General features: G+C 71.8%; 50 protein-coding genes and 1 pseudogene (2 of these 51 cut by a window edge). 24 read left to right on the top strand and 27 right to left on the bottom strand.

Features of this window, described 5'->3' with window-relative positions:
* Positions 1–656, top strand: the 3' portion of a protein-coding gene (locus tag KM842_RS11310; RefSeq protein WP_216258437.1) for a hypothetical protein. Its footprint begins 163 nt before the window's first position; the window shows 656 of its 819 coding nt (coding positions 164–819); its start codon lies off the left edge, out of view; it ends in the stop codon at positions 654–656.
* A 48-nt stretch (positions 657–704) separates the two neighbouring features.
* On the opposite strand, the gene KM842_RS11305 is transcribed toward KM842_RS11310, so the two are convergent.
* The 8 genes from KM842_RS11305 to idi form a co-directional block, all read right to left on the bottom strand.
* Complete coding sequence (locus tag KM842_RS11305) at positions 705–1,043, bottom strand: hypothetical protein (RefSeq protein WP_216258435.1); 339 nt, start codon at positions 1,041–1,043, stop codon at positions 705–707.
* A gap of 189 nt (positions 1,044–1,232) precedes the next feature.
* Complete coding sequence (locus KM842_RS11300; protein ID WP_216258433.1) at positions 1,233–2,351, bottom strand: substrate-binding domain-containing protein; 1,119 nt, start codon at positions 2,349–2,351, stop codon at positions 1,233–1,235.
* A gap of 107 nt (positions 2,352–2,458) precedes the next feature.
* A complete protein-coding gene (mmsB, locus tag KM842_RS11295; RefSeq protein ID WP_216258431.1) occupies positions 2,459–3,751 on the bottom strand; it encodes a multiple monosaccharide ABC transporter permease in 1,293 nt (430 codons plus the stop codon).
* The gene (mmsA, locus tag KM842_RS11290; protein WP_216262370.1) at positions 3,748–5,271 is read right to left on the bottom strand and encodes a multiple monosaccharide ABC transporter ATP-binding protein; all 1,524 of its coding nucleotides are present in this window, start codon (positions 5,269–5,271) and stop codon (positions 3,748–3,750) included. Before mmsA ends, mmsB begins: the two co-directional genes overlap by 4 nt.
* 402 nt (positions 5,272–5,673) lie before the next feature.
* On the bottom strand, positions 5,674–6,693 hold the full coding sequence (locus KM842_RS11285; RefSeq protein WP_216258429.1) for a LacI family DNA-binding transcriptional regulator: 1,020 nt from the start codon (positions 6,691–6,693) through the stop codon (positions 5,674–5,676).
* A gap of 856 nt (positions 6,694–7,549) precedes the next feature.
* Positions 7,550–9,607 carry a CLIPPER-2 domain-containing protein gene (locus KM842_RS11280; protein WP_216258427.1) on the bottom strand — a complete coding sequence of 686 codons (2,058 nt, stop codon included), beginning with the start codon at positions 9,605–9,607 and terminating at the stop codon, positions 7,550–7,552.
* Between the two features lie 82 nt (positions 9,608–9,689).
* Positions 9,690–10,739, bottom strand: coding sequence for a magnesium and cobalt transport protein CorA (locus KM842_RS11275; RefSeq protein ID WP_216258425.1), 1,050 nt, complete (start codon positions 10,737–10,739; stop codon positions 9,690–9,692).
* A gap of 336 nt (positions 10,740–11,075) precedes the next feature.
* Positions 11,076–11,618 (bottom strand): isopentenyl-diphosphate Delta-isomerase, encoded by a 543-nt coding sequence (gene idi / locus KM842_RS11270; RefSeq protein ID WP_216258423.1) that lies wholly within the window; start codon positions 11,616–11,618, stop codon positions 11,076–11,078.
* A gap of 21 nt (positions 11,619–11,639) precedes the next feature.
* Here idi and KM842_RS11265 point away from each other — a divergent pair, with 21 nt between their 5' ends.
* From KM842_RS11265 to KM842_RS11240, 6 genes are read left to right on the top strand one after another with little or no spacing between them, the layout of a single operon-like run.
* Complete coding sequence (locus tag KM842_RS11265) at positions 11,640–12,698, top strand: polyprenyl synthetase family protein (protein ID WP_216258421.1); 1,059 nt, start codon at positions 11,640–11,642, stop codon at positions 12,696–12,698.
* A complete protein-coding gene (locus KM842_RS11260) occupies positions 12,695–13,648 on the top strand; it encodes a phytoene/squalene synthase family protein (protein WP_216258420.1) in 954 nt (317 codons plus the stop codon). Before KM842_RS11265 ends, KM842_RS11260 begins: the two co-directional genes overlap by 4 nt.
* The gene (gene crtI / locus KM842_RS11255; RefSeq protein WP_216258418.1) at positions 13,645–15,297 is read left to right on the top strand and encodes a phytoene desaturase family protein; all 1,653 of its coding nucleotides are present in this window, start codon (positions 13,645–13,647) and stop codon (positions 15,295–15,297) included. The genes KM842_RS11260 and crtI overlap by 4 nt, the downstream gene beginning before the upstream one ends.
* The gene (locus KM842_RS11250) at positions 15,297–15,656 is read left to right on the top strand and encodes a lycopene cyclase domain-containing protein (protein WP_216258416.1); all 360 of its coding nucleotides are present in this window, start codon (positions 15,297–15,299) and stop codon (positions 15,654–15,656) included. Before crtI ends, KM842_RS11250 begins: the two co-directional genes overlap by 1 nt.
* On the top strand, positions 15,653–16,114 hold the full coding sequence (locus tag KM842_RS11245) for a lycopene cyclase domain-containing protein (protein WP_216258414.1): 462 nt from the start codon (positions 15,653–15,655) through the stop codon (positions 16,112–16,114). The genes KM842_RS11250 and KM842_RS11245 overlap by 4 nt, the downstream gene beginning before the upstream one ends.
* A complete protein-coding gene (locus KM842_RS11240; protein ID WP_216258411.1) occupies positions 16,111–17,022 on the top strand; it encodes a prenyltransferase in 912 nt (303 codons plus the stop codon). Before KM842_RS11245 ends, KM842_RS11240 begins: the two co-directional genes overlap by 4 nt.
* An 803-nt stretch (positions 17,023–17,825) precedes the next feature.
* Here the strand turns inward: KM842_RS11240 and KM842_RS11235 are convergent.
* A complete protein-coding gene (locus KM842_RS11235) occupies positions 17,826–18,566 on the bottom strand; it encodes an MBL fold metallo-hydrolase (RefSeq protein WP_216258409.1) in 741 nt (246 codons plus the stop codon).
* A 190-nt stretch (positions 18,567–18,756) separates the two neighbouring features.
* A complete protein-coding gene (locus tag KM842_RS11230; protein ID WP_253206107.1) occupies positions 18,757–19,260 on the bottom strand; it encodes a MarR family winged helix-turn-helix transcriptional regulator in 504 nt (167 codons plus the stop codon).
* Between the two features lie 63 nt (positions 19,261–19,323).
* Here KM842_RS11230 and KM842_RS11225 point away from each other — a divergent pair, with 63 nt between their 5' ends.
* The 5 genes from KM842_RS11225 (at position 19,324) to KM842_RS11205 (ending at position 23,037) form a co-directional block, all read left to right on the top strand.
* Positions 19,324–19,851, top strand: coding sequence for a phenolic acid decarboxylase (locus KM842_RS11225; RefSeq protein ID WP_301183791.1), 528 nt, complete (start codon positions 19,324–19,326; stop codon positions 19,849–19,851).
* 1 nt (position 19,852) lies between these two features.
* The gene (locus KM842_RS11220; protein WP_216258407.1) at positions 19,853–20,680 is read left to right on the top strand and encodes an alpha/beta fold hydrolase; all 828 of its coding nucleotides are present in this window, start codon (positions 19,853–19,855) and stop codon (positions 20,678–20,680) included.
* A gap of 58 nt (positions 20,681–20,738) precedes the next feature.
* Positions 20,739–21,200: a hypothetical protein gene (locus KM842_RS11215; RefSeq protein WP_216258405.1), complete on the top strand. Its 462-nt coding sequence runs from the start codon at positions 20,739–20,741 to the stop codon at positions 21,198–21,200.
* A 2-nt stretch (positions 21,201–21,202) separates the two neighbouring features.
* Positions 21,203–22,243, top strand: coding sequence for a YihY/virulence factor BrkB family protein (locus KM842_RS11210; protein WP_216258404.1), 1,041 nt, complete (start codon positions 21,203–21,205; stop codon positions 22,241–22,243).
* Positions 22,244–22,317: 74 nt separating this feature from the next.
* Positions 22,318–23,037 (top strand): SDR family oxidoreductase, encoded by a 720-nt coding sequence (locus tag KM842_RS11205; RefSeq protein WP_216258402.1) that lies wholly within the window; start codon positions 22,318–22,320, stop codon positions 23,035–23,037.
* 2 nt (positions 23,038–23,039) lie between these two features.
* Here the strand turns inward: KM842_RS11205 and KM842_RS11200 are convergent, their stop codons facing one another.
* Positions 23,040–24,725, bottom strand: coding sequence for an ATP-binding cassette domain-containing protein (locus tag KM842_RS11200; RefSeq protein WP_216258400.1), 1,686 nt, complete (start codon positions 24,723–24,725; stop codon positions 23,040–23,042).
* Positions 24,726–25,003: 278 nt separating this feature from the next.
* On the opposite strand from KM842_RS11200, the gene KM842_RS11195 reads away from it, so the two are divergent.
* Together KM842_RS11195 and KM842_RS11190 are read left to right on the top strand one after the other, a co-directional pair.
* Positions 25,004–25,336 carry a DUF3140 domain-containing protein gene (locus tag KM842_RS11195; RefSeq protein WP_216258398.1) on the top strand — a complete coding sequence of 111 codons (333 nt, stop codon included), beginning with the start codon at positions 25,004–25,006 and terminating at the stop codon, positions 25,334–25,336.
* Positions 25,337–25,361: 25 nt separating this feature from the next.
* The gene (locus KM842_RS11190) at positions 25,362–25,784 is read left to right on the top strand and encodes a DUF3151 domain-containing protein (protein WP_216258396.1); all 423 of its coding nucleotides are present in this window, start codon (positions 25,362–25,364) and stop codon (positions 25,782–25,784) included.
* 218 nt (positions 25,785–26,002) lie between these two features.
* On the opposite strand, the gene KM842_RS11185 is transcribed toward KM842_RS11190, so the two are convergent.
* From KM842_RS11185 to KM842_RS11165, 5 genes and pseudogenes are all read right to left on the bottom strand, one after another.
* Positions 26,003–29,059, bottom strand: coding sequence for a glycoside hydrolase family 2 TIM barrel-domain containing protein (locus KM842_RS11185; RefSeq protein ID WP_216262364.1), 3,057 nt, complete (start codon positions 29,057–29,059; stop codon positions 26,003–26,005).
* A 2-nt stretch (positions 29,060–29,061) separates the two neighbouring features.
* Positions 29,062–29,997: a carbohydrate ABC transporter permease gene (locus KM842_RS11180; RefSeq protein WP_253206106.1), complete on the bottom strand. Its 936-nt coding sequence runs from the start codon at positions 29,995–29,997 to the stop codon at positions 29,062–29,064.
* A gap of 194 nt (positions 29,998–30,191) precedes the next feature.
* Positions 30,192–31,031, bottom strand: a pseudogene (locus tag KM842_RS11175) (carbohydrate ABC transporter permease); the annotation flags it as partial.
* A 116-nt stretch (positions 31,032–31,147) separates the two neighbouring features.
* Entirely contained in the window at positions 31,148–32,503 is a 1,356-nt protein-coding gene (locus KM842_RS11170; protein ID WP_216258395.1) for an extracellular solute-binding protein, read from the bottom strand.
* Between the two features lie 286 nt (positions 32,504–32,789).
* Positions 32,790–33,953, bottom strand: coding sequence for an MFS transporter (locus KM842_RS11165; protein ID WP_216262360.1), 1,164 nt, complete (start codon positions 33,951–33,953; stop codon positions 32,790–32,792).
* A gap of 107 nt (positions 33,954–34,060) precedes the next feature.
* Here KM842_RS11165 and KM842_RS11160 point away from each other — a divergent pair, with 107 nt between their 5' ends.
* Positions 34,061–34,786 (top strand): GntR family transcriptional regulator, encoded by a 726-nt coding sequence (locus KM842_RS11160; protein WP_253206105.1) that lies wholly within the window; start codon positions 34,061–34,063, stop codon positions 34,784–34,786.
* 85 nt (positions 34,787–34,871) lie between these two features.
* On the opposite strand, the gene KM842_RS11155 is transcribed toward KM842_RS11160, so the two are convergent.
* Complete coding sequence (locus KM842_RS11155; protein ID WP_216258394.1) at positions 34,872–35,030, bottom strand: hypothetical protein; 159 nt, start codon at positions 35,028–35,030, stop codon at positions 34,872–34,874.
* A gap of 175 nt (positions 35,031–35,205) precedes the next feature.
* Between KM842_RS11155 and KM842_RS11150 the strand changes: the two genes are divergently transcribed.
* The 7 genes from KM842_RS11150 (at position 35,206) to KM842_RS11120 (ending at position 43,997) form a co-directional block, all read left to right on the top strand.
* Entirely contained in the window at positions 35,206–36,306 is a 1,101-nt protein-coding gene (locus tag KM842_RS11150) for a LacI family DNA-binding transcriptional regulator (RefSeq protein WP_216258393.1), read from the top strand.
* A 125-nt stretch (positions 36,307–36,431) separates the two neighbouring features.
* Positions 36,432–38,213 (top strand): ABC transporter substrate-binding protein, encoded by a 1,782-nt coding sequence (locus KM842_RS11145; RefSeq protein ID WP_253206104.1) that lies wholly within the window; start codon positions 36,432–36,434, stop codon positions 38,211–38,213.
* Positions 38,210–39,190 carry an ABC transporter permease gene (locus tag KM842_RS11140; RefSeq protein WP_216258392.1) on the top strand — a complete coding sequence of 327 codons (981 nt, stop codon included), beginning with the start codon at positions 38,210–38,212 and terminating at the stop codon, positions 39,188–39,190. The genes KM842_RS11145 and KM842_RS11140 overlap by 4 nt, the downstream gene beginning before the upstream one ends.
* Entirely contained in the window at positions 39,187–40,140 is a 954-nt protein-coding gene (locus KM842_RS11135; protein ID WP_216258391.1) for an ABC transporter permease, read from the top strand. The genes KM842_RS11140 and KM842_RS11135 overlap by 4 nt, the downstream gene beginning before the upstream one ends.
* Entirely contained in the window at positions 40,137–41,903 is a 1,767-nt protein-coding gene (locus KM842_RS11130; RefSeq protein ID WP_216258390.1) for an ABC transporter ATP-binding protein, read from the top strand. The genes KM842_RS11135 and KM842_RS11130 overlap by 4 nt, the downstream gene beginning before the upstream one ends.
* Before the next feature lie 16 nt (positions 41,904–41,919).
* On the top strand, positions 41,920–42,807 hold the full coding sequence (locus tag KM842_RS11125; RefSeq protein ID WP_216258387.1) for an alpha/beta fold hydrolase: 888 nt from the start codon (positions 41,920–41,922) through the stop codon (positions 42,805–42,807).
* A 20-nt stretch (positions 42,808–42,827) separates the two neighbouring features.
* Positions 42,828–43,997, top strand: coding sequence for a glycoside hydrolase family 1 protein (locus KM842_RS11120; RefSeq protein WP_216262354.1), 1,170 nt, complete (start codon positions 42,828–42,830; stop codon positions 43,995–43,997).
* A gap of 239 nt (positions 43,998–44,236) precedes the next feature.
* On the opposite strand, the gene KM842_RS11115 is transcribed toward KM842_RS11120, so the two are convergent.
* Entirely contained in the window at positions 44,237–45,385 is a 1,149-nt protein-coding gene (locus KM842_RS11115) for an acyltransferase family protein (RefSeq protein WP_216258385.1), read from the bottom strand.
* A 164-nt stretch (positions 45,386–45,549) separates the two neighbouring features.
* Between KM842_RS11115 and KM842_RS11110 the strand changes: the two genes are divergently transcribed.
* Together KM842_RS11110 and KM842_RS11105 are read left to right on the top strand one after the other, a co-directional pair.
* Positions 45,550–46,779 carry a glycosyltransferase family 4 protein gene (locus tag KM842_RS11110; protein ID WP_216258384.1) on the top strand — a complete coding sequence of 410 codons (1,230 nt, stop codon included), beginning with the start codon at positions 45,550–45,552 and terminating at the stop codon, positions 46,777–46,779.
* The gene (locus KM842_RS11105) at positions 46,776–47,477 is read left to right on the top strand and encodes a sugar transferase (protein ID WP_216258382.1); all 702 of its coding nucleotides are present in this window, start codon (positions 46,776–46,778) and stop codon (positions 47,475–47,477) included. The genes KM842_RS11110 and KM842_RS11105 overlap by 4 nt, the downstream gene beginning before the upstream one ends.
* Before the next feature lie 23 nt (positions 47,478–47,500).
* On the opposite strand, the gene KM842_RS11100 is transcribed toward KM842_RS11105, so the two are convergent.
* From KM842_RS11100 to KM842_RS11060, 9 genes are all read right to left on the bottom strand, one after another.
* Positions 47,501–48,637: a glycosyltransferase gene (locus KM842_RS11100; RefSeq protein WP_216258380.1), complete on the bottom strand. Its 1,137-nt coding sequence runs from the start codon at positions 48,635–48,637 to the stop codon at positions 47,501–47,503.
* Positions 48,634–49,860 carry a glycosyltransferase family 4 protein gene (locus tag KM842_RS11095; RefSeq protein WP_216258378.1) on the bottom strand — a complete coding sequence of 409 codons (1,227 nt, stop codon included), beginning with the start codon at positions 49,858–49,860 and terminating at the stop codon, positions 48,634–48,636. The genes KM842_RS11100 and KM842_RS11095 overlap by 4 nt, the downstream gene beginning before the upstream one ends.
* Before the next feature lie 11 nt (positions 49,861–49,871).
* Positions 49,872–51,065 (bottom strand): MATE family efflux transporter, encoded by a 1,194-nt coding sequence (locus tag KM842_RS11090; protein ID WP_216258376.1) that lies wholly within the window; start codon positions 51,063–51,065, stop codon positions 49,872–49,874.
* A gap of 14 nt (positions 51,066–51,079) precedes the next feature.
* On the bottom strand, positions 51,080–52,366 hold the full coding sequence (locus tag KM842_RS11085) for a hypothetical protein (protein WP_216258374.1): 1,287 nt from the start codon (positions 52,364–52,366) through the stop codon (positions 51,080–51,082).
* Positions 52,357–53,517, bottom strand: a complete 1,161-nt coding sequence (wecB, locus tag KM842_RS11080; protein WP_437124529.1) for a non-hydrolyzing UDP-N-acetylglucosamine 2-epimerase — start codon at positions 53,515–53,517, stop codon at positions 52,357–52,359. Before wecB ends, KM842_RS11085 begins: the two co-directional genes overlap by 10 nt.
* Positions 53,514–54,593, bottom strand: a complete 1,080-nt coding sequence (locus tag KM842_RS11075; protein WP_216258372.1) for a polysaccharide biosynthesis C-terminal domain-containing protein — start codon at positions 54,591–54,593, stop codon at positions 53,514–53,516. The genes wecB and KM842_RS11075 overlap by 4 nt, the downstream gene beginning before the upstream one ends.
* On the bottom strand, positions 54,590–55,651 hold the full coding sequence (locus KM842_RS11070; protein WP_216258370.1) for a polysaccharide biosynthesis protein: 1,062 nt from the start codon (positions 55,649–55,651) through the stop codon (positions 54,590–54,592). Before KM842_RS11070 ends, KM842_RS11075 begins: the two co-directional genes overlap by 4 nt.
* 86 nt (positions 55,652–55,737) lie before the next feature.
* Positions 55,738–57,156 (bottom strand): tyrosine-protein kinase domain-containing protein, encoded by a 1,419-nt coding sequence (locus KM842_RS11065; RefSeq protein WP_216258368.1) that lies wholly within the window; start codon positions 57,154–57,156, stop codon positions 55,738–55,740.
* A 110-nt stretch (positions 57,157–57,266) separates the two neighbouring features.
* Positions 57,267–57,289, bottom strand: the 3' end of a protein-coding gene (locus tag KM842_RS11060) for a DUF3060 domain-containing protein (protein WP_216258366.1). It continues 394 nt past the right edge of the window; 23 of the gene's 417 nt are visible here — the last part of the coding sequence; its start codon lies off the right edge, out of view; its stop codon occupies positions 57,267–57,269.

The following is a 57,289-nucleotide window of genomic DNA, read 5'->3' as shown; positions in this document are numbered from 1 at the left end:
AGCAGTCACTCGCACCGGAGGACGCGGCCGCCCTCGTCGGCACGGGCGCGGCCGGTGACGTGACCCTGCTCGGGACCCCGGTCGCCCGGGTGTCGGACGGTCCGACGAGCCTCACGCTGCCCGGGCGGCCGTCCGGTGCGCAGCACGTGGCCGTCGGCCTGCAGTGCGCGCCGACCGGCACCGCGTCCGTCACGGTCGCCGACGGAGCACCGACGACCGCGGACTGCGGCACCTCGGTCATGCTGCCGGTCCGCGCGGACGCAGCAGGCCGGCCGACCGTGCGGGTCGAGCACGAGGGGCCGATGACCGTCTGGGCGTCGTGGGCGCGCCCCGACCCGGTCCCGGGGCCGTCGCCCCAGCAGCAGGCCGCCCTCGAGGACGGTGTCGTCACCCGCTCCGAGTACGTCGCGGCCTGGGACCGGTACGTCGGGTGCATGCGGGCATCCGGGCACCCCATCGACCTGGGTCCCGAGCAGCCCGTCGTCTTCGCGATCGGGATCCCGGTCGAGGCCGTCCAGGCCGACGGTCGGTGCGGGGCGTCCGAGCTCAGCGACGTCGACTCGATGTGGCAGAACGAGCACCCGGACGCGCAGCAGTACACACCCGCGGCGGGAGCGCGGTACGACCCGGCGACCGACCCCGAGTACGCGGGATAGGCGCCGGCCGCGGTGTGGACGACTCGCCGGTCGGGAGGCGGGCGATGGTCAGGGCAGGTCGTGCGGCCCCCGCCACTCGCCCCAGCCGAAGCGGCTCTCGGCGATGAAGTCCTGCAGTGCGCCCTGCACGTGTCGACACATCTCCTCGGGACCGTCGTCGAGCCAGATCCCGCCGGACGCGCCGCGTTCGCCGCAGATCCGCCACCACACGACCGCGCTGTTCGTCTCGACCAGGTCGTCCGGCTGGAGCTCGTGCCCCCACGGGTCGTCCGCGGAGGTGAGGTTGTACCGGGTCGCACGGAGCTCGTCCGGGCGGAGCATCTCGCGGAACACCGGTTCGAGGAGCGCCACGACGGCACGGACCTCCATCACCTCGTCTGCGGACACGGGGGAAGGGTACCCGTCTCGTGGCGGAGCGGGACGGGGCGGGGTCGGTCGCGGGGCGGGGCGGGCCGGACCGGCCTGGAGGCGCGGGGCGGGCCTCCAGGCCGGGACCGGCGGGCGAGGGGCGCGGCCGGGAACGAGGGAGGGCCCCGTCGCTGACGCGACGGGGCCCTCCTGCTGTGCCGGGGTGGCTCAGCCCTTCTTGGCGAGCGCCTCGAGCGTCTCGTCGTTCTTGTACGCCTCGACGGCGTTGTCCTTGGTGACGAGGACCGGGGTCAGCTCGACGGTGGGGACGACCTTCTTGCCGTTGTCGTTGTTCTTGTCGTTCACGGTCTCCGGCTTCTTGCCGTCGGCCAGGTCGGACACCAGGTCGATCGCGGCCTGGGCCTCGTCGGTGGTGTTCTTGTAGATCGTCGAGTACTGCGTGCCCTTCATGATGAGGGGGATCGACGCGGTCTCGGAGTCCTGACCGGTGACGACGGGGGTGTCCTTGCCGGCGGCCTTGGTCGCGGTGAGGATGGCGCGGGCCAGGGTGTCGTTCGGGGAGAGGACGCCGTCGAGCTCGGTGTCACCCGTGTAGTACTGAGCCAGGAGGTCCGTCATGCGCGACTGGGCCTTCTGGGCGAGCCAGCCCTGCGTGGCGACCTTCTGGAACGTGGTCTGACCCGAGGTGACCTTGAGCGTGCCGTCGTCGATCTTCGGCTGCAGGACGTCCATCGCACCGTTGAAGAACACGGTGGCGTTGGCGTCGTCCGGCGAACCGGCGAAGATCTCGACGTTGTACGGCTTGTCGCCCTTCTTCTCCTCGAGGCCCTTGAGGAGCGCCTGCGCCTGGAGCTGGCCGACCTTGAAGTTGTTGAACGCGACGTAGTAGTCGACGTTCTCGGTGTTCAGGATGTTGCGGTCCCAGGCGATGACGGTCGCGCCGGCGGCCTTGGCGGCCTTCACCTGCGAGCCGAGCTGCGAACCGTCCGCGGCACCGATGATGACGGCCTTGGCACCCTTGGTGACCATGCCCGAGATCTGCGACTGCTGGTCCGGGACCGGGCTGCCGGCGTTGGCGTACTGGATGTCGGCCTTGAAGCCGGCGTCCTCGATCGACTTCTTGAACGCGGCGCCCGCGAGGACCCAGTTCTGCGAGGTCTTGGCGGGGAGGGCGACGCCGATGAGGTCGCCCTTCTTGATGGTCGAGCTGGAGCCGGAGCCCGAACCCGAGCCGGAGCCCTCGGAGTTGCCACGGGCCGAGCAGCCGCTGAGGGCGAGGCCCGCGATGAGCGCCAGGCTGACGCCGGCGACGATCTTCTTGCGCATGTGATTGCTTTCTCTTCGTTGAGGAGGTGGGGCCGGGGCCCCGCTGTGGTGGATGGGCCGTACCGGGTGTCCCGGCGGTCGGTCACCCGACCGCCGGGAGGCCCGAGCTAGGGGAGGGTGACCTTGTCGGGCTGGTCCTCGATCGAGCGCGGCTGCTGCGCGGACACCGTGTTCTGCTCGGTGTCCTTCCGCTGGAACTGCCGCATCATGCCGCCGATGAGGGACGGACGGCCCTGCGACTTCGAGTAGACGTCGAAGGCGACGGCGACGAGCAGGACCAGACCACGGATGATCTGCACGCGGTTCGACTCGAGGCCCATGAGCTGCAGACCGTTGGACAGCAGCGCCATCACGAGGCCACCGATGATCGAGCCGGAGATCGTGCCGACACCACCGGCGACGGCGGCACCACCGACGAACACGGCGGCGATCGCGTCGAGCTCCCAGCCGGTGCCGTCCGCGGGGCCCGAGGCACCGGAGTAGGCGACGAACACCATGCCGGCGATCGCGGCGAGGACCGACATGTTCATCATGACGAAGAAGTTGACCTTCTTCGCGGAGACACCGGACAGGACCGCGGCGTTGGCGTTGCCACCGACGGCGTAGACCTGGCGACCGAAGATCGTGTTCTTCGTGACGAAGCCGTAGATGATCGTGAGGACACCGAGGATGATCGCGACGATCGGGACCGAGGTGCCGACCGGACCGGCGGCGAACAGGTAGGTCGCGAACAGCGTGACGGCGACGAGGATGCCCGTGCGGACGATCGAGACCCACAGCGGCGGGACCTCGGCCTGCATCTTCTTGCGGCGGGCACGGCCACGCGCCTCGATGATGATCAGCGCGGCGATGGTGGCCAGACCGATGATGAGCGTGCCGTTGCTGAAGCCGAAGTCGGGGCCGAAGTCACCGAGGAAGCCGGCGCCGATCGGGGTGTACTCGTCCGGGACGGGGACCGAGGTGGACGAACCGATGATCTGGTTCGCACCACGGAAGATGAGCTGGCCGGCGAGGGTCACGATGAAGGCCGGGACCTTCACGAAGGCGACCCAGAAGCCCTGCCACGCTCCGATGAGTGCACCGATGGCGAGACCGAGGATGATCGCGGCCCACACCGGGAAGTGCCAGACCGCCATGGACTGCGCCACGACGATGCCGACGACCGCCGCGACCGAACCGACCGACAGGTCGATGTGACCGGCGATGATCACCATGACCATCCCCAGGGCGAGGATGAGGATGTAGGAGTACTGCAGGAACAGGTTGATCACGTTCGTGGGCTCGAGGATGAGCCCGTTCGTGGTGAACGAGAACAGGGCCAACAGCACGACGAGCGCGATGATCATGCCGTACTGGCCGATGCTGTTGCCCTTGCCGAAGAGCAGTTTCAGGTTGTTCATGAGACGGTGGCGCCCTTCCGCGCGGAGGTCATGCTGCGCATGAGGGATTCGGGGTCGGCCTGGTCGGCCGGGAGGTCAGCGGTGATCTGGCCCTCGAAGATGGTGTAGATCCGGTCGGAGAGACCGAGGAGTTCGGGGAGCTCGGACGAGATGAGGATGATGCCCTTCCCCTCCGCCGCGAGCTGCTGGATGATCCCGTAGATCTCGAACTTCGCACCCACGTCGATGCCGCGGGTGGGCTCGTCGAGGATGAGGATGTCCGGGTCGGTGAACATCCACTTCGACAGGACGACCTTCTGCTGGTTGCCGCCGGAGAGCTTGCCGACGTTGTCCTCGACCGAGGGCACCTTCGTGCGGAGCATCTTCCGGTACTTCTCGGCGACCGAGTACTCCTCGAGGGAGTCGACGACCCCGCCCTTGGAGATCTTCCGCAGGTCGGCGGCCACCGTCGAGCGCTTCACGGTGTCGAGCAGGTTGAGGCCGAGGGCCTTGCGGTCCTCCGACACGTAGCCGAGGCCGTTGTCGATCGCCTGCTGGACGTTCGTGACCTTGATCTCGCGGCCGTCCTTGATGATCTGCCCGTCGAGCCAGGTGCCGTACGAGCGACCGAACAGGCTCATCGCCAGCTCGGTGCGGCCGGCGCCCATGAGGCCCGCGAAGCCGACGATCTCGCCCCGGCGGACGTGGAAGTTCGAGCCCTTGCAGACCAGACGCGAGGAGTCGAGCGGGTGCTGCACGGTCCAGTTGCGGACCTCGAAGAAGGTCTCGCCGATCTTCGGGGTGCGGTCCGGGAAGCGCGACTCGAGCGAGCGGCCGACCATGCCGCGGATGATCCGGTCCTCGTTGACGCCGTCCGCCTTGACGTTGAGCGTCTCGATGGTCTTGCCGTCGCGGATGATCGTGATCTCGTCGGCGATCTGCTCGATCTCGTTCAGCTTGTGGCTGATGATGATGCTCGAGATGCCCTTGGCCTTCAACCCGACGATGAGGTCGAGGAGGTGCTGGGAGTCGTTCTCGTTCAGGGCGGCGGTCGGCTCGTCGAGGATGAGGAGCTTGACGTCCTTGTGCAGGGCCTTGGCGATCTCGACGAGCTGCTGCTTGCCGACACCGATGTTCTTGATCTGCGTGTCCGGGTCGTCGGCCAGGCCGACGCGGGCGAGCAGGTCCTGGGCGCGCAGCTGGGCGGCGGTCCAGTCGATGCGACCGAAGCGGCCGGGCTCGTTGCCGAGGAAGAGGTTCTCCGTGATGGAGAGCTCCGGGATCAGCGCCAGCTCCTGGTGGATGATGACGATGCCGGCCTGCTCGGACTGCTTGATGTTCGAGAAGCGGACTTCCTCGCCCTCGTAGACGATCTGGCCCTCGTAGGTGCCGTAGGGGTAGACACCCGACAGCACCTTCATCAGCGTGGACTTGCCAGCGCCGTTCTCGCCGCAGATCGCGTGGATCTCGCCGGCTCGGACGCTCAGCGAGACGTCGGAGAGCGCCTTCACACCAGGGAACTCCTTGGTGATGGAACGCATCTCGAGGATCGTCTCGGGAGCGGTGATCGAACGGGTCTCGAGCCCGCTTGCGATCGGGTCGTGACCCTGTGGGGTTGACGCCACGGTGCATCTCCTTCTGCCGCTGCGATGCGGCAGTCCTTCGGTGGTTCAGCTGCGGCATCCGAAGGGCACGAGGGTGCGTGCGGACTTCGTTGTCGCGTCCGGTGTCCCCCGTGTGACGGTCCATGTGAACGGTCACATCGCGGAACGGAGGTAATCCTACGCACACGCTCGGGAGGACTGTCAATTCGGTTCGGTCGCGTTTCGGTAACGCCCTGCGCACCATCCGCGCGTCGTGGCCCCGGTGGCCCCCGGGTTGGGGACACGCGCGGGCTCCGCGACCGGCTCGGACCCCACCGAGGGCGGCCCGATCCGCGGCGGTCAGCGCTTCCGCGGGGCTCCCGTCGAGCCGCGGACGACGAGCTGCGGCACGATGTCGATCGGTCGGAGCAGGTCGTCGCCGCTGGGCAGCAGGATGTCCACACTGCGCCGACCGAGCTCCGCGAAGTCGACCTGCACGGTGGTCAGCGGCGGCCAGAAGTGCTTCGCCTCGGGGATGTCGTCGTACCCGACCACCGACAGGTCGCCCGGGACGTCGAGCCCGTACGAGCGCGCGGCGTGCATGACCCCGAGCGCCATCGCGTCGTTCGAGCAGAACACCGCGGTGCAGTCCCGGTACCGCAGGAGCTCCCGGCCCGCGTGGTAGCCGAAGTCGGCCGTCCAGTCGCCGAGGACCGGGGGCTGCACGGGCTTGTCGCGGTCGGACATCTCGCGCAGGAAGCCCTGCATGCGTGCGTCCGCCTCGATCCAGTCCTGCGGCCCCGCGATGTGCCGGACGTACTCGTGGCCGAGGTCGAGCAGGTGCGCCGTCGCCAGACGTGCGCCCTCCATCTGGTCGACCCAGAGGGCGGTCGGGTCCTCGCCCACGCTCGAGCGCATCGTCACGTACGGCGTGCGGACCCCGAGCTCCTCGAAGAGGTCGAACACGCGCTGCTGCGGTGCGATGACGACGATGCCCTCGACGTCCTGGTCGAGCAGGTGCCCGAGCCCGTCGCGCACCGCGGCATCGGTCGGTTCCGCGATGTTCGCCGTCGTCACCGAGTACCCGCGCAGGACCGCCGCGTCCTCGATCGCCTGCAGCGTCACGGTCGGCCCGTAGTGCGACCGCTGCGCCGTGAGGACCCCGATCGTGCGGGTCTTGCTCGTCACCAGGGCGCGGGCGGCACGGTTCGGTCGATACTGCAGTTCCTCCATGGCCGCGAGGACACGGTCACGCGTCTCGGCCCGGATCGCGTCCGAGTTGTTGAGGACCCGGGAGACGGTCTGGTGCGAGACACCCGCGACCCGCGCGACGTCGCGGATGCTGGGGGACCGCGGCTGCTGTGCCCGCGTGGTCGCCATTGCTGCTCTCTCCCGCTCGGGTCCGCGGCACGCCCATGTGCACGTTCACATCCCGAGCCAGATCATTATGCACGGCTCGCGGGTCGGCGCCACCTGAGGGAACGGCGAGGACCGCCGGACGGGAGGCGCGCAGCGGGCCCGGCGTGCGCCTCCCGTCCGGTGGGTGGGCGCGTCGTCGAACGCGCGCCTCGGCGCGGGTCGGGCGCGTCGGCGGCCCGGGCTCCGGGTCGCGCGGTGGTCGGGGCGGGACGCCGTCGCGCCGCCCCGTGCGCGGGACGCAGCTCCGGCGCCGAGACGCCGCCTCGGCGCCGAGACGCCGCTGGATGCGGCGGCGTCCTGCGAGGGTCACGGCGTCTCACGACGGTGGCGGTGCCGGGCGGGAGGGTCGTGGCGGCTGCAGCCAGGACCTCCGGTCTGTGACGCACCAGTCCCTGTCCGGCGCCCAGGCGCCGCCTAGGCGCCGGGACGCCGCCTGGGTGCCGGGACGCCGCTGGATGTGGCGGCGTCCTGGGAGGGTGGCGGCGTCTCACGACGCTGGTGGTGCCGGGCGGGAGGGTCGTGTGGCGGCCGCAGCCCGGACCTCCGGTCCGTGACGCACCGGTCCCTGTTCGGTGCCGAGGCGCCGCCTCGGCGCCGAGACGCCGCTGGATGTGGCGGCGTCCCGCGAGGGTCGCGGCGTCTCACGACGGTGGTGGTGTCGGACGGGAGGGGCGTGGCGGCTGAGGCCAGGACCTCCGGTCCGTGGCGCACCAGTCCCTGTGCGGCGCCGGGACGCCGCCTGGGCGCCGGGACGCCGCTGGATGTGGCGGCGTCCCGGGTCGGCGGCGGCGTCTCGCGACGCCGAGGCGTCGGTGCGTCAGCGCCCGGTGCTGCTCCGGCGGCGTCGGAGCAGGACCAGACCGGCGGCGAGGGCCACCAGGGCGGCGGCCCCCAGACCGGCGAGCCCGACCGCGGGGCCGGTGAAGGCGAGCGACCCGTCAGGGCCCCGGACGTCCGGGCGGGAGCCGGTGCCGCCCGTGCCGGACCCGACCGCGGGGGCCGGGACGACGGACGGGTCGCCGGTCGGCACCGGCGTGGGGCCCGGGGTCGGCTGGTCGGTCGGCTCCGGTGCCGGGGTGGGGGTCGGCGTCGGCGTCGGCGTCGGGTCCGGGGTGCCCGGCGCGGCGGCGGGGACGGTGACGTCGACGCTGTCGGTGACGGGGTCGGCGTCCCCGAGGAGCCCGGTGGGGGTGGCCTCGACCGTGACCGGGACCGTCGTCGGCTCCTCGGCGAGCGGGACCACGACGGTGATCCCCGCGGTGTCGCCCGGCGGGACGTCCGGCACCGGAACAGGGTCGACGCCGGGCACGGTGACCTCGACGTCGGTCAGCGGGACCGTGCCGTCGTTCTCGACGACGACCGCGACCTCGAGGCCGTCCGCCGTGACCTCGCCCGGCGTGGCCACGACGGCCACCTCGGCGCGCTCGACGGCGACCGTCGCCGAGGCGGGGTCGGACCGCACGGTCGACGTGGTCCCGGTCACCCGGGCGCTCGCCGTCGCGGTGTTCGTCAGCGAGCCGGCGTCCACGTCGGCCGCGGTGATCGTGGTGGCGGCGTCGCTGCGACAGGTGGTCGTCGCACCCACCGCCAGGGTCGTCTCGTCGCAGGTCACCGGGCCGGCGGTCGGGTCGTCGACGGCCACGTCGGAGAGCGGGACCCCGCCGGTGTTCCGCGCCGTGACCGTCCAGCGGACCGTGTCGCCGAGCCCGACCAGGCGGTCGCCGTCCCCGTCGGTGACGTCGGCCGTCTTCGTGAGCGCGAGGCCGCCGGGCAGCGCCGTGTTCGTCACCGTGCAGGCGATCGCGTCACCGACGCCGACCGGGATCGCGGTGCTCGTGCCGACGGACGTGCCGCTCGGCAGGTCGGTGGCCGCGACGCCGTTCCGGGTGCAGGCCCACGACGGGTCCGCGTAGCGGGACGGGTCCGTGGTGCCGGTGGGCGCCTCCCGAAAGGTCAGCGGAGTCCCGTCGGCCGCGACCAGCACCGTGACGTCACCAGTGGTGGCGGTCGTGCCGCCGGCGGTGTCGGCGCTCGCGACGACCCGGCCGGCCTCGTCGGCCACGCTGACGGTGAAGGCGTCGCCGCCGAACCCGTCGACGAGCTGCTTCGTGATCTGCACGCGCGAGACGAGGACGCCGAAGGCCACGGCCTCGCGGCCGCCCCGGCTGGCCATCGTCTGGCTGAAGGTCGAGGGCTCGCGGGCGGCGACGATCGCGGTGCCGGTCGGCGTGCTGCCGGTGCCGGTGCAGGTCACCGTGGTGGTACCGATCCCGGTGAAGCCCCGGCCGCAGGCGGTGCCGCGCTCGTCGGTGCCGTCCGGGCGGGTGGTGAGCGAGGTGAAGGGCGCGTCCGAGGTCCAGGTGATGGACTCGCCGCTCGCGGTCTCCTCGGCGTCCGCACCGACGAGCGACCAGCCCGTCACCGCGGCGCCCGAGGCGTCGGTCATGCGGACGTCACTGAGCGTCGCGGTCGAGGTCGTGGCGGCGGTCTGCTGGTACAGGGCCGGACGGACGGCGCCGTCGATCCCGGTGTAGTGCCCGCGGTTGCCGAGCCACGACCCGACGTAGGTGGGCAGGCGGACGGCCGCGACGGGGCCGCCGGACACGGTCACGGTCGCCCGCAGCCTGTAGCCACCGGGCAGGTCGAGCGCGAGCGGCTGCCCCGCGGGGGTCGCTGCGACGGCCGGGTCGAGGGCGGAGAGGTCGAGCCAGCAGAGCGTGTCGGCGTACGTGCCGGTCCCACTGTCGGCGAAGTCGCACCCGGGCGCGGCCGGGGCGGCGGTGGCGGACGCGGCGGGCAGGCCGACGGTGGCACCGAGCGCGAGTGCGCTGACGAGCAGGGCGGCGGCGGCGTCGCGGAGTCGTGTGATCCTCACCTCCCGGAGGCTAGGAAGAGAACGATCGTTCTGCCCAGGAAACGCGTCTCGCGGACAGTCGGACGGCTGCGCGCCGGGGCCGTCAGAGCCAGTTGCGCTTCCGGAACACCACCCAGAGGACCCCGGCCAGCGCGAGCATCGCCACGATCGCCACCGGGTAGCCGTACCGCCAGTGCAGCTCCGGCATGTGGTCGAAGTTCATGCCGTAGACGCCGGCGATGAGCCCGGGTGCGAAGAGGATCGCCGCCCACGACGAGATCTTCTTGACTTCCTCGCCCTGCTGGTGCGCGGCGCGGGCGAGCTGTCGACTCTCCTCGCCCTGCGCCAGGCTCGCGCTCGTCATCCGGCGCATCGCCTCGTTCTGCTCCTGGGACACGAGCGTCGCGTGCAGGGTCAGGGCGTTCTCGAGCAGCGCCCGGAAGGAGTCGACCCGCTCGGTGACCCGCAGTGCGTGGTCGAGCACGTTCCGCAGACGGTGCTGCACGTCGTCGTCCACGCCGTACTTCTCGGCGCCGCGGAGGAGCCCGCGCACCATCGAGGGCACCGGCTTCGTGGCACGTTGGAAGGCCAGGACCTCGCTGAGGAGCTGGTAGATCCGCTTGGACACGCCCGGGTCGACCTGTCCGGCGAAGAGCTGGTCCTCGATCTCGTCGATCTCGTCCTGCAGCACCTCGACGACCGGGCCGTAGCCGTCCACGACCTCGTCGAGCACCGCCGCCGTCACGGCCTCGGAGCCCTTCGCCAGGAACTCCGGGTCGGCTTCGCACCGGGCGCGCAGGGACGCCAGGTCGGGACGCTCGGCGTGCCGGACGCTCACGACGAAGCGCGCGCCGACGAACAGGTGCACCTCGCCGAACTCCACCGTGCCCGAGTCCTGTCGGTACCAGGCGGGGCGGAGCACGACGAAGAGGGTGTCGCCGTACCGCTCGAGCTTCGCCCGCTGGTGGCCCTTCTGGGCGTCCTCGACCGCGTTCTCGTGCAGGCCGAACTCGTCGGCGACCGCCGCGAGCTCGTGCGGGTCGGGACGCAGCAGGCCGATCCACGACAGGTCACCGGAGGCGGCGAGCGCCAGGTCGTGGTGCGACGCGACCCGTCGTCCGTCGACGTACACCGCGTTGTCGATGAGTGCCATGCTCTGCTCCCTCGGTCGGGAGGGCGAGCGGGCGCGACGCCGTCCGGTGCGACCCGGGCGGCGGGGGAGGGATCAGGTCGTGGGCGCGACGCGGACCGGGGCGGGCGGTCGGCCCACGGCAGGATGGTCACCCGACATCGCGCCTCACCTGCCCTTCGTCAGTCCGTGGCCGTGCGCTGCGCAGGGCCGTCGGCCACCGTACTCCGCCGCGGCGCGGGCGTCGAGCGGGCGGGGTGTCCCGCGGGTGACCCGGAGGTGAACAGGTCGGGCGTCGACCCGCGGCCTCGGCCGCTGCGAACCGTGACCCTCAGCGCCGGGCGCTGCGGACGGGGACCCTCAGCGGCGGGCGCTGAGCGCGTCGAGCGGGACCTGGGCGAGCTGCCACCCGAGCCACGGGCTGAACGCGAAGGGCGCGTTGGTGACGGCAGCGCGGAGCTTCTCCTCCGACAGCCACACCCACTCGGACACCTCGTCGTCGGCAGGCTGCGGGTCGGCGTCGGCCACGGCGCGGAACACCGGGCAGACCTCGTTCTCGACGATCCCGGAGGCGTCGACGGCGCGGTAGCGGAAGTCCGGCAGCACCAGTTCGACGCTGTGCACGGTCAGGCCGAGCTCGCGGTCGGCGCGGCGGGCGATCGCGTCCTCGAAGGACTCGTCCGGGCCCGGGTGCCCGCAGAAGGAGTTCGTCCACACGCCGGGCCACGTCTTCTTGGCGAGGGCGCGACGGGTCACCAGGAGGTCACCGGCGGCGTTCTGCACGTGGCAGCTGAAGGCGAGGTGGAGGGGCGTCTGGTCTGTGTGCACCGTGAACTTGTCCGCCGTGCCGATCGGGGTACGGTCGTCGGCCAGCAGGACCACGGTTTCCGGGAAAAGGCTCATCTGTCTCGATAGATTAGGCCAATGACCGAGGAAGCGGCCACCGTGGCGCACATCGACCTCGCGCTGGTGGACGAGTGCCTCGAGCGCTTCTTCACGGTGTCGAGCGCCCGGGCCCAGGCCTTCGGCCGACCGTCCGAGGAACTCTGGCGTGTGCTGCGCAAGGCGAGCATGGGCGGCAAGCGCTTCCGGCCCCGCATGGTCCTCACCTCGTACACCGCGCTCGGCGGTGAGGACGTCCACGCCGCCGCGCAGGTCGCCGCCGCGTACGAGCTGCTGCACACCGCGCTCGTCGTGCACGACGACGTCATCGACCGCGACTGGTCCCGACGTGGCCGCCCGAACGTCGCCGGGTCCTTCCGCGACACCGCGACGACCGGCGGGCTGCCCCTGCCGACCGCCGAGCACCGGGGGACGAGTGCGGCCGTGATCGCCGGCGACCTCGCGCTCGCCGCCGCTCCGCGCTTCATCGAGGCGAGCGGAGTCACCGGCGACCGTCGCTCCCGACTGCTCGACCTGTTCGACGACGCCGTCTTCGCCAGCGCCGCCGGCGAGATGGCCGACGTCGACCTGGCGCTCGGCGTGATGCCGACCGTCGACGAGGTGCTCCAGATGGAGCGCGCGAAGACGAGTGTGTACAGCTTCGAGGCGCCGCTGCAGTCCGGCGCCGTGCTCGCCGGCGCCCCGGAACCGGTCGTCGCCGCGCTCGGGGCCTTCGGGCGGGAGATCGGCATCGCGTACCAGATCGTCGACGACCTGCTGGGGGTGTTCGGCAACGAGGGCTCGACGGGCAAGACCGCGATCGGCGACCTGCGCGAGGGCAAGCGCACCATGCTCATCGCCTACGCCGCGACCACCGCCTGCTGGCCCGACCTGGCGCCGTACCTCGGCGACCCCGACCTCACAGAGGAGCGCGCCGCGGGCCTCCGCGCCCTGCTCGTCGAGTGCGGCGCCCGTGACGCCGCCCTCGACCGGGTCCGCGAGCACACCGCCCTGGCGCGCGCCGAGCTCGCGGGGCTGCCGTACGGACTCGGCTCGCGGCTCGAGGGCCTCGTGACCGAACTCGTGGAGCGCGTCCGGTGACGTCGAGCTCCACCCCGAACCGACTCCCGCTGTACGACGCCACCGCCGAGGCCGCCTCGAGCGTCGTCATCAGCCGGTACTCGACCTCGTTCGGACTCGCCAGCCGCCTGCTCACGAAGGACACCCGCGAGCACATCCGGAACGTCTACGCCCTGGTGCGCGTCGCCGACGAGGTCGTGGACGGCCCCGCCACCGAGGCCGGTCTCGACCCCGCGCTCGCCCGCACCGTGCTCGACGAACTCGAGACGGACACCGAGCGCGCCATGGCCCTCGGCTTCTCGGTGAACCCCGTCGTGCACGCCTTCGCCCGCAGCGCGCGCACCGTCGGGTTCGGCAGCGAGCTCACCCGCCCGTTCTTCGCGTCGATGCGGATGGACCTCGAGCAGACCGAGCACGACCCGGCCTCGTTCGACGCCTACGTGTACGGCTCTGCCGAGGTCGTCGGGCTCATGTGCCTGCGCGCCTTCGTGTACCGCGCCGGACGCCCGACGTTCGACGACGCCGTCCTCGTCGACGGCGCACGGGCACTCGGGGCCGCGTTCCAGAAGGTCAACTTCCTCCGCGACCTGCACGCGGACTTCGAGGTCCTCGGGCGCTCGTACTTCCCGGGCGTCGACGTGCGCAGCTTCGACGAGGCCACGAAGGACCGGCTCGTCGCCGACGTCCAGGACGACCTCGACCGGGCCGCCGTCACCGTCCCCCTCCTGCCGAAGGACGCCCGCCCGGCCGTCGCCCTCGCGCACGCGCTGTTCCAGGAGCTCAACGACCGCATCGCGGCCACCCCGGCGGCCCGGCTCGTCACCTCGCGGGTCCGGGTCCCGAACCCGGTGAAGGCGCGGCTCGCCGCGCGCGTCCTCACCCGCCGGGGCACCCTGCCCCCGCGCACCGCCGTCACCACGTCCGGCACCCCTGCACCACCCGCCCCCACACAGACCGGAGGCTCGTCATGAGCCCGACCCGCGCCTCCCGTCCGGTCACCGGACCGACCACCGGCCGGACGGTCCCCGTCCGCCGCGCCGTCGTCGTCGGCGGCGGCATCAGCGGACTCGCGTCCGCAGCGCTGCTCGCGAGGGACGGCTTCGCCGTCACCGTCCTCGAGCAGCGCACACAGCTCGGCGGCCGCGCCGGGTCCTGGGAGCAGGACGGGTTCCGGTTCGACACCGGCCCGAGCTGGTACCTCATGCCCGAGGTGTTCGACCACTTCTTCCGGCTGCTCGGCACGAGTGCCGACGAGCAGCTCGACCTCCAGGTGCTGGACCCCGGGTACCGCGTCTACACCGAGGGGCACGACGAGCCGATCGACCTGCGGGCCTCGCGCGAGGAGAACATCGCGCTGTTCGAGTCGATCGAGCCGGGTGCCGGCGCGAGGATGGCGAAGTACCTCGACTCCGCCGCCGACACGTACGACATGGCCGTGCGCCGGTTCCTGTACACGACGTTCCAGGACCTCACGAAGCTCGCCGCACCCGACGTCCTCAAGCGCGTGGGGAAGCTCGCGCGCCTGCTCGTCCAGCCCCTGTCGTCGCTCGCCGCCTCCGCCGTGCAGGACCGCCGGCTCTGGCAGATCCTCGGCTACCCGGCGGTGTTCCTCGGCACGAGCCCGTACTCGGCGCCGAGCATGTACCACCTCATGAGCCACCTCGACCTCGCCGACGGCGTCCTCTACCCGAAGGGCGGCATCACCGAGGTCATCTCGGCGGTGCAGCGCGTGGCGCTCGCCGAGGGGGCCACGATCAGCACGGGTGCCACGGTCTCGCGGATCGTCGTCGAGGGCGGGCAGGCGACCGGCGTCGCCTGGCACGACCAGGACGGCGTCGAGCACGTCGAGCACGCCGACCTCGTGGTCAGCGCGGCCGACCTGCGGCACACCGAGATGGAGCTCCTCGAGCAGGAGCACCGCACGCACGACGCGTCGCACTGGGCGAAACGCGACCCCGGCCCCTCCGCCGTGCTCGTCTACCTCGGCGTCGACGGTCCCGTCCCCGGGCTGCTGCACCACACGCTGGTGTTCACCGAGGACTGGAAGGAGAACTTCGGGGCGATCTTCGGGAAGGACCGGCACGTCCCGGACCCCGCCTCGATCTACGTCTGCGCGCCGTCGCTCACCGACGACTCCGTCGCGCCCGAGGGCACCAGCAACCTGTTCGTGCTCGTCCCGCTGCCCGCCGACGTCTCGATCGGCAAGGGCGGCATCGACGGCGCGGGCGACCGCCAGGTCGAGGAGATCGCCGACCGGGCCATCGACGTCATCGCCGAGCGCGCGGGGGTGCCCGACCTGCGTGACCGCATCCGGGTCCGCCGCACGATCGGCCCGCAGGACTTCGCCGACGACCTCAACGCGTGGAGCGGTTCCATGCTCGGCCCGGCGCACACGCTGACGCAGAGCGCGTTCTTCCGTGAGAAGAACGCTTCGACGAAGGTCGGCGGGCTCTACTACGTCGGTGCCTCGACGATCCCGGGCATCGGGCTGCCGATGTGCCTCATCAGCGCCGAGGTCCTGCTCAAGCGCATCCACGGCGACACCTCGACCGAGCCGCTGCCGACCCCGCTCACGCGCAACGCCGACGCCCCACCGGCACCAGCCCGGACGACGGGCTGATGCCGGGGCTGTACCTGGCCGGCCTCGTCCTGTCGATCGCCGGCATCGCGGTGCTCGACGCCCGGTACCGGCTGTTCTTCTGGCGCGCCCCGCTCCGCGCCGCCGCCGTCATGGCGATCGGCCTGGTGTTCTTCCTGGCGTGGGACGTCGCGGGCGTGCACCTCGGCATCTTCTTCATCGGGACGACCCCGCTGCTGACCGGCGTGCTGCTCGCGCCCGACGTGCCGCTCGAGGAACTGTTCTTCCTGGTGCTGCTCTGCTGGACGACGATGGACCTGTTCGCTGCCGTCCGTCCGGTGGTGGAGCGCCTGGGCCGCCGGGGCACCGCGACCCCGCGCCACGAGGACGGCCGGGCATGACCGGGTCCGGGACCTACGCGCTGCTCGCGGTGCCGTTCCTCGGGGTCGCCGTGCTCGTCGCGGTGCTCGCCGGGGTCGTCGCCGCCGGCCGTCGACGGACCGAGCCGGCGGGCGCCGCAGCACACGGGCGGCGGACGGCGGTACGCACCGGCGTCGTCGCCGGCATCGTGCTGCTCGCGATGACGTGCGTGTTCAACAACGTGATCGTCGGGCTCGGGATCGTCGCGTACGACCCGGCGCTGGTCCTCGGGGCACGGGTCGGGCTGTTCCCCGTCGAGGACCTCGCCTACGCGATCGGAGCCGTCCTGCTCCTGCCGAGCTGCTGGGTGCTGCTCGACCGCCCTCGACCGGCGCGGGTGGACCGACCGGCGCGGTCGGACCGACCGGCGCGGGCGGGCCGACCGGCGCGGTCGGATCGCCCGGACCAGCCGTCCCGTACACCGGAGGAGACCCCATGACCGTGCGCAGCGCCTCCAGGCCGTCGACGCTCCGCGCCCTGTTCGTCTCGTCGCGACCGATCAGCTGGGTGAACACCGCCTACCCGTTCGGCGCCGCCTACCTGCTCGGCAGCGGGGTCGGCGTCGAGGGTGGCGGCGGGTTCTCGCTGCTCGCGTTCCTGGTCGGCGTCGTCTACTTCCTGGTGCCGTACAACCTGGCGATGTACGGGATCAACGACGTCTTCGACTACGAGTCCGACCTGCGGAACCCGCGCAAGGGCGGGGTCGAGGGTGCGCTGCTCGACAAGAGCGTGCACCGGGCCACCCTCTGGGCGGTGGTCGTCACCAACGTGCCGTTCCTGCTCGTCCTGGTGCTGCTCGGCGGGCCGTGGTCGTGGCTCGCCCTCGCGGTCAGCGTGTTCGCCGTCGTCGCCTACTCGGCGCCCGGGCTGCGCTTCAAGGAGCGGCCGTTCCTCGACTCGCTCACCTCGTCGACGCACTTCGTGTCCCCGGCCGTCTACGGGCTCGCGCTCGCCGGTGGACAGTGGACCGGGCAGCTCGTCGCCGTCTGCACCGCGTTCTTCCTGTGGGGTGTCGCGTCGCACGCGTTCGGCGCCGTGCAGGACGTGCTCGCCGACCGGGCCGGGGGGATCGGGTCCGTGGCGACCGTCATCGGGGCTCGTGCGACCGTCCGTCTGGCGTTCGTGGCGTACCTGGTGGCCGGGGTCGCGCTGCTGTTCTCGTCGTTCCCGGGGCCGATCGCGGCGGTCGTCGTCGTGCCGTACGCGCTGAACGTGTTGCCGTGGTGGAACGTCACGGACGCAGGGGCGGAGGCGGCGAACGCGGGGTGGAAGCGGTTCCTCTGGATCAACTACCTGGCGGGGTTCATCGTGACGATGGCCCTGATCGGGTTCGCGTTCACGCACTGACCCTGCCGGGCCGGGCCGGGCCGGGCTGTGCTGGGTGGGGCAGGGCAGGGCAGGGCGTGGCGGGACGGGGCGTCGTGCGGCGAGGTCGCACGACGTGCCGCGGGCGTCGCGCCGGGGTGGTCGCACGACGTGTCGCGGGCGTCGCGCCGAGGTCGCACGAACCGCCGCTCGGGGGCGCGTCCAGCGGCAGATTCTGCAACCGCGGGAGCGCCAACTCGGCGGCGGGCCCCCGGGCGCCGAGGTCGCACGACGAGCCCGGCCCCTCGTGCCGAGGTCGCACGACGTGCCGCGGGGGTCGCGCCGGGGCCACACGACGTGCCGCAGGCCTTGCGCCGAGGTCGCACGAACTGCCGCTTGGGAGAGGGTTCGGCGGCAGATTCTGCGACTTCGGGAGAGCCAGCTCGGCGGCGGGTCCCCGGGCCGGGATCGCACGACGTGCCCGACCCCTCGTGCCGAGGTCGCACGACGTGCCGCGGGCCTTGCGCCGAGGTCGCACGAACTGCCGCTCGGGGGAGGGTTCGGCGGCAGATTCTGCGACTTCGGGGGAGCCAGCTGGGCGGCGGGTCCCCGGGCGCCGGGATCGCATGACGCGCCCGGCCCCTCGCGCCGAGGTCGCACGACGTGCCGCGGGCGTCGTGTCCAGGTCGCACGAACTGCCGCTCGGATGCTCCGGAGACGGCAGATCGTGCGACCTCGGCCCCCGCGCCACCCCCGCGTCACCCCCGCGCCGCCCCAGCGCCGCCCGCCCCCCCCCCGCCCGTCTGCCCGCCTGCCCGCGGCCCGCGGACCGCCCCGCCCGCGCGTCAGGCCGCGCCGGCCGCCCGCCGCGCCTGCGTGACCGCCGCACGCACGCCCCGTGACCACGACGGCCCGTGCCCCGGCAGGACGTGCCGCGCCTCCGTGTCCACCAGCAGGTCGAGCGACGCCACCGCCGTCTCGACGTCCGAGGTCGCCGCCGGAGCCACGATCCGAGGCCCGATCCCGCCGGTGTAGGGGTCGAGCGTGACCAGGGCGTCCCCGACGAGGACGGCGTCCCGGTCGGCGAAGTGCAGCGCGACGTGCCCGTCGGTGTGACCGGGCGTCTCGATGATCCAGGGGTTTCCGGGGGTGTCGGCGCGCGACTCCATGAGCTCGACCTCGTCGATGCCGTCGACCGTCGCGGCACCCGCCACGAGCATCCACCCGAGGGGCAGCAGCCCGCCCGGGTGCGTCAGGACGAAACCGAACCGGTTCACCGCCGGCCGGTACGAGTACGGGTGTGCGGCCAGCTCGCGGTCGCCCGGGTGCACGTAGACGGGCGTTCCCCACTCGCGGTGCATGCGGGCGGCCGTGCCGACGTGGTCGAAGTGCCCGTGCGTGAGCAGCAGGGCCTCGACCCGGTCGGGGGAGTACCCGAGGTCGTGCACGGCGAGCAGCAGGTGCGGCCAGACGGCGGGCAGCCCGGCGTCGACGACGAGCAGTCGGTCGCCGGTCTCGACGAGGTAGGTGTTGGTGTGTGCGAGCTCGAGGCGGTGGATGCCCTCGGCCACGTCGCGGAACAGCATGTCGCGGACGGTAGGCCGCTGGTGCTGGACGCGGTCCCGGCCCGGCACCACCGCCACGCCGGGTCGGACCGACCCGACCGGTGGGCCCGACCAACCGGCCCCGACCGGTGGGACCGATCAGCCGGCCCGACCGCGGGCCCGACCAACCGGCTCGACCGGCGGGCCCGACCAACCGGCCCGACCGCCCTGGTCAGACCCCGTCCGGCTCCGCAATCGCGGCCTGGAGGCGCGCCAACACCGGCAACGCCGCCGCCAGCGCCGCGCGGTCCGCGTCCGGCAGCCCGGCCAGGGCGCGCAGCAGGACCCGCTCGGCCGCCGCGTCGTACACGCGGAGGCGCTCGCGCGCCAGGTCGGTGAGCCCGACCTCGGTGCTCCGGCCGTCCCCGCGGGCGAGGCGTCGCTCGACCAGCCCGTCGCGCTCCACGGCGGCGACGAGGTTGCTGACGGTGGACCGCGCGAGCCCGAGCGAGCGGCCGAGCGCGGTGGGGCTGGCCCACCCGTCCTCGTCGAGCCGCCGGAGCACCTCGATCTGCGCGTCCGGGATCGTGGGCAGCTCGCCCTCGTGCCGGGAGGCGTTGAGCAGCGTCCGGCGGAACGGTCCGACCTGGGCGCTCAACCGACGGGCTGCGTCGCGCAGGTCGTCGGCGGCAGCGGTGGGGCTGCGGTCGCCGGCGTCGCTCGCGGGGGTTCGCACTCCCTCAGGGTAGTCGCAGGGAAAGCGATTGCAACAAACGCATTCCGAGAGCAAACTCAACGTATGGACATCACCACGAGCGTCGAACACCCCGAGCCCACGCAGGACCTCTCCGGCATCGTCGGACACCGCTTCATCTACACGTACGCCAACGGCTGGCAGTACGAGATGTACGTGAAGAACGCCACGACGATCGACTACCGCATCCACTCCGGCATGGTCGGCGGCCGGTGGGTCAAGGACCAGCAGGTCGACCTCGTCGCCCTGACCGACGGCGTCTACAAGGTGTCGTGGAACGAGCCGACCGGCACGAGCGTCGTCGTCAACGTCGTTCCCGGGGTGCGCGTGCTGCACGGCACGATCTTCTTCCCGCACTGGGTCGAGCTCGACGGCAGCAAGACCGTGCTCTTCCAGAACGACCACCTCGACCGCATGCGCGAGTACCGCGACGCCGGCCCGACCTACCCGATCTACGTCGTGCCGGAGTTCGCGCACATCACGCTGTTCGAGCACGTGGGCGCGGACGACGAGACCGTCATCGACACCGCGCCCGGCGACCTCCCGGCCGGCTTCGCGGACCGGACGAACTGACGTGGCCGCCGGACCGGACCACGCCGGACCGACGCCCGCCGCGGTCCCACCCCGCCCGGTCACCCTCGACCACCGCGGTGCGACCCTGCGCGGCTGGCAGTGGAACGACCCGCGGGCGGACGACACCCGCGTGCTGCTCGTGCACGGGTTCGGCAGCGACGCCACCGGGTCGCAGCAGCTCTTCGTGCAGACCGCCCGGGCGCTCGCGGCCCCTGGCGCGACGGTCCGGTCGTACTCCCGCCTGGGGCACGGCTTCAGTGACGGGGACTTCGCCGACACCACCATCGGCGACGAGGTCGACCAGGTCGTCGCCATGGCCCGCGCCCTCGCGACCGCCGCCCCCGTCGGCCCCGCCCCGGCCGCACCCACCCGCCCCGTCCACCTCGTCGCGCACAGCCTGGGCGCCGTCGAGTCGGTCCTCGCGGCGGCCCGGGTGCCGGAGCTCGTCGCCACCCTCACCCTCTGGTCGCCCGCCGGGGTCGTCGTGGACGACATCGTCGGGAAGGACGAGATCCAGGGGCAGCCGCTCGCCCCGGTCCGGGAGCGCGGCTGGTTCGACTTCGGCGGCATGGCCCTGGGACGTGGCTTCGTCGACGAGGTCCGGGCTGGCCTCGACGTGTGGGGCCCCGCCGCCACGTACCCCGGGCCAGCCGAGGTCGTGCACGGCACGGCCGACACGATCGTCCCCGTTGCCTACGGCCGGCGGTACGCGGACCTCCTGCCCGGCGGCACGTTCACCGCGGTCGAGGGAGCCGACCACGGCTGGTCGTCGGTGCCCTGGCGCACGCAGCTCGTCGACCGTCTCCTCCGCACCGCCGGCCTGGACTGAGGGGCCCGGGTCCGCGCGCCCGCGAGTGTGCTCGGCGTGCATCGTGTACTCAGGGAGCATGGCCAACGACTCCCTGCCCGAGCTCGAGCTCGCGAACGTGCGGACCCGTGAGCGCCTCACCGAGACGGTGAGGCGCCTCCAGCGGAAAGCCGACGTCCCCGCGCGCACCCGTCTCGCCGTCGCGAAGACCCGTCAGCGCTGGCACCGCGACCCGACGCCGCTCGTCGCCGTCGCGATGACGGCCGCGACCGGCATCGCCGCGATCGTCGTCGGCACACGGCTGCGGAACGAGCCGGCCGGGCGCATGGCTGCGCTCCGTGAGCCCGCGCCCGTCCCGGTGTTCAAGCCGGTGAAGGTCGGCAAGAGCGGCAAGTCGACGGGTGTCCCCGTGTTCGCGCGCAAGGACCCGACCGGCAACCCCGTGTACCAGGAGCGCCAGGCAGCCGAGAAGCGCCGGAAGAAGGACGCGAAGCGGAACAAGCGGGCCGTCAAGCGGATCACGAAGGTAGCGAAGGGCTGATCATGGCGAAGGAACCGCAGAAGCCGGCCGCGGACGACCCGCGCAAGCCGGACTCACCGACCGACCTGAAGAAGCCGACGGTCGTCTACACCCTGAAGAAGACCCTCCGCGAGTTCACCGCGGACCAGTGCACCGACCTGGCCGCCAGCCTGACGTACTACTCGGTGCTCGCGCTCTTCCCGGGCCTGCTCGCCGTGGTGTCGATCCTCGGCCTGTTCGGTGACCCGAAGGAGACGATCCAGACCCTCCTGCAGATCGTCAGCAACATCGGGTCGCCCGACGTCGCGAAGCTGCTCGAGGGCCCCGTCGAGGGTCTCGTCCGCTCGCCCGCCGCCCCGGTCACGTTCATCGTCGGTCTCCTCGGCGCGCTCTGGTCGGCATCCGGCTACGTCGGTGCCTTCGGCCGGGCGATGAACCGCATCTACAACGTCCGCGAAGGACGCCCGATCTGGAAGCTCCGCCCGACGATGCTCGGCGTCACGGTCACCACCGTCGTGCTGCTCGTGCTCGGCCTCCTGGTGCTCGTCAGCGGTCCGCTCGCCCGCACCTTCGGGGACCTCGTCGGCCTCGGTGACGCCGCGGCGACGGTCGTGCTCATCGTGCAGTGGCCGATCCTGCTCGTCATCGCGATCGTCATCGTCGCCGTGCTCTACTACTGGTCGCCGAACGTCAAGCAGCCGAAGTTCACCTGGGTCAGCGGAGGGTCGATCCTGGCGCTGCTCATCTGGATCATCGCGAGCGTCGGCTTCGGCTTCTACGTCGGCAACTTCTCGAACTACAACGCCACCTACGGCTCGCTCGGTGGTGTGATCATCTTCCTGCTGTGGATCTGGATCACGAACAACGCGCTGCTGTTCGGTGCCGAGTTCGACGCCGAGATCGAGCGCGGTCGCGAGCTGCAGGCCGGCATGAAGGCGGAGGAGGACATCCAGCTCCCCGAGCGTGACACCCGCCAGATCGAGAAGCAGGACGAGAAGCGCGCCGAGGACGTCCTGCAGGGCATCCGCATCCGTCAGAGCGCGGGCGAGACCAAGGACGACTGACCCCCGCCCCGCACGACGCGCGCGCGCGCGACACCGGCCGGGAGGCTCGGTGACGGTTCCGTAGGCTGGCCTGCGTGACCGACACCGAGCCTCCCGTCCCCGTCTCCGCAGCCGCCAGCGACCGTCCGGTCGCGCTCGTGACCGGCGCGACCCGCGGCATCGGCCGCGCGATCGCGGCCGACCTCGGCCGGACGCACCACGTGTTGGTCGGTGGCCGCGACGCCGACGCGGTCGCCGCCGTCGTTGCGGCGCTGCCGAGCGCGGAGCCGTTCGTCGGCGACCTCGGCGCCGGGGACGTGCCCGCCGTGCCGACGTGGATCGACGTCCTGGTGCACTCCGCCGGCGTCGAGCAGGGCACCCGCGTCGCGGACACCCCGCGCGACACGTGGGAGGCCGTCTTCGCCACGAACGTCTTCGGGGTCGCGGAACTGACCCGGGTCGCGCTGCCCGGGCTCCGCGCCGCCCGAGGCATCGTCGTGACGATCAACAGCGGGTCGGGCTTCACCGCCGGCCCCGGCGGTGGTGTCTACGCGGCGTCGAAGTTCGCGCTCCGGGCCCTCACCGACGCCCTGCGGGAAGAGGAGCGGGCGAACGGCGTGCGGGTGTCGAGCGTGCACCCGGGCCGCACCGACTCGGACATGCAGCGCGCCCTCACCGAGAAGCTCGGCGAGGACTACGACACCGACTACTACCTGGCACCCGAGGACGTCGCCGACGCGGTGCGCACCGTGGTCGACCTGCCCGAGCGCGGCACGGTCGAGGTGCTGTCCATCCGACCGTCCCGGCGGCGCTGACCTCACCCGAGCTCCACCCGCCCGTCCAGGTCGAGGGCGTCGAGGAACGCCTCGTCGTGGCTGACGACGACGAGCGCTCCGCGGAACGCCCGGAGTGCCGACACGAGGCGGTCGACGCTCGCCAGGTCGAGGTCGTTCGTCGGCTCGTCGAGCACCAGCAGGTGCGGCGGCGGGTCGGCGAGCACGAGCCCGGCCAGCGCGACGCGGAACCGCTCCCCGCCGGACAGCGTGCGCACCGCCCGGTCGACCGTGTCGCCGCGGACGAGCAGTCGCGCGAGCCGGTTCCGCAGCTCGGGGACGGGCACGTCCGGGGCGGCCCGCCGCACCGAGTCGAGGACGGTCGCGTCGTCGTCGAGCGTGTCCTTCTGCTGCGGGAGGTGGCCGATCCGATCGGTGTGCGGCACGGCGGTCGTGTCGGGCAGCGGGTGTTCCCGTGCGTCCGGCAGTCCGACCAGGTGCTCGAGCAACGTGGTCTTGCCGACGCCGTTGTCCCCGACGACGGCGATCCGCTCGGGTCCCTGCACGACGGTCGACCGACCCCGGACGGTGATCGTCGCGATCCGACGGGACGCCGCCACCCCGGGGTCGGGCAACGTGACGTGCAGGTCCTCGTCGTCGCGCACCCGACGGGCGGCCTCCCGGGCCGTCGCCAGGGCTGCCGCCTCGGCGGAGGCGTGCCCGGAGCGGAGTCGCCCGGCGGTCGCCTCGGCCTGCTTCCGCCGCTCGTTCGCCAGGATCTTCGGCACCGACGACGCGGAGGCCGCCCCGGCCCTCGCCCGGCGCGCGATCGACGTCTCCGCCTCGATGCGCTGCCGCTGTTCGGTCCGGTGCCGCTGCTCGGCGACGCGGACCTCGCGCGCGACGGCGGCCTGCTGCACGGCGAGGTGCTCCTCGAACGCCGAGAACGTCCCACCGAACACGGTGAGCGTCCCGTCGCGCAGCTCCACCACCTCGTCGACGTGCTCCAGGAGCGCCCGGTCGTGGCTCACCACCACCAGGGTCCCGCGCCAGGCGTCCACCATCGCGAGCAGCGCGGCACGGGCACGGCGGTCCAGGTTGTTCGTCGGCTCGTCGAGGAGCGCGATCGGCCGACCGCGGAGCCGGATGCCGGCGACCGCGACCAGCACGGCCTGGCCGCCGGAGAGCGTGTCGGCGGGCCGGTCGAGGTCGTCGGCGTCGAGCGCGCCACCCGGGCCGAGGTCGAGGGTCGCCAGCGCAGCGCCCGCCCGGTCCTCGACGTCCCAGGCGTCGCCCACCGCGTCGAGGTCGGCCGCCGTGGCGTCGCCGGCCAGGACGGCGCGGAGCGCCCGGACCTGCGGACCGACACCGAGCAGGTCGGCGACCGTCCGTCGGGTGGTGGGTCGTGCCTCCAGGCCGCGTCGTACCGCCGGGCCGGAGCCGGGTGGCGCCCCGGCACCGGGGGCGTCCGCACCGGACGGGAGGCCCGGGCCGGCTCCCACGAGCCGCTGCGGCAGGTGGTCCACGGGTCCCGTCGTCGAGACCGAGCCCGCGGTGGGCGTCAGCTCACCGGTGACGAGCCGGACGAGCGTGGACTTGCCGGCACCGTTCCGACCGACGAGAGCGGTGCGGCCGCGTCCGAACGCGGCGGTGAGGTGGGTCAGCGCGACGGAGCCGTCGGGCCAGGAGAAGGAGACGTCGTGCAGGACGACGGACGGACTGGTGGGCATGCGGGAGCCTCCGGGATGACGTGCGGGCGCACGACTCCGTCAGCCGCGAGGGCGGCGGTCCCACCGATCGGCGGGCGAGGTCACGGGGTCAGCGCAGGGACAGCTGCTGCTGCGGCGCAGTGCCGGTGGTCTCGCGCAATGCCGGGCCGTTTCCGTCGGGGAGGCCCCGTGGCCGTCACCCGTGCTGTCGGCCGGTCGTCCCGCACCGCAGCCCCGTGGTGACGACGGGGTACGGCTCACCGTACGACCGTGCAGTCGTGCGGCGCAAGATGTCCGACATGGCTGAGGACGAGAAGCAGATCCGGGACGACTTCCACGACGCGGTGAACATGACCGCGTCCCAGCTCGAGAAGTGGCTCGACACCGACGAGTCGAAGTCCGTCGGGCAGAAGAAGGGCGGCGCGTCCGAGTCGACGGGGCACGAGTCCGGCCGGCACATCGTGTCGATCCTGCAGAAGAAGCAGGGCGACCTGACGGACGACGACTACGCGCACATGAAGAAGGTCGTCGGCTACGTGGCACGCCACTCGGAGCAGGAGCCGTCCGGGGACGTCACGGACACCCCGTGGCGGTACTCGCTCATGAACTGGGGCAACGACCCGCTGAAGTAGCCGGGTGCTGAAGTAGCGTGGCGGCATGCCGGACAACCTGCTCCCGAACCCCACGCCGAACCCCGAGACGCTGCTGCCCGCCGAACCCGAGGTGGACGGGCTCCTGGCGTCGAACGCCCCGGTCGCCTCCGTGGTGGTGTCGCACCCGGCGTCGAGTCTGGCGTGGGCCCTGCTCGCCGACGAGGCCTGGGACCGCGGCGCGACCGTCGAGTCCTACGCCTACGCGCGGGTCGGGTACCACCGGGGGCTCGACGCCCTGCGGAAGGCCGGGTGGCGCGGTGCCGGGCCGGTGCCGTGGTCGCACGAGCCGAACCGGGGTGTCCTGCGTGCCCTGTTCGCGCTGCGCCGGGCGGCCGAGGCGATCGACGAGCCGGGCGAGCCCGAGCGGCTGACGCAGTTCCTCGACGGCGCCGACCCCGCGGCTGCCGAGGCCCTCACGCGCGGCTGACCGCCGCCGCGCCGCCGCGCCGCCGCCGCGCCGCCGCTGCGCCGCCGCTGCGCCGCCGCCGCCGCTGCGCCGCCGCCGCCGCTGCGCCGTGCCGCGCCGCCGCGCGTCCCCTGTGTGTCGCGCCCGCTGACGAACGTCGCGCCCCGTCGGAACGGGGCGCGACGTTCGTTCCGGGGCGCGAAGCAGCGGATCGGCGCCACCCGCGGCGCGGCGCGCCGCTACCCCAGCACCACGCTCCACGAGAACGCCTGCGGCCACAGCTGGTGCTCCGGCAGCACGTCGAGCCCGCACGCGCGCGACCCGAGTCCGTGCTGCGCCGCGTCGAGGTACAGGTACGCGTGCTGCGGCGTCGGCAGCTCGTACGGGTGCATCGCGCGCCCGAGCTCCTGCGCGGTCCACGGGGACAGCGTGAAGCCCGCCCGGTGTGCGCCGACGGTCGACACCGTGAACGGCCCGACCGCGAGCGAGCGCAGCTCCGGCCGGTGCCCGGTCTCCTGCGGCATCGAGTACTCGACACCGAGCGAGCGCACCGGCGCGCTGAACCGCCCGACCCGGGCCGCGTGCGACGAGTCCGCGTAGGACTCGAGCGGCCCCGTCCCGAACCATGACGCGTCGAGGTCGAGCACCGAGGCCGGCAGGTCGAACCGCACACCGATCCGCGGCCACGTCACGTCCCACGCCCCGAACGGCACGGCGTCGGTCTGCAGCAGCAGCCCGTCGTCCGTGAGCGTCCAACGGTGCGTGACGTCGACGCCCCACCCGCTGTTCGCTGCCGCCACGCGGACGCGCTGCTCGAGGCCGTGGTCGGTCCGCGACACCGACACGAGCCGGTGTGTCAGCCGGTCGAGCCCGCGCTCACGCCAGCGGACCGCGGACGCGGGAGCGTCCGGGTCGCCGACGCCCTTCGTCAGCACCGGGTCGGCCGTCTCGTACCCGCCCTGCGAGGCCAGGCTGTCGTTGTCGGTCGGCGCGCGCCACAGGTCGAGCCGCGGCCCGGCCACCTCGTGCCCCTTCCAGGACACCAGGTCACCGCGGGCGGTGAAGGTCCCCCCGCCGAGACGGTCGCTGTCCCAGCCCTGCCGGGAGGCCCGGGGCACGTCCGCCGCGCGGCTCGCCACGAGCCGCTGCGTGCGTGCGACGACGTGGCCGGTGTCCGCCCACGCGGTCGGCCCCGCCAGCTCCGCCGTCACGTCGAACCACAGCTCGTCACCGGGGGCCAGGGACGCGGCGTCCGCGGCGGCCGCGAGCACCTCGTCGGGCACCGGGACCGTGGCCGACTGCCGGGCCGCGACGACGCCGGGGGCGAAGCGGCCGCTGGACTCCTCGACGCCGTTCCGCGACAGGGTCCACCGGAAGCGCAGTCCGGCGGTCGAAGCGGAGTGGTACCGGTTCTCGACGAGGACGGTGGTGTCCGACACCGAGAACCGGATCGGGGCGACGACGGCCGTGAACTCCGCCAGACCAGGGGTCGGGGTGTCGTCGGGCAGCACGAGACCGTCCATCACGAAGTTGCCGTCGTGTACGACCTCGCCGAAGTCGCCGCCGTACGCGTAGTAGTCCTCACCCGCAGCGGTGCGGGCGAGCAGTCCGTGGTCGCGCCACTCCCAGACGAACCCGCCGTGCAGGCGCGGGTACCGGTCGACCAGGTCCTCGTACTCCTTGATCTGGCCGGGGCCGTTGCCCATGGCGTGCACGTACTCGCAGTGCAGGAACGGCTTCGACCGCTGCCGTGCGGCCTCGGCGGGACCGCACCCCAGCAGCGGGGTCTCGGGGCCGCCGCCGATCGACTCGGTCTCCTGCAGCGTCGGGTACATCCGCGAGTACACGTCCGTGTAGGCGCCGGCGTAGTCGCCCTCGTAGTGCACCGGGCGCTCGTCGTCGCGGTCGTGCACCCACTGCGACATCGCAGCGAGGTTCCGACCGGTGCCGGACTCGTTGCCGAGCGACCACATCACGATCGACGCGTGGTTCTTGTCGCGCTCGACGGTCCGCGCGATCCGGTCGAGGTAGGCGTCGCGCCAGGCCGGGTCGTCCGATGGGTTGCCGACCCAGTCCGTGAACAGGAAGCCGTGCGTCTCGAGGTCGCACTCCAGGACCACCCAGAAGCCGAGCTCGTCGGCCAGGTCGAGCACGCGCGGGTGCGGCGGGTAGTGCGAGGTGCGGATCGCGTTCACGTTGTTCCGCTTCATGAGCAGCATGTCCGCGCGGGCGTGCTCCTCGTCGAAGACCCGGCCCCGCACGGGGTGGGTCTCGTGCCGGTTCACACCGTGGAACACCACGCGCTCGCCGTTGACCAGGAAGCGGTCGCCGACGATCGACACGGTCCGGAAGCCGAGCCGGAGCGCGACGGTCTCACCGCCCGCGCGGCCGCCGGCGTCGGTGCCGGTGGAGACGGTCGCGTCGTACAGCTTCGGGACCTCGGCGCTCCACGGCTCGACGCCCTCGAGCGTGATCGGCGTGACCTCCTCGGCCGAGGCCCACGTGACGTCGACCCCGAGGTCCGGGACCCGGAAGCGCACTGGGAAGGCGGCGTCGAGCGAGGGGACGGTGATGGTCCCCGTGCCCGTCGCCGGCCGTCCGGACGCAGCGGTACCCGCGGTGGCCGCGTGCCCGAACGTCGAGGTCCACCCGGCCCGGACGAACACGTCGTCGATCGGCGCGGCCGGTCGGGCCAGCAGGGTGACGCTGCGGAAGATGCCGGGGAGCCACCACTGGTCCTGGTCCTCGAGGTACGACGCCGCCGACCACTGGTGCACCCGGACGAGCATCTCGTTGGTGCCCGAGCGCAGCAGGTCGGTCACGTCGAACTCGGTCGCCAGGCGGGAGCCGGTCGACCAGCCCACCTCCGAGCCGTTCAGCCACACCCGGAAGTGCGACTCCACCCCGTCGAAGCGCAGCAGCACCCGGGCCGCCGCGTCGAAGGACGCCGGTACCTCGAACGTGCGGCGGTGGTCACCCGTCGGGTTCTCCTCCGGCGGGTGCGGCGGCTCGATCGGGAACGGGTACTGCAGGTTCGTGTAGCTCGGCGCCCCGTGCCCGTGCAGGACCCAGTGCGACGGGACGGGGAGGCTGCCCCACTCGGCCTCCGACCCCGGTACCGGGACGTCCGCGACCGGTGACCACCGGAAGTCCCACTCCCCGTCGAGCGACAGGGCGGGGGCGTCCGTGTGGAGCCAGGCCCTCGGCACGAGCCGGGTGTCCGAGCCCGGTGCGGTCGAGGCGAGCGCGGCGAGCGCCTCGGTGGTCGTCGAGGTGGAGGGGGAGTGAGCAGCGATGGTCAACCCTTGACCGATCCTTCCGTGAGGCCCCCGCGCCAGAAGCGCTGCAGGACGATGATGGCGACCACGAGCGGGATGACCGAGACGAGCACGCCGCCGGTGGTGAGCTGGTAGAACTCTGGCAGACGATCGACCTGTGCCCGCCAGTTGTTCAACCCCAGTGTGATCGGGTACAGCTTCTGGTCTGCCAGCATGATGAGCGGCAGGAAGAAGTTGTTCCAGATGCCGACGACCTGGAACAGGAACACGGTGACGAGCGCGGGGGTCATCTGTCGCAGGGCGATCGTGTGGAAGATCCGCAGCTCGCTGGCCCCGTCGAGGCGGGCCGACTCCATGAGCGCCGTGTCGATCGACGCCGAGGCGTACACCCGGCAGAGGAACAGCCCGAACGGGGAGACGAGGCTCGGGATGAGCACGCTCCAGTACGTGTCGGTCAACCCCATCGTCGAGAACAGCAGGAACAGCGGCAGGGCCGTCGCGGTCCCGGGCACGAGCACGCCGCCCAGGATCGTGCCGAACACGAGCTGCCGCCCGCGGAACTCGTACTTCGCCAGGGCGTAGCCACCCGCGGCCGCGAAGTACGTCGCCAGGACCGCGCCGACGCCCGAGTACAGGACGCTGTTCGCGATCCACCGGACGAAGATGCCGCCGTCGTAGGTGAAGACCGAGTGGATGTTGCTGAACAGGGCGAACTCGCCGCCGAACCAGAACCCGTTCGTCGCGAACAGGGCGCCGGTGGTCTTCGTCGCGGCGATGACGACCCAGTACAGCGGGACGAGGAAGTACAGCGCGACGACGACGAGGATCCCCGTCACGACGATCTGTGACCCCGGTGAGCGGTCGAGCTTCCGCCGCTCGTGGGCGGTGATCGAGGTGGTGTCCACCGGCACCGCGGTCTTCGCGGTCGCCGGCGCTTCGACGGCTTCGCTGGTCATCGGTCTGTCCCCTCGTTCGTCGCGACGCCACCGGCCGGGCGGTGCGGTCCGGCTCCGGTGGTCGTGCTGCGGTGCGTGACGCCGTTCGCCGGACGCGACCCGGTGCCGGTGGTGCCGCGCGTCTCGAGCGCGCGCCGGGCCTCCAGGCCGTCCTGCTTCGCCCGCCTGCGCTGGTCGCGCTCGTCCCGCGGCGGCCGGTTGGTCAGGGCGAGGAACGTGAACGACAGGACGAACGCGGCCAGGGCGATGATGACCGCCTGCGCGCTCGCGACGCCGTACTCGTTGAACGCGAACGCGTTCGTGTAGGCGGCGTAGTTGGGCGTGTACTCGGTGTCGATGGCGGGCGCGACCGTGGACAGGATCTGCGGCTCGGCGAAGAGCTGCAGCGTGCCGATGATCGAGAACACCGTCGTGAGGACCAGGGCCGGCGCGATGAGCGGGATCTGGATCCGCCACGCCACCTGGAACGGGCCGGCGCCGTCCATCTTCGCGGCCTCGTACACCTCGCCCGGGATGGACTTCAGCTGCGCCACGATGATGAGCATGTTGTAGCCGGTGTACGTCCACGTGACGATGTTCGCGATCGACCACAGCACGCTGTTCGCGCCGAGGAAGTCCGGCTGCAGCCCCATCGACTGCAGCAGCGACACGATCGGGGACAGGCCGGGGACGTACAGGAACGACCACAGGATCGTCGCGATGACGCCCGGGACGCCGTAGGGCATGAAGTAGACCGCCCGGAAGAAGCCCGGCCAGCGGGCGCTCGCCGACTCGAGCAACAGCGCCAGGACCGTGCAGGCGATGATCATCACCGGGACCTGCACGATGCCGAACAGGAGCATGCGGCCGATCGAGGCGACGAAGCCCGAGTCGTTCAGCGCCGTGACGTAGTTGTCGAACCCGGCGAAGCGGCCGGTGACGCCGTCCTCGCCGAACAGGCCCTCCCGGTCGACGGTGGTGAAGCTCTGGAAGACCGCGCTGATGATCGGGATGATGAACGTCAGCACGAAGAGCGCGAGGAACGGGGCGAGCAGGACCCACGGCGCACGCTTCTGCGCGCGGGTGGCCTTGGTGCTCGTGCGGAAGGTGCCCGGCTGTCCGGCCGTCTGCTGGCCCACGGCGGTGCGCTGCCGCCCGGCCGTCTGCTGGCTCACGACGCTGCCCGGACGCTGAGGCCCTTGTCGCGAAACGCCTGGACGACCTCGCGCTGGGCGAGTTCGACGGCGTCCGGCAGGGTGAGTCGGCCGGTGACCTTGCGCCGGAACTGGTTCTGCAGGGAGTTCAGCGCGGACTGGGTGAGCGGCGACCAGCTCCAGTCGGTGTTCTGCTCCTGGGCGGCGGGCGCGAAGACGTCCTCGTTGTAGGACTGCCCGCCGAAGAACGCGCTCGGCTGCTGGCGCTGCTCGCCGATGTAGTCCGTCGCGGGGGACCAGCCGATGCCGCAGTACTTGATCATCGCGTCGATGCCCTCGCGGGACGTCGTCATCCAGACGAGGAACTCGAGCGCCTCCGCCGGGTGCTCCGCGTTCGCGAGGACCGCGGCCGTGGACCCGCCGATCTGGCTCGAGCCGAAGCCCTCGCCCCAGGTCTGCATGGGGGAGACGCGCCACTTGCCCTTCGCGCCCTGCACGCTCTCGATGAGGGCGTCCCCCCAGCTCGCACTGGTGACGGCGCCGATCCGACCCGAGGCGGCGGCGGCGTACCAGCCCGGGGTGTACGCCCCGGCGGAGGTGTCCACGAGGTCGTCGTCGATCGCCTGGTCGAAGAACTCGGCGACCATCATCGTCTTCTCGTCGGTCATGTCGATGACCCACTCGTCGCCGTCGACCCGGAACCAGCGGGCACCGGCCTGCTGCGCGTAGGCGGTGAACGGGGAGGCGTCGGCGACCGGGAAGACCTCGAGGTAGTTCCGCTTGCCGGTCGACCGGACCTTCTCGGACAGCGTCCGCCACTCGTCCCACGTTGTCGGGGGTTCGCCGCCGGCAGCGTCGAGCACCGCGGGCTGGTGGTAGAACGCCATCGGGCCGGTGTCCTGCGGGATGCCGAACACCCCGTCGTTGAACTCGACCTGCGACCACGCGGCCTCGTCGTACCGGCTCGCGACGTCCTTCGCGCCGTACCGCGCGAGGTCGACCAGGCCGTTGGCGAGCATGAACTCGGGCACCTGCCGGAACTCGACCTGGCCGATGTCCGGGCCGCCGCCGGCCGCCAGCGCGGAGTACATCTTCTGGTACCCGCCCGCGGTGCCGCCGGGGATCCAGTTCGCGGTCACCTGGATGCGCGGGTTCTTCGCGTTCCAGACGTCGCAGACCTTCTGCAGGTCCTTGAGCCACGCCCAGTAGGTGAGCTGGACGGTCTCGCCGCCGGAGGCGGCGGGGATGAGGGCCGCCCGGTTGACGTTGGTCGAGCCGGGGACGGCGCACCCGGCGAGCAGTCCTGCTGCCGCGGTGCCGAGGCCGAAGCCCAACAGCTGTCGTCTGGACAAGGGTGTTCGTGATGGCGTCATTGCCGTGCACTCCGGTTCGTCGTCGGATCGGGGTTGCGCTTCACCCAACCACAGAACCGAACGGCTGTGGGGATTCGTGGTGGATTCGTGATGCGGGCGGTCCGTGCGCAGGTTGCGCGGCGTGCGCGCCGGCGTGTCCGGTGACGGACGGGAGGCGCGGGGCGGCGCCGCCACGCGCCTCCCGGCCGGCGGGGCCCGTCCCGGCGGGCCGGGCCGCGGCATGCTCGTGCCGGCCCGCCGGCCGGCGGGGTGTCCGTGCCCGTACCGCCGTGCCGCCCCGCGGACGTCAGTCGTGCGAGCGGTCCGCGCGCGGCACGAGGGGCAGTGCGAGCACCGGCAGCGCGGCCACGAGCAGGAACGACCCCGCGAACCCGACCAGCCCGACGAGCGCCCCGATGCCCGGGCCGACGGCGCTCGCCGCGATGAACTGCCCGGTGTTCTGCGCGCCGAGTGCCCGACCGGACCACGTAGGGCCCGCGGCCTCGGCGACCGAGGTGTACGCCAACCCGTTGTCCGCGACGGTGACGCTCGTCGCGATCACCAGGACGACGGCCGCGGCAGGCAGGTGCGTGACGTCGACGAGCGCGAGCACCGCCATCACCACGGCGGCGGACAGCGCGACGATCCGCAGCGGACCGACCCGCGACGCGACCCGGTCGCTCCACACGCCGACGAGGATGCGCCCGACCGCGCCGACGAACTGCGCCGCGCCGACCAGCAGTCCCGCGGCCGGTGTCGACCAGCCCAGGCCGACGAGCCACACCAGCCCGTAGGTGGAGAGCGTGAACTGCGGCACGACGAGCAGCACCGAGACCGCGTGGATGCGCCACAGGAACCCGGTCGACCGGTAGGGGTTCGCGGTGGGCACCGGGTCCGCCGCCTCTCCCGTCCGTGCGGCGGCCCGCGCCGGTCGCGGCGGGTCGACGATGCCGACCGCGCAGAGCACCGCGAGCACCGCGCACAGGACCACCGGCAGCACGAGGGCCGCGCGGACGCCGTCGCCCTCGGCGAGCTGCGGCACCGTGACCGCCGCCAGGGTCACCCCGAGCGGCTGTGACATCTGCCGGATGCCCATCGCGAGTCCGCGCCGCTCCTTCGGGAACCACCCCACGACGACCCGACCGCTGGCGGCGTTCGTCGAGGCGCTCGTCATCCCGGCCAGCAGGAACGCCACCCCGAGGAGCACCGGGTCGTCACCGACGGCCCAGGCCCCGGACACGGCGAGCGTCGTCAGGACGAGCCCGCCCGCGATGACCACGCGTTCGCCGGTCCGGTCGGTGACCGCTCCCCAGGCGATGAGCGTCAGGACCATGCCCGCGGTCGGAGCCGCAGCGAGCAGCCCGGCCTGCGCGAGGGTCGTGCCCTGCGCGTGCAGGTGCGGGATGAGGAGGGCGGGCGCGGTGACGACGAGCGTCCCGGCGGCCTGTGCGGCGACGCCGAGCGCGAGCATCGTCCACGCGCGGGCGGGCGTCCGGGCCACGGGGTCTCCGTCTCGGGTCGGCTGGTGTACCGGAACGGTATACCAACACCCGGGTGGCGGCACTACGCTGGATGCCCGTGACCGAACCGACCGATGCAGCACCCGTGTCGCAGACGGCCCAGCTCTACGACAACCTCCGCGCGGCGATCCTCACGCTCGACATCGCACCGGGCGAGCGGATCTCGGAGCGCGGGCTCGAAGCGCGCTTCCACGCCTCGCGCACCCCGGTCCGCGCGGCGCTGTCCCGGCTCGAGCGCGAGGGGTTGATCCTGCACGAGGGGCGCTCGTGGACGGTCACCCCGATCGACCTCGACGAGATCGCGTCGCTCGCCGAGCTCCGTGGCGTGCTCGAGCCCGCCGCCGCGCGGCTCGCCGTGGCCCGGGCGGAGCCGGAGGCCGTCGCCGCCGTCCGCGCGCACCTCGACGCCCTGCGCCCCACCGCCGACCAGCAGGCCGGCATCCGGATGGGGTCGACGTTCCACCTCGACCTGGCGGCGCTCGGCGGCAACCGGTTCGTCACCGACGCCGTCGCCGACGCCCTCACCCGGCTCGAGCGCACCCGGTGGATCGAGGTGCGCACGCCCGAGGCCCGCGACGCCGCGTGGCAGGAGCACAGCGACATCCTCGACGCCGTGCAGCGCGGTGACGCCGACGAGGCCGCCCGGCTCGTCGCCGCCCACGTCGCGGGCACCAACGACCGGCTCCTGGGCTTCATCGCCCAGGAGCGCCGTCGGCTGCGCGGCGCGGGCATGGCGATCGTCGGGGCGCCGGAGCGCCTCGCGGCCGGCGCGGCCGAGGGCTGACCCACCCGGTCCGCGGGCACGTGCGGTCCGGTCGCGGTCGTGTCCGGCCCGCTGTCGGGCCCGGTCACACGCCTCCCGGCTGCGGTCACTCGATCAGCGGACGCTCCTCGGTCCCGTCGAGCTGCGCGGTGACCCACGACAGGTGCGGGTCCTCGCCGTGGTCGAGGAGGGCCTCGCGCACCTCGGCCTCGTCCGTGGAGAGACGGTGCGCGTCCCTGCGTCCGGCGGGCGTCGACTGTGACATCTCTTCGTCCTTCCTCCGTCCGACCGGGCCTGGTCCCGCTCGGTCGGGCCAGTGTCGTCCTGCCCGTGCTGCTCCGCAAGACCCTCCGCGAACCCGTTGCGGAACACGGCCTGCCTAGGATGGTCCGCGTCGCCGGGCTGGCCGCTCGCGACCACGACCGCGAGGGAGGCTCGGCTTGGGCCCGCAGCGCACCGCACCTCCCACGGTCTACGACGTGGCCTCGGCCGCCGGTGTCTCGATCGCGACCGTCTCGCGCGTCCTCCGCACGCCGGACGCCGTCCGCGAGGGCACGCGCGACCGGGTGCAGGCGGCGATCCGGTCCCTCGGCTACGTGCCGTCCGGCAACGCCCGCGCGCTGGCCGGGCGTCGGACCGGTGTCGTCGGCCTGCTGCTGCCGGGCTTCGACGTGGTGCCCGACGAGCGGCCGGACGTCGTCACCGACGGGGGCGTCCGGGTGGTCGACGACCGGCGGCACGTGACGCAGCCCACCTCGTCGAACCTGTACTTCGACGAGGTGCTCCGCGGCGCCGAGACCGAGGCCTGGCAGCGGGGCCTGGCGCTCATGGTGGCGGCCGGTCGCGGGCCGTCGCGGGACGTCATCGTCAACGACGTCGCCGGCCGGGTGGACGGGCTGGCGGTGCTCGCGCAGACCGTGCCGGACGAGCTCCTCGAGCACGTGGCCCGCCGCATCCCGGTGGTGGTGCTCGCCGACGACCGGCGCTCGCGGGGGTTCGACTCGATCAGCGTCGACAACGCGGCGGGCATGCGGACGCTCGGTGCGCACGTGATCGGCCGCCTCGGGATCCGGTCGATCGCCTACGTCGCCGGGCCGGTGGACTCGCCGGACGACCAGGAGCGCACCGCGGGGTTCCGGCGGGCGCTCGAGGACCACGGACTGTCGCCGCACGACGTCCGCACGGTCCACGGCGACTTCGGCCGGGTCCGGGCCCGGGAGCTCGCGCGCACGCTGCTCGACGACCGGGTGCCCCGGGCGATCGTCTGCTCGAACGACCAGTCCGCGCTGGGGGTCCTCGACGCCGTGCTCGCGCGCGGGCTGCGGGTGCCGGACGACGTCGTCGTGACGGGGTTCGACGGCATCGAGGCCGGCCGGTTCTCGTCCCCGCGCCTGACCACCGTGCACCAGCCGATGGGGGACCTCGGTCGGGCTGCGGTCCGGGCGATCGTCGACCGGTTGGACCACCGCGAGGGCCCGCCGCGCGCCGTCCGGCTGCCGGTCGAGGTGCTCCTGCGCGAGAGCTGCCCGCCGTCGCTCTGACCCGTCGGTCGCGCGCGGAGCGTGCCACCCCGACGAACAACAGCCTTCCGGAACAGCGGTTGCACTGCGCCATGTAAGCGCATACATTGGGCGGGTACCGACTCGACACGGAGGTCGACCGAGCAATGACGCTTCCCCCACAGCGCACGCCTGAGCCCGACGGGCGGACACACGCCGTCGGCCGCCGGCGCCCCCGCACCACGCGTTCCCGCGGTGGCCGCATCGCCGCCGCGATCGCCGGCCTGGCCGTCGTGGCGCTCGTCGCCACCGGCTGCAGCATCCAGGTCCGCTCCCAGCCGGACCCGAGCATCGGCAAGGACACGATGCTCATCAACGCGGACCGTGGCAACCCGCTGTTCGACCGGAACTTCAACCCGTACATCACGAACGCCCGCACGGCGTCGAAGTGGATGTACGAGCCGCTCATCGAGGTCAACCCGCTCGACGGCAAGCGCAACCCGTGGCTCGCGAGCTCGTGGGAGCAGCCCGACGCCCGGACCATCGACATGACGATCCGCCGGGGCGTCGAGTGGTCCGACGGCACGCCGTTCACCGCGGCCGACGTGGTGTTCACCTTCGACCTGCTCAAGAGGTTCCCGGCGATGGACGTCAAGGGCGCCTGGCAGCACATCGACCGGATCGAGCGGGACGGCGACCACGTCGTCTTCCACCTGGAGTCCGAGGACGTCCCGAGCCTCGCGATCATCGGCCAGACGTACATCCTCGGCGAGCACCACTGGGGGAAGGTCGCGGACCCCACCACGTGGCGGGACCCGGACCCGGTCGGCACCGGCCCGTTCGTGCTCGGCAACTACTCCGACCAGCAGTACTCGATGGACAAGAACCCGACGTACTGGCAAGCCGACAAGATCGCGATCAAGCACCTCGTGCTCCCCGCAACGAACACGCAGCTCGACACCGTCACGCGCGGCTACGACTGGGCGTACTCGTTCATCTCCGACGTCGACGGCACCTGGGGTGCGGCATCGGACACCAACCAGTACTGGTTCCCGCCGGGCGGCATCACCGGGCTCATCCCGAACCTGACCAAGGCGCCGTTCAACGACGTCGACGTCCGCCGGGGCATCTCGCTCGCACTCGACCGCGACGCCATCGCCGAGACGGCCACCGAGGGCAACCTGACTGCCGCGACACAGACCGGCCTCATCCTGCCCAACCAGGAGCGCTACCTGAACGACGCGATCCCGGACAAGGGCATGGTGACGCAGGACGTGGACGCCGCGAAGGCCGCGTTCGCGAAGGCCGGGTACGAGGAGCAGGACGGCAAGCTCGTCAAGGACGGCGAGCAGCTCGCCATCACGATCACGACCGCCAACGGCTACTCCGACTGGCTCCGTGCCGTGCAGGAGGTCCGTCGCAACCTCGGCGCCATCGGCATCAAGGTGTCCATCAGCGCTCCGCAGCCCGCCGGCTACCAGCAGGCGATCAACAACGGCCGCTTCGACATGGCGATGGGCGGCATGGGCAACGGCGACGTCTACCAGGCGTTCAACTCCCTGCTCTCGACCGAGTTCTACCAGCCGGTCGGCAAGTCCACCGTGAACAACTACGAGCGCTACCGCGACCCCGCGACCCAGCGACTGCTCGACGAGTACAAGGCCACGACCGACCCGGCCGAGCAGCAGCGGATCCTCGACCAGCTGCAGGTCATCGTCCACGACCAGCTGCCCGTGATCGGCATGTACCACGGCGGCCTCTGGGGCCTGTTCAACACCGGCAAGTTTGTCGGCTGGCCGAGCGCCGAGGACCCGTACATGGCACCGCAGAACTACGACTCGGCGCCGCTGCTCATCTTCACGAAGCTCCGGCTCCGTGACAGCGAGGCGGGCAGGAAGATCCTCGACGAGCAGAAGACGCAGCAGGACACGACGGAGGCCGGCGAGTGAAGTACATCGTCCAGAAACTCGTCCTCTTCGTCCTGACGCTCTGGGCCGCGGTCACGCTGAACTTCGTGCTCCCGCGCCTCATGCCGGGCAGCCCGTCGGACGCGGCACTCGCGAAGCTCAGCCAGAACGGCCCGGTCACCGACGCCACGAAGAAGGCCATCGAGGCGCAGCTCGGCGTCCCGTCCGGCAACCTGTGGGACCAGTACGTCAGCTACCTGCACCAGGTCGTCACCCTCGACTTCGGCACGAGCTACACGTTCTACCCGCAGCCGGTCGGGGACCTGGTCGGTCGCGCCCTGCCCTACACGCTCGTGCTCGTCGGCACGGTGACGATCCTCGCGTTCGTCATCGGCACCCTGATCGGGATCGCGGCGGCGTGGAAGCGCGGCACCTGGCTCGACTCGCTCCCGACGCTCTCGGGCTCGTTCATGTCGACGTTCCCGTACTTCTGGACCGCGCTGCTCCTGCTGTTCTTCCTCGGCTACGTCCTGCACTGGTTCCCGACCACCGGGGCCTCGTCGGCGACGTCGACACCGGGGTTCAACGGCGAGTACATCGGCGACGTCCTGCGGCACGCCGTGCTGCCGGCCGTGACGATCCTGGTGACGAGCCTCGGCGGCTGGATCATCGGCATGCGCAACGCGATGATCAACACCCTCGGCGACGACTACGTCACCTTCGCCGAGGCGAACGGCCTCCGCGGTCGGACCGTCGCGATCCGGTACGCCGCCCGCAACGCGATCCTGCCGAACCTGACCGGCTTCGGGCTGGCGCTCGGCGGTGTGGTCGGTGGCTCGGTCCTCGTCGAGCAGGTGTTCGGCTACCCGGGCATCGGCTACCTGCTGTTCAACGCCGTGATCGGGCAGGACTACCCGCTCATGCAGGCCCTCTTCCTGATGATCACCGTGTCGGTGCTCATCGCCAACTTCATCGTGGACGTCCTGTACGGCGTCCTGGACCCGAGGACGCGCCGATGACGAACCACGCAACCGTCGCAGTACGCACCCAGCAGGACGACCACGACGACCCGCAGCGGGCACCCTCCACGTGGCGGGCGGCCGCGCGCCAGTTCGGCGTCGTCTGGTCGAACACGAAGGCCCGCGTCGGCATCTGCATCCTGGGCTTCTTCGTCCTGGTCGCGATCGCCGCCCCGCTCCTCGCCCCCTACGGCGGCAGCCAGAACGGCTTCGAGCGGAACGCCGACTCGAGCTGGGCACACTGGATGGGCACCACCGCCGCCGGCGAGGACGTCCTGTCCCAACTCATCCACGGCGCCCGCATCTCGGTGCTCGTCGGTGCGGTGGCGGGCATCCTGTCCACCCTCGTCGCCGTCGCGATCGGCCTCAGCTGGGGCTACGTGCGCGGGTGGATCGCCGAGGTCATCGGGTTCATCGTGAACCTGTTCCTCGTCATCCCCGGCCTGCCGCTCATGATCGTCATCGCGGCCTACCTGCAGAACGGCGGCATCGCGGTCATCATCGCCGTGATCGTCGTCACCGGGTGGGCGTGGGGTGCGCGCGTGCTGCGCAGCCAGACACAGTCCCTCCGCGGCCGCGACTTCGTGACGGCGGCGCAGTTCTCCGGCGAGGGCGCCACCCGCATCGTCTTCCGCGAGATCCTGCCGAACATGACGAGCCTCATCGTCGGCAGCTTCTTCGGTGCGGCGACGAGCGCGATCCTGGCGGAGGCCGGCCTGGAGTTCCTCGGCCTCGGCGACTCCTCGATCGTCAGCTGGGGCACGATCCTCTACTGGGCGCAGAACTCGAACGCGCTGCTCACCGGCCAGTGGATCCTCCTGTTCGCCCCGGGTCTGTGCATCGCGCTCCTCGCGATGAGCCTGACCCTCATCAACTTCGGCGTCGACGCCGTGTCCAACCCGCGGCTGCGCGAAGGCGCGCGCCCGAAGCGCAAGGAGGCCACCGCATGAGCGGCTCTGCCCCGTCACCCCGGAACGGACTGGAGGCGCCCACCGGCGCCGCCACGGGCCTCCCGTCCGACGTCCTGCTCGACGTCCGCGACCTGTCGGTCGTCTACGAGTCGTCCGGCCAGCAGGCCGTCCAGGCCGTCGACCACGTCTCGTTCTCCCTGCGGAAGGGCGAGTTCGTCGGCCTGGTGGGGGAGTCCGGATCCGGCAAGTCCACGCTCGGCTACGCGCTCACCCGGCTGCAGAAGCCGCCGGCGCGCACGAACGGCGGCAGCATCGTGTTCGCGGGGCAGGACATCCGCGACCTCGACGACGAAGCGCTCCGGCAGCAGCGCCAGGGCGGCTTCGCGATGGTGCTGCAGTCCGGCATGAACGCGCTCAACCCGGTGCGGACGATCCGCAACCACTTCGTCGACGTGTTCCGGGCGCACGGGCACGTGCCGCGCGAGCGCTGGGACGCGCGGATGCGGGAGCTCGTCGGCAAGGTGAAGTTGCCCGAGTCGATGCTGGCGCGCTACCCCGGCGAGCTGTCCGGCGGCATGCGGCAACGTGTCTCGATCGCCCTCGCGCTGTCCCTCGAACCGCAGCTCATGGTGTTCGACGAGCCGACCACGGCGCTCGACGTCCTCGTGCAGCACGCCGTGATGGACACGATCATCGAGCTGCAGCGCACCGAGGGCTTCACCGCCGTGCTCATCAGCCACGACCTCGGCATCGTGCTCGAGGCCACCGAGCGCGTCCTCGTCATGCACGAGGGGCGGATCGTCGAGGACGGCGGCTCGCGCGAGGTCCTCCGCGCACCGCAGGACCCGTACACGCAGATGCTCCTGTCGCACTACGCGGACCCGCGCGCCGAGGTCGTGTCGCTCCCCGGGTTCCCGGACCGGTCGCAGCGCTCGGTCTCCCGGCAGGAAACGACGTCGTCGTTCGCGACCGTCGGCTCCCGCGAGCGCAGCGCGGCGAAGAACCCGATCGTCGTCGAGCACCTCGTGAAGACGTACCCGGCGCCCCGTCGCGGCGAGCAGTCCGTGCAGGCCGTGCGGGACGTGTCGTTCACACTCGAGCCGGGGCAGTCCCTCGCCCTCGTCGGCCAGTCGGGCTCGGGCAAGTCGACCATCGCGAAGATGCTCACCGGCGTGGAGCAGCCGACCTCCGGCACCGTCCGGTTCGGCGACCTCGACGTCGGACGGCTCCGTGGCCGGGGCCTGCGCGACCTGCGCTCCGAGGTGCAGATGGTGTTCCAGGACCCGTACTCGGCGCTCAACCCGCTGCACACCGTGGAGTACACGCTCACCCGTCCCGTCGTGAACTACACCGGGCTCCGCGGCTCGGACGCTCGCCGCCGGGTACTCGAACTCCTCGAGACCGTGGGCCTGACGCCCGTCGAACAGTTCGCCCAGAAGCTCCCGCACCAGCTCTCCGGCGGGCAGCGGCAGCGCGTGGTCATCGCCCGGGCGCTCGCCAGCGACCCGCAGGTGATCATCGCCGACGAACCGGTCTCGATGCTCGACGTCACGCTGCGGGCCGGCGTGCTCGCGCTGCTCGAGGACCTGCGCGAGCAGTGGGGCGTCTCGCTCCTCTACATCACGCACGACCTGCTGAGTGCCCGGCTCATCACCGACGACATCATGGTGCTGCACGACGGCGCGGTGGTCGAACGCGGCCGCACGGCCGACGTGCTCCAGCACCCGCAGGACGACTACACGGTCGCGCTGCTCGACGCCGTGCCGAACCCCCGACGCGCGCTCGCCGAGGGGCGGCTGTGACCGAGAGGACGACACCGTGACCACCCTCCACGAGTTCCCCGAGGTGCCACCGTTCGGCCACCTCCCCACGCCCGACGGGGTCGACGTGGTCGGCGTCGACCTGCCCGTCGGCCGACTCACCGCCTACCGCGTCGTGCCCTCCGGGCCGTCGAAGGGCACGGTCCTGATCGTCCCCGGGTACACCGGCTCGAAGGAGGACTGGTGCACCTTCATGCCCCTCCTCCGGGACGCAGGCTGGACCGCGGTCGCGATCAGCCGACGCGGGCAGGCCGACTCGGCAGCACCCGGCGACCCGTCGGACCACTCCCTCGACGAGGAGGCCGCCGACGTCGTGCGCGTCGCCGCCCTGCTCGACGACGGCGCACCCGTGCACCTCGTCGGGCACTCGCTCGGCGGGGTCATCGCCCGTGAGGCCGCCATCGCCTCGCCGGGGTCCTTCCGCAGCGTCGTGCAGTTCTGCTCCGGCCCGTACGGCTGGCCCTACCGCAAGGTCACCGAGCTGACGATCCTGCACGACACCGGCGGGAACCTCCGCCAGCTGTTCGACGCGACGAACCCGCTCTGGGCCTACCGACCCGACGAGGAGCTCCCCGACGACGTCCGCATGGTCCGCGACCGCTTCGACGCCACGAGCCCCCTGAGCGTCGTCGCGGGCGGCCACATCCTCGAGGACCACACCGACTCGTCCGCCGAACTCTGCGCGACCGGGCTCCCGGTCCTCGTGGCGCACGGCGAGTGGGACGGTGCCTGGCCGATCCCGTGGCAGCGGCAGATGGCGGAGGACACCGGCGCTCGCTACGAGGTGATCCCCACCAGCTACCACGGTCCCCACGTCGAGAACCCGGCTGCGACGCTCGCGCTGTTCGACGACTTCCTGGTCCGGCACTCGCCGGCCCGCAACTGAGAGGCACCACCATCACCACGCTGCAGTTCCCCGACGGCTTCCTCTGGGGTGCCGCCACCGCCGCCCACCAGATCGAGGGCAACAACGTCAACAGCAACTGGTGGGTGCACGAGCACGAGCCCGACACCACCATCGTCGAACCCTCCGGCGACGCCGCGGACAGCTACCACCGGTACCGCGAGGACATCCGCATCGCCGCCGACCTCGGCCTGAACTCCTACCGGTTCAGCATCGAGTGGGCGCGCATCGAACCCGAGCGCGGGATCGTCAGCCGCGCAGAGGTCGACCACTACCGCCGCATGGTCGAGGCCTGCCACGAGTTCGGCATCGAACCGATCGTCACGCTCATGCACTTCACCGTGCCGCGCTGGTTCGAACGCGACGGCTTCTGGCGGGCCGCCGACGCCGCCGACCTGTTCGCCCGGTACACCGAGGCGACGCTCCCCGTGGTGCAGGACGGCGTCCGCTACGTCTGCACGATCAACGAGCCGAACATCGCCGCGATGCTCGCCGGGGGAGAGGACGCGTCGAACCTCGTCGCGTACGGCCTGCCGAACCCGGACCTCGGCGTCGCCGATGCCCTGCTCGCGTCGCACGAGCGCTCCCGCGAGGTCCTGTCGCAGGTCTCCGGCATCCAGTCGGGCTGGACCATCGCGACGCAGGCGTTCCGTGCGAACGGCGAACCCGGGTCCGAGGAGATGCTGCGCGAGTACGGCTACCCGCGCGACGACTGGTACCTCGAGCAGGCCGCCGGCGACGACTTCCTCGGCGTGCAGGCCTACACCCGCACGTTCATCGGGCCGTCCGGTCCGCTGCCGGTCGCGGACGACGTCGAGACGACCCTGACCGGGTGGGAGTTCTACCCCGAGGCCTCGGCCGACGGACTCCGCAGCGCGTGGGAGCTCTCCGGCCACGTGCCGCTGATGATCACCGAGAACGGCATCGCCACCGCCGATGACTCCCGCCGTGTGGCCTACACGCAGGGTGCCCTCGAGGGGATCCACCGCTGCATCGAGGACGGCATCGAGGTCCTGGGCTACCAGCACTGGTCCCTGCTCGACAACTACGAGTGGGCGTCCGGGTTCCGGCCCACCTTCGGGCTCGTCGCCTGGGACCGTGAGACGTTCGAGCGCACGCCGAAGCCGTCAGCGCACTGGTACGGGCAGGTGGCGCGGGCGAACGCGCTCTGAGTCGCAGTTGCCGCCGGCCGGGAGGCCCGCCCCGCCTCGGACGCCCCGACCACGTCGTCGACGTGGTCGGGGCGTGGTCGGTTCGAGGGTGACCTGGTGACGTGGTGACGTGGTGACGTGGTGACGTGGTGACGTGGTGACGTGGTGACGTGGTGACGTGGTGACGTGGTGCCCTGGTGCCCTGGTGCCCTGGTGCCCTGGTGCCCTGGTGACCGGGCGGGTGGGCGTCCGTCGACCCGTCATGCTGGCCGATCCACGCCGGTCGGGTGCCGTACGGGCAGGGAGCCGCCCTGCCCCGCCTTCGGTCGCATGAGCCGCCGTCGGAGCCGGTCCGTGGGGATCTCGACGAACAGACCACCCAGCGCCCCGACCACGAGTGCGAGGCCGAGTGCGAGGGCCCGCCCCGGGATGCCGTCCACCCGCGGTTCGACGAGCGCCAGGACGACGAGGTGCGAGAGGTAGAGCGAGTACGACGCGCGAGCCCCGTACCAGGCGAGGGGGCGCCAGGCGAGGACCCGTGCCACCACGGTGTCCGACGTGCCGAGGCCAGCGATGAAGACCGCGGCGACCAGTCCGGAGGCGGGGACCATCCCCAGCACGACCAGTGGGTCGGACTTCCACTGCGCGGGCATCAGGACGACCAGGGCGGCCAGGAGCACGAACCCGGTCCGCGCGGCGATCCGTCCCGCTCGCGCAGTCCACCGTTCACTCCCCCGCAGGTGGTCGAGCAACAGCGCGGCGAAGCAGCCGGACGCGAGCGACGACATGCTCAGCGGCGGCGCGTAGTACACGAGGGCGGGACCGGCGTCCGGGCTCGGGGCGAAGAACGGCACGCAGCTGAGCGGACCGACGACGATGACGGCCCCCAGCACCCAGAAGAGGGCACGACGGCGCCGGACGACCGGCAGCGCCAGTGCGGCCAGAACGGGCCAGAACACGTAGAACTGCTCCTCGGCCGACAGGCTCCACAGGGGATCGAGGACGCCCTGGTGGATCCCGAGGTACGCCCGCCCGAGGTTCGTGGTCCACGTCAGGGCGAGGCCGACCGCGAGCCCGAGGTCCGTCGTCGACCCGCCGTACCCGCCCACCCACGGCCAGAGGAGTGCGACGACGGCGGTGAGTGCGAGGACGGGCGGCGCGATCCGCAGCAGTCGGTTCAGGACGAACCGACCGAGACGGACGCGGCCGTGCCGATGCACCTCTGCGAGCAGCAGGCTCGTGATCAGCGTGCCGGAGAGTGCGTAGAAGACCGGCAGTGCCAGGACCGCGCTCTGCAGCCCCGGCGCCCCGAGGTGGTAGGCGCAGATGGCCGTCGCGAGCACGGCTCGGAGTCCGTCGAGCGCCGAGACCCGATCGCTGATGCGGCTGCTGTGCAGCGGAACGTCCATCGTCCGAGCTTTGCGCACACGGGCGACCAGATCCGAGTTCTCCACATGTCGAATGTTGCATACCGCCCTCGGGTGGTCAAGCGAGCGGAGGTCGCCAGTTCGGCCGGACGCTCGCTTCGGCAGGAGTAGCCCGGTGTTGACATTCTGAATGTTAGTATTCCGGCATGCCGAAGCCTACAGCGCAGCTCAGGACGCTGGTCATCACCCAGTACTACCCGCCGGAGGCGCACGGGGCGATCCCTGCGTCCCTTGCCCGGGAACTGGCGCGACGAGGGCACAGCGTCCGTGTGGTGACCACCTTCCCGAACCACCCACACGGCGCCCTGTTCCCTGGATGGCGGCAGCGCCGAGGGCACCGCGAACGGGACGGCGGAGTGACGGTCCGACGGGTCCCGATGATCGTCGACCACTCCGCGTCCGCGGCTCGCCGGATGGTCGCCTACGTCAGCTTCGGGCTGTCCGTCCTCCGTGAGACCAGGGCCGCCCGAACCGCCGACGTCGTCTACGTCTACTGCGCGCAACCGACGGCAGCCATCCCCGCGCTGCTCTGGCGACGATTCCTCGGCCGGCCGTTCGTCCTCCACGTGCAGGACGTCTGGCCGGAGTCCGTCACGGGCTCCGACATGCTCCCGCCGGGCGTCGTCACGAACGTCGTCAGTGCGGTGGTCCTGCGTGCGCTCAGGGTCCTGCACCGTGCTGCTGCCGGTGTCGTCGCGATCTCGCCGGGTGCCGCGCAGCTCCTGATCGACCGCGGCGCCCACCCCGAGCGCACCTCTGTCTGTCACAACTGGGGGCGGCCCGACGCCGTTCCCGATCGTGCCGAGGTCGACCGGTCGCCCGGCACCCACATCGTCTACGCAGGGACCATCGGTCCCAACCAGGGCCTCGACGCCGTCGTGGTGGCGGCGTCTCGGTGCGGCGACCTCCGAGACCTGTCCTTCACATTCGTCGGCGACGGTATCGCGCTCGACGACCTACGTGCCCTCGCCGTCCGAGTGGGAGCACGGAACATCTCGTTCCGTCCCCCGGTGGGGCCGGATCAGATGCCGACCGTCCACGCGGGGGCGGACTTCGAGGTCATCGCACTGAGAGACGTCCCCATGTCCGCCATCACCGTCCCCTCGAAGCTCCAGGACGCGATGGCGCACGGTGTTCCCGTCATCGCCGCGGTGCCCGGCGATGCAGCCGACCTCGTCGTCTCCAGCGGCGCCGGACTCGTCGTCGATCCCGAGGACGTCGACGAACTCGAAGCCGCCTTCCGTGCAGCGCACGCGACCGACGTCGCGGAACGCGCGCGGTTCAGCAACAACGCACGGGTGACAGCGCAACGGACGATGAACGTCGCGTCCGCCACCGACCACCTGGAACACGTCCTCCGAAAGGCAGCAGCATGACCACCCGAACCGTGCCCGATCGACGCACCCGTCGACTCGCTCGCCACCCCTGGGACCCGTGGAAGCGTGGCTTCGACCTGGCGGCCGCCGTCCTGCTGCTCGCCGTGCTGTCCCCGCTCCTCCTGGTGGTCGCCCTCCTGATCCGACTCGACGACGGGGGCCCGGCGCTCTACCGGCAGACCCGGCCAGGGCGAGACGGGCGCCCGTTCAAGATCGTCAAGTTCCGGTCGATGCGCTCCGACGACGCGCTCGAGCGCATCGGCGCCGATGCCGATCACGAGCGCATCACGCCGCTCGGGCGGGTCCTCCGAACGACGAGCATCGACGAGCTCCCGAACCTGTTCAACGTCGTGCGCGGGGAGATGAGCATCGTCGGACCGCGCCCGCACCTGATGTCGTACCTGGACCTGTACTCCGACCGTCAAGCGCGTCGCCACGAGGTGCGCCCCGGCATCACCGGCCTGGCGCAGGTCCGCGGGCGGAACGCCCTCGACTGGGCGACCCGCCTCGACCACGACGTCGAGTACGTCGACCAGCGGTCGTTCGCCCTCGACCTCCGGATCCTGGTCGCCACCATCGGCACCGTCCTCGGCCGCGACGGCGTCTCCGCTCCTGGGCACGCCACGATGGCGCTGTTCGAGGGCAACGGGGAGAACGCGTCCGACGCACGGCCACCAGCGCCCGTCAGCGCCCGCTGAACGCTGCCAGCCTGGGACCGGGATCAGGCTCGGGACTGGCGGATGAGGTCGAACACGTGGGGATCGGCGTCAGAGGCTCGCCATGCGTCGTAGCCGTCGGCTGCCGCGGACGAACGACGTTCGAGCTCCGTGTGGTCTCGGTCTGCCCACCTCTGGATCACGGCAGCCCACGCGTCGTCGTCCACCACTGTTCCTCCACCGGCTCGGACGCGGTCCGTCCAGGGGGTCGTCGGCGGGAGCAGGACGGGTCGCCCGACCGCGAGTGCCTCGGCGATCGTGTGCCCGAAGTTCTCGCCGGCCGTGGCCGTGACCATCGCGTGTGCCTGGATGAGCGCTTCCATCGCAGCGCCGTGCGGGAGCGAACCGCGGAACTCCACGGACACCGTGCGGGGGAGAGCGGCGGCGGCGGATCGGCACCGGCGCGCGTACGCGGCGTCGTCGTCAGGACCGACGACGACCAGCCGGACCGGCCGATCGACGCGTGCCAGAGCCTCGATGAGGAGGTGTGTGCGCTTCTTGGGGCTGATCCGTCCGAGCGTGACGAGTTCGAGCCGGGAGGAACGGGGCAGCGGCACGCGCTCGGCGCGCTGCGGCAGGGACGTCTCGTTCTCCCTCACGACGACCTCTGCGTCGCCGCCCACCACCTCCTTGATCCGGTTCGCCTCGAGCGGGGTCGATGCGTGCCACACGACGCCGGAGAAGAGGCGCACCGACTTCGCGAGCGTCAGGAACACGGTCTTCTTCGAGCGCTTGATCGCGAGTGCGCCCTCGTCGAACTCGCCTCGAGGAGCGAGCAGTGTGCACGCGGGGCGCGCGAGGCCGAGGCGACGGAGCACGAGCGGCAGCACGGCGAACCTGCTGTCGAACACGCTGTTGAGGTAGAGGACGTCCGGGGACGGACGACGACGGATCGCGGACGCCAATCGGGTCAGACCGCGCAGGCCCCGTGTGTCGACGTAGTGGACACAGCGAGCTCCGTCACGCACCGGGTCGCTCGGAACGGGGAGGCGCGCGCTGTGCCCGCGGTCGCGATCACGGGTGACGACCGTCACCGACACGTCCGCAGGTGCGGTGCGGGTCAGCGCGTCGAGCGTCCGGATCGGACCACCGCCGTCGACCGCCGGGGCGAAGTACGGCGCGAGGACCCGGATCGTGGTCACCGTGCACCACCCAGGACGTCCTCGAGCAGCGAACGCCACTGCTGTTCGGCCACCGGCAGTGAGAAGTGCTCGACGACGTGGAGCCGTGCTGTCTGCCCGCGTTCGACCGCGAGCGGCACGTCCTGGACGGCGCGGGCGAGGGCGGCGGCGAGGTCGTCGACGAGGCGCGGGCCGAAGGGGACGATCTGCCCGGCGCCTGCCGGTACCGCGTAGGAAGCGCCACGGGTGGCGGTCGTCACGACGGGGAGCCCGGCGCTCATCGCCTCGAGGAAGACCACGCCGAGGCCCTCCTCCCGACTCGCCGACGTGAACACCGACGCGGCGCGCAGGAGTTCGGCGAGGTCGTCGTCGGAGGGTGACTCGACGACCCGGACGTGCTCGTCGAGCCGCAGCTCGGCGATCAGCGCGCGGTGCTCAGCCGGCAGCGCATGCCGGCCCGCGAGGACGAGGGCGTTCTCGACCCCGTGCCGTGCGCGGGCCACGGCGTAGGCGTGCAGGAGCGTCGGGACGTCCTTGCGCGGATCGTTCAACCGGCTCACCATCGTGATCGGACCGTCCGGCGCCCAGCGGTCAGCGGGGCGGAAGCGCACGGTGTCGACACCGGTCGGGAGCAGGTGCACCGGACGTGAAGTGAGCTGACGGAGGCGTGCGGCCATCGAGTCGTTCAGGGTGACGACCGCAGCCGGCAGGTGCAGGGCACGCCGGTCGAGGCGAGCGGTCGAGTTCGTGGCACGGCGGAGCAACACGCCGCGGATGCCCCGTGCGTCGACGAGCCGACCAGCGCGCTCCTCTTCGACGAGCGTTGCGACCTTGAGCACCCAGGGGATCGAGACATCCCGCATCACGTTGCCGATGGCCGGCGTTCCCGCGACGACGACCGCCGCGTCGCACGCGTTCACCAGCTCGGACAGCGCGCGGCGCGGTCGGTACCGGTTCGCCTCGATCTCGGGCATCGACGTCCCGACGTCCCAGACGGCAGGATCCGTGCCGGGCCGTCGGTGCGCGGTCGGGCCGCGGAGCAGGCTGTTCGGCCGGAGCACCGAGCGGTGTTCCGCGGCGAGGTGGTACATGCGGGGCGCGATGACACGGACGTCCCACCGGTCACGGGCCGGCGTCTCCGGGCCGCACACCGCTCGAGCGACGAAGTCGGCGACGGCCGCCAGCCCGCCGCCACGGGCTTCGGGGGTTCGGTACTCGGGCACGACGAGAGCGAGTGTGCGCATGTTCGGGTCCTTCAGGGAGAGAACGGGGAGGGGACGGGCTGCCGGACGAGCACCACGAGGCTGATCCACCAGGCGAGTGCGCTCCCGGCGGTGACCGCTGCAGCGGCGATGACGACGGCCCCGACGCCGGACGGTGCGACGAGCAGTACGAGCGGGATCCGGACGACCGCTGTGCAACAGCGCAGGGCGAGGATCCTGCGGCCTGCGCCCATCGCCCGGTGCGCCGACTCCGGAACGGCGGCGACGAGTTGGGCGAAGAGCTCGATCGCGGTCGCCACCAGGACCGGTGCGACGAGCGGCCAGGTGGCGCCGAGCAGCGCGACACCGAGCGGTTCGGGGACCACGGCGAGCAGGACGAGGACCGGTGTGGCGACGGTGCAGAGCTTCGTCGTGTCTCCGAGCAACCCACGGACCCCGCCGCCGCCGTCGAGGCGGCGGACGGCGTGGGGGATGAGGACCGCACGCGCGGCGGTCAACCCCACGGTCACCGGACCGGCGAGGGTGCCGGCGCCACGCAGTGCCGCCGCGACGGAGAGTCCGCCGATCCAGGTGGCGATCCAGGTGACGACCTGGACGACTCCGCTGCCGATCATCGTGTCGCCACCGAAGGCGAGGCTCCGCGTGGTGGGGACGGGGGTCTCGTTCCAACCGGGTCGGAGTGTCGACCGTGTGACCAACGACATCCCGTAGCCGAGCAGCGCTCCGACGCCGGCCCAGACCGCGAACGCCGCGGACGCGTCCCACAGGCCGAGCTGCGTCCCGGTGCAGGCGATCGTCGTGCCGCCCAGACCGACGAGTTCCGCGACCACGGCGACGGACGACCTCCCCCGCGCGAGCAGGACCGCGCGCACCGTGTCGCGCATCGCCAGCCCGTGGACCGTGAGCGCCCCCGTCACCAGGTACTCGGACCGGAGCGCGACCGCAGCCACAGCGAGGGCCGCCATCCCGCCGAGGCCGATCACCGACGCCCGCCCGGTGTGCCGGAGGACGTCGGTGGCAGGTGGTGCAGCCACGAGGGGGTCCGCCACCGCAGACCGCGCCAGTGCAGTGACCAGGAGCATGGCGGCGACCGCGACACCGTAACGCCCGGTCTCGTCCACCGTGGACGAGCGTGCGATCGCCACCGCGACGAGCATCCCGGACGCGCTCGAACCGAGACCGACGACCAGCGCCGTCGTCCCGCGCGACCCGGCCACGCGTGCCACGGAGTGGACGCTGATCATCGGACGGCACCCATCGACCCGGACGGATGCGTCGATCGGACGGTGACGCTGCTGCGGACCCGGTTCGCCTCGATCGCTCTGGCGCGTCTCGTGTCCGCCCGAGCCCAGAGCCGGAGCGCGAGGAGGACCGGTGTCGTCGACACCAGGGTCTGCAGCATGTTCACCACGACGTCCGGGGGTGTGCTGAACCAGGACAGCGGTCCGCCGAGCATCAGGGCGAACACGATCACGGCTCCCGGCCGACGTGCGATGCGGTCCCACGGGCGGAGTCCCATGATGACGGTCGCGTAGAGCACGTAGAGCAGCACCACGGCGAGCGGACCCCAGAAGAACCAGGCGGTCGCGACCGGTTGGAACGTGTACGAGGAGATCGAGGAGCCGCCGAGGAACTCGTTGATGAGGTTGCCGGACGAGATCGTGGGGCGGTCGGGATCGAGGAAGCGGGGGACGAAGCCGTAGCGGAGCGCAGACCAGACGTCGGGTTGCCCGAGGTCGTGACCGGCACCGTACTGCGCCGCCCGCCCGATCTGCTCGTCGAAACGGAGCCGGTCGGTGGCCGAGACCGTCTCGCTGACGTCGATGCCGTTCGCCCGGCGGAGGGCGTTCCGGATCTCGAAGACCGTCGGCCAGATGACCGCACACGCGGCTGCACCGGCGAGGATCCAGCTCCGCGGCACCAGACGGGTGAGGATCGCGAGGGTGGCGAGGAGCACGAGGAACACCGTCGCCCGGGCGGTGAGGTTCGTCAGGTACGCCATGATCGCCTGCGTCGCCAGCAGTGCCACGAGCCACCGGACGGCGCCCCACCGTGACAGACCCCCCAGCGCATTCGCGGCGATGATGAGCGCGACTGCGACGTACGCCCACGAGACGAAGGGGCTGAGGACGGTCAGGACGCCGCTCGGGACCGCGGAGTCGACCTGTGCGCGGAGCGTCCCACCACCGAGCAGTACCGATGTGAGGTTCGCGACGATCGACGTGACGGTCACCACGCGCGCGACCGCCGCGACGCGGGACCCGTACCAACGTGCCGTCAGCACGGACACCGGGCTCTGCTGTCGCCGAGCCCGACGCTCGCCGAGGACGACGAGTGCGACGGCCGCCTCGACGAGGAAGGCGCCCCCGACGGCGAGGCCTCCGGTGCGGATGATGAAGTCCGTCTGCGGGTTGTCGTTCCAGATCGCGAGGGGGAGGAACAGCAACGCGTACGGTGCGAGGACGATCGACGTCGTGGGGAAGCGGCGGAGCAGGCGGAGCGGGACGGACGGCGGCTTCACCGCCACGGTCGTCTCCGGAGGCCGAGCGTCGCGTGGTGCGAGTGTGCGGTGCTCAGTACGAACGCGACCACGCGGCGGGCCGTGTCCGTCGCGGCGTAGTCCGCCGGGCCTCCCGACGGCCCTGTCGTGTCGGCGAGGCGGCGTGCGAAGGCGACCGCTTCGAGGACCGGGCCGGTCTGGACGCCAGCGGTGACGACGGACGCCGTGTCGACGGCTTCCGGTCGTTCGATGCGGTCACGGAGCGTCACCGCGGGGAAGCCGAGCATCACGGATTCCTCGCTGATCGTTCCGGAGTCGGAGAGGACGATGAACGCAGACCGCTGGAGCTGGTTGTAGTCGTGGAAACCGAATGGCTCGTGGAACCGCAAACGTGGCCAGGCTGACTCGTCCAGTCCGGTCAACGACCGACGAGTCCGCGGGTGGGTCGAGACGAGGACGGGCAGGTCGTACGCATCGCCGACCGCCTGGACGGCGTCGAGCAGCGCCAGGAGCCGCTCCGGTTCGTCGACGTTCTCCTCGCGGTGCGCGCTCACGAGCACGTACTGCTCGGAGGCGAGTCCGAGCCGAGAGAGGACGTCACTGCGTCGGATCGCGGGTTCGTGCACCGCGAGCACCTCACGGAGGGGTGACCCGGTGAGCAGGATGCGCGACGGGTGGATGCCCTCGGCGAGCAGATTGCGGCGGGCGTGCTCCGTGTACACGAGGTTGTAGTCGGCCACGTGGTCGACCATCCGGCGGTTGGTCTCCTCGGGGACGTTCTCGTCGAACGACCGGTTGCCCGCCTCCATGTGGAACACCGGGACCCGCATGCGCTTCGCGATGAGGGCCGCAACCGCGCTGTTGGTGTCGCCGAGGATGAGCACGGCGTCGGGACGTTCGTCGTTCAGGACCGGCTCGATGCGCTGCAGGATCGAGCCGAGGACCGAACCCAGCGACGAGGTGTCCACGTGCAGGAAGTGATCGGGACGGCGCAGGTCCAGATCGTCGAAGAAGACGTCGCTCAGCTGCGGGTCGTGGTTCTGTCCCGTGTGGACGAGGACGTGGTCGCACGTCTCCTCGAGCAGGTTGATGACCGCGGAGAGCCGGATGATCTCGGGACGGGTCCCCACGATGGTGAGGACCTTCGTGCGGCGTACTGGAGTGTTCGAGTGCATCATGCGACGTCCTGGTGGGTGTCGGAGTGGGTGGGGTCGAAGAGCTCGTTCGTCCAGAAGGCGGTGACGAGGGGTGTCCTGCCGGTGTTCGTGATCGAGTGGGCCCAGAGCGTGGGCATGTCGACGGCGACGGGGCGGTCCCCCGAGACCTCGACGACCTGCCGCTCGTCCGTCAGGACGCGGCGGAGGGCGATGCGGGCTTCGCCCTGCACGACGACGAAACGCTCGAGCTTCCGGCGGTGGAAGTGGTTCCCGCGGGTCACCCCGGGCAGCGTCGTCGAGATGGCGGTCTGGCCGGTGCCGCGATGTGCGCGGACGAGCTCGGTGAACGCACCACGGTCGTCGTGGACCGAGTGGAGCCGGTGGACCGGACGGGCCAGGAAGGCGTACGAACGGTAGGTGTTGAGCAGGTCACGGTCGAAGGGGGTCGCGAGCGGCGGGATCTCCCCCTGGTCGTAGACGGCGGCGAGTCCCGTCAGCTTCGCCGCCAGCTCCGGGATGGTCAGTGTCGTCGACCGTGCGGCGAGTTCCGTCTCGTCGATCGAGCCGATGAGCGCTTCGGCGACGTCCTGAGCGTGCACGAAGACGCGCTCCTGGTCGGAGTCGACCGGAAGGTCACCGCCGTTGGCGAGTCGGTGGCAGAAGGTGGACGTGACGGTGTTGTGGTCCGGTTTGCCGTGTTCGCCGAAGACGTTCTCGATCACCACGTCGAGCATGCGGGCGCCCCACCGGGCTGCTGCGGCGGCGAGTACCTCGGCGGCGCCCGCCTTCCCCTCGCCGTACGGCGTGGGCCGACCGGCCTGGACCGAGTTCGCGTGCACGACGACCGTCGGACGAGCGCCCGCCCGGTCCAGTGCCGCAACGAATCGCCGGGCGAGGGCCACGTTGCCTGATCGGAGGTCGTCGTCGCTGCCTCGGGTGATGCCGGCGACGTGGACAGCGGTGGCCGTGCCCTCGAGCCCGGCGAGCGGACGAGCGTCACGGCGGAGGTCGACGTCGGTCCACGCGCGCTCCTGCGCGTGCAGCAGCGCCCGGAGGTGCCACCCGACCAGCCCTCCGCGACCGGAGACAGCGATCACGCTGCGACCCTCGAGGTACGGCGGCCGGCGCGGTCGAGTTCAGCGCGGATCTCCGGGAGGGAGAGCAGGAGCTGCTCGACGCCACAGACGTCGAGGCGTTCGACCGAGTGGGAATCGTAGGCGGCCCGGTCCGTCTGCGTCGGGTCGCCCTCCTCGAAGTAGGCGGCGTAGTTGAGGTCGCGGACGTCCGCCGGGATGCGGAAGTACTCGCCCATGTCCTCTGCACGTGCCAGCTCCTCGCGGCTGGCCAGCGCCTCGGAGAGCTTCTCGGCGTGCCGGGTACCGATGACGCGGAAGGGCTCGCCCGGCAGGCCGAAGAGGTTCGCGAGCGCGCGGGCAAGGTCACCGATCGTGCAGGAGGCTGCCTTCTTGACGAAGAGGTCGCCCTGGTTCGCGTGGACGAACGCGTGCTCGACGAGGTCGACGCTGTCGTCGAGGGACATCATGAAGCGGGTCATGTCCGGGTTCGTGATGGTGAGCTGCTTGCCCTTGCGGATCTGGTCGACGAACAGCGGGATGACGGAGCCGCGCGAGTACATCACGTTGCCGTACCGCACACACGAGACCGTGGTCGTCGCGTCCTGGTTGTTGAGCCCGAACGACAGCGCGACCTTCTCCATCATCGCCTTGCTGATCCCCATCGCGTTCACGGGGTAGACGGCCTTGTCGGTGCTCAGGCACACCACCGACTGCACCTCCGCGGCGACGGCCTCGGCGACGACGTTCTGACTCCCGAGCACGTTCGTCCGCACTGCTTCGAGCGGGAAGAACTCGCAGGACGGCACCTGCTTGAGGGCCGCGGCGTGGAACACGTGATCGACGCCCCGCATGGCCCGGCCGACGCTCTCGGGCTCGCGGACGTCGCCCAGGTAGAAACGAGCGCGGGGGTCGCTCAGTTCCTGGCGGAGTTGGTCCTGCTTCGCCTCGTCCCGGCTGAGGATGCGGACCTCACCGACCCCTCGTGCGAGCAGCCGCTTGGTCACGGTCTTGCCGAACGAGCCGGTGCCGCCCGTCACGAGGACGCGAGAGCCGATGAGGGAGTCTGTGATGGTTGTCATGGTCGTCCTGTCTGGGGAGTCGGGTGCACTGGGGTGCTGCGGTCGCTCGCGCAGCGGTGTCTGAGGATGAACGAGTCGGTCCGGGTTCACGACGCGGGGTTGTCCGCCGCACGGCTGCCGCGGCTCCGTCTGAGGTCCGACTTGCTGAGCTGGGGCGCGTCGTCGCGGTAGACGTACGCGTAGTGCTGGTGCGGTGACTTGACCATCCCGATCGCGATCCCGATCGTGTGGGCGTCTGCACGGTCGAGCACGGCGAGCGCCTCGCGGAGCTCGGTCGTGCGGGACCTGCCCGCGGCGGTGACCAGGAGCGCACCGGAGGTCGTCGCGGCGAGGACGGCGGCGTCGGTCACCGGGAGCAGCGGAGGCGTGTCGACGATCACGTAGTCGGAGTCCTCGGCGAGCGTCGCGAGGATCGCGGTCATCGCCGGAGAGGAGAGGAGATCGGCCGGGTTCGGCGGCATCGGGCCGGTCGGGAGGACACGTCCGTTCTCACCCCAGGGCTGCAGCACGTCGTCGAGTTCGGCGCGTCCGATGAGCACGTCCGTCAGACCGACCGAGTTCTCGAGGTCCAGCCGTGCCGCGACGGCGGGACGACGGAGATCGCAGTCGACCAGCGTCACCCTCGATCCGCCCTCCATGAGTGCGGCGGCGAGGTTGACCGAGGTGGTCGTCTTCCCTTCGCTGGGGTTCGCCGACGTGATGACGAGGACGCGGCTGTGCTCGGTCTGGTCCACGAATCGGAGGTTCGTCCGGAGCGAGCGGAAGGACTCAGCGAAGGCCCCGCGGCCGTCACCCTGGACGTAGACCGGCGTCTTCGCCAGGTCCTTCGAACGGGGGACCATGCCCAGTACCGGACGATCGGTCGCGGACTCGACCTCCGCCCGCCCGCGGATCCTCGTGTCGAGGAGGTCTCGGAGCAGCGCGGCGAGGACGCCCACCGCCGTCCCGCCACCGAGGCCGAGCAGCATCGACTTCAGGGGCTGCGGTGTCGCCGCCGTCTCCGGCGCGAGCGCGGGCTGGGAGGTACGGACCGAGACCGCACTCTGCCGGTCGGCCCCCGCCTGCTCCAGGTCGGTGGCGACGGCGTCCGTGAAGCTCGCGCTGATCGCGTTGGCGATGGCGGCGGCCCGTTTCGGGGACGTGTCGTTGACGGTCAGGTAGAGGAGCACGGTCTCGTTCGGCGAACTGGCGCGGACGTGCTCGGAGAGTTCCTGGGCGGTCAGCCCGAGCCCGAGTTCGTCGATCGCGGACTGGAGCACCCGGGGCGTGGTGATGATGTCGACGTAGGAGCGAACACGTTGTTCCGCTGCGTTGCCGCCCTGGACGAGGTCGGTCGTTGAACCGGTGTCCGCGGCCGCCACCGTCACGTACAGCTGCGCCGTCGCGTCGTACGTCGGGGTCGCGAGGAGGAGCTGCGTGCACGCCGCTGCCGAGCCGAGCGCGATGCTGCCGACGACGAGGGGCCATCGACGGCGGAGAGAGCGGAGGAGGTCGGGGAGTTCCATGGCGTCCTGTCTGTCGAGATGTCAAGATACTAGCACGTGATATATGAATACGGAAGTGTCGGAGCGCACGAACGGCCGCCCTGCTGGGCGGCCGTTCGTGCGCACGTCCGTCAGTCGACGGTGTTGCCCGTGC

The organism is Curtobacterium sp. L6-1, assembly GCF_018885305.1.
Lineage (GTDB): Bacteria > Actinomycetota > Actinomycetes > Actinomycetales > Microbacteriaceae > Curtobacterium > Curtobacterium aetherium.
Note: the sequence above shows the minus strand (reverse complement) of the source record. Positions and strands in the feature narration are given on the sequence as shown.

What these genes read in the sequence shown, in the direction of transcription:
- KM842_RS11300 (WP_216258433.1), bottom strand. Translation starts at nt 2,351, where the DNA reads ATGCGCAAGAAGATCGTCGCCGGCGTCAGCCTGGCGCTCATCGCGGGC.
- mmsB (WP_216258431.1), bottom strand. Translation starts at nt 3,751, where the DNA reads ATGAACAACCTGAAACTGCTCTTCGGCAAGGGCAACAGCATCGGCCAG.
- mmsA (WP_216262370.1), bottom strand. Translation starts at nt 5,271, where the DNA reads ATGCGTTCCATCACCAAGGAGTTCCCTGGTGTGAAGGCGCTCTCCGAC.
- KM842_RS11285 (WP_216258429.1), bottom strand. Translation starts at nt 6,693, where the DNA reads ATGGCGACCACGCGGGCACAGCAGCCGCGGTCCCCCAGCATCCGCGAC.
- KM842_RS11275 (WP_216258425.1), bottom strand. Translation starts at nt 10,739, where the DNA reads ATGGCACTCATCGACAACGCGGTGTACGTCGACGGACGACGGGTCGCG.
- idi (WP_216258423.1), bottom strand. Translation starts at nt 11,618, where the DNA reads ATGAGCCTTTTCCCGGAAACCGTGGTCCTGCTGGCCGACGACCGTACC.
- KM842_RS11265 (WP_216258421.1), top strand. Translation starts at nt 11,640, where the DNA reads ATGACCGAGGAAGCGGCCACCGTGGCGCACATCGACCTCGCGCTGGTG.
- crtI (WP_216258418.1), top strand. Translation starts at nt 13,645, where the DNA reads ATGAGCCCGACCCGCGCCTCCCGTCCGGTCACCGGACCGACCACCGGC.
- KM842_RS11250 (WP_216258416.1), top strand. Translation starts at nt 15,297, where the DNA reads ATGCCGGGGCTGTACCTGGCCGGCCTCGTCCTGTCGATCGCCGGCATC.
- KM842_RS11245 (WP_216258414.1), top strand. Translation starts at nt 15,653, where the DNA reads ATGACCGGGTCCGGGACCTACGCGCTGCTCGCGGTGCCGTTCCTCGGG.
- KM842_RS11240 (WP_216258411.1), top strand. Translation starts at nt 16,111, where the DNA reads ATGACCGTGCGCAGCGCCTCCAGGCCGTCGACGCTCCGCGCCCTGTTC.
- KM842_RS11235 (WP_216258409.1), bottom strand. Translation starts at nt 18,566, where the DNA reads ATGCTGTTCCGCGACGTGGCCGAGGGCATCCACCGCCTCGAGCTCGCA.
- KM842_RS11225 (WP_301183791.1), top strand. Translation starts at nt 19,324, where the DNA reads ATGGACATCACCACGAGCGTCGAACACCCCGAGCCCACGCAGGACCTC.
- KM842_RS11215 (WP_216258405.1), top strand. Translation starts at nt 20,739, where the DNA reads ATGGCCAACGACTCCCTGCCCGAGCTCGAGCTCGCGAACGTGCGGACC.
- KM842_RS11210 (WP_216258404.1), top strand. Translation starts at nt 21,203, where the DNA reads ATGGCGAAGGAACCGCAGAAGCCGGCCGCGGACGACCCGCGCAAGCCG.
- KM842_RS11200 (WP_216258400.1), bottom strand. Translation starts at nt 24,725, where the DNA reads ATGCCCACCAGTCCGTCCGTCGTCCTGCACGACGTCTCCTTCTCCTGG.
- KM842_RS11195 (WP_216258398.1), top strand. Translation starts at nt 25,004, where the DNA reads ATGGCTGAGGACGAGAAGCAGATCCGGGACGACTTCCACGACGCGGTG.
- KM842_RS11190 (WP_216258396.1), top strand. Translation starts at nt 25,362, where the DNA reads ATGCCGGACAACCTGCTCCCGAACCCCACGCCGAACCCCGAGACGCTG.
- KM842_RS11180 (WP_253206106.1), bottom strand. Translation starts at nt 29,997, where the DNA reads ATGACCAGCGAAGCCGTCGAAGCGCCGGCGACCGCGAAGACCGCGGTG.
- KM842_RS11170 (WP_216258395.1), bottom strand. Translation starts at nt 32,503, where the DNA reads ATGACGCCATCACGAACACCCTTGTCCAGACGACAGCTGTTGGGCTTC.
- KM842_RS11165 (WP_216262360.1), bottom strand. Translation starts at nt 33,953, where the DNA reads ATGCTCGCGCTCGGCGTCGCCGCACAGGCCGCCGGGACGCTCGTCGTC.
- KM842_RS11155 (WP_216258394.1), bottom strand. Translation starts at nt 35,030, where the DNA reads ATGTCACAGTCGACGCCCGCCGGACGCAGGGACGCGCACCGTCTCTCC.
- KM842_RS11145 (WP_253206104.1), top strand. Translation starts at nt 36,432, where the DNA reads ATGACGCTTCCCCCACAGCGCACGCCTGAGCCCGACGGGCGGACACAC.
- KM842_RS11135 (WP_216258391.1), top strand. Translation starts at nt 39,187, where the DNA reads ATGACGAACCACGCAACCGTCGCAGTACGCACCCAGCAGGACGACCAC.
- KM842_RS11130 (WP_216258390.1), top strand. Translation starts at nt 40,137, where the DNA reads ATGAGCGGCTCTGCCCCGTCACCCCGGAACGGACTGGAGGCGCCCACC.
- KM842_RS11115 (WP_216258385.1), bottom strand. Translation starts at nt 45,385, where the DNA reads ATGGACGTTCCGCTGCACAGCAGCCGCATCAGCGATCGGGTCTCGGCG.
- KM842_RS11110 (WP_216258384.1), top strand. Translation starts at nt 45,550, where the DNA reads ATGCCGAAGCCTACAGCGCAGCTCAGGACGCTGGTCATCACCCAGTAC.
- KM842_RS11105 (WP_216258382.1), top strand. Translation starts at nt 46,776, where the DNA reads ATGACCACCCGAACCGTGCCCGATCGACGCACCCGTCGACTCGCTCGC.
- KM842_RS11095 (WP_216258378.1), bottom strand. Translation starts at nt 49,860, where the DNA reads ATGCGCACACTCGCTCTCGTCGTGCCCGAGTACCGAACCCCCGAAGCC.
- wecB (WP_437124529.1), bottom strand. Translation starts at nt 53,517, where the DNA reads ATGATGCACTCGAACACTCCAGTACGCCGCACGAAGGTCCTCACCATC.
- KM842_RS11070 (WP_216258370.1), bottom strand. Translation starts at nt 55,651, where the DNA reads ATGACAACCATCACAGACTCCCTCATCGGCTCTCGCGTCCTCGTGACG.
- KM842_RS11065 (WP_216258368.1), bottom strand. Translation starts at nt 57,156, where the DNA reads ATGGAACTCCCCGACCTCCTCCGCTCTCTCCGCCGTCGATGGCCCCTC.